This is a genomic window from Peribacillus alkalitolerans (assembly GCF_010882125.1).
In the GTDB taxonomy this organism is placed as follows: domain Bacteria; phylum Bacillota; class Bacilli; order Bacillales; family DSM-1321; genus Bacillus_BN; species Bacillus_BN alkalitolerans.
In genome coordinates, this window is sequence record NZ_JAAGVZ010000022.1 from 1 (window position 1) to 55524 (window position 55524).

Consider the following 55524-nt stretch of genomic DNA (forward strand, 5'->3'; position numbering starts at 1 on the left):
TCTCCAAAAAGTGTTTGACTTGCTCATAAAATGTCTTATTAAAAAGACTTAAAATTAAACGTTGACGTATTGTTTTGTTTAGTTTTCAAAGAGCAATTTTCTCTGCTTCGTTTCTGAAGCAACTTAATCATCTTACCACATCATCAAGTATCTAGTCAACAACTTTTTTCAAAAAGTTTTTTTCGAAGTTTCAAAGGAACATGTCCAATCTTCATAATTAACTAGGCGCTCGAGGCGTGTATTGAAAATAATATCATCGTGTACAAGCAAAGTCAACACTATAAATTAATAATTTAATAGATTTTATTTATCGTATTCTAGCAACTGTTCCGCTTCCCTAATACAGATTTCAACTAGATTTCCTGCTTCTATAGATTTTCGCAGCAGTCTTGTAGCTTGACCTGCCCATAGTGACATATATTCTTGATTATTCTGTTTAGCTGCTTCCTTTCTAATATCCCCTGTCAATGAATTCTGTGTTGGGAAGGACATTGGTGAGATTCCACTTTTCTCAAAATCAGTAATGAATGTATTTTTAATCCCTCTAGCCGGACGTCCAGAAAATACTCTTGTTAGGACCGTACTTTCTTCATTGCTTTCATGCAAGGCTTGTTTATATGAAGGATGTGCTCCAGACTCTTGTGAAGTTAAAAACGCTGTCCCCATCTGAACACCTTCTGCTCCCAATGCTAGTGCAGCCACCAACCCTCTTCCATCCATTATACCTCCTGCAGCCACAACTGGGATGTTTACCGCATCCACTACTTGAGGAATGAGAGAAAACGTGCCAATGTTAGCCCCGTAAGGATTTTCACTTACATCGAATGTCCCCCTATGCCCTCCTGCATCACTTCCTTGTGCAACCAGGACATCGACCCCATTATTTTCTGCTAGAACAGCTTCCTTAACAGTCGTGATCATTGCCATCGTCTTTATTTCCAATGATTTTAATTTATCCATTTCAACAGGAGATAAAAGCCCAAACGCCGTACTAATAATCGGGACGTTCTCTTCTATTAAAATCTCAAATTGTTCTTTAAAGAGATTATCTGTATGTACCCTATTTCCCTTTGGAGCAATTAAAAATTTCTCGCGCATTTTATTAAGTACAGGTTGCACAGATTCTATTCCCTCTAAATTATCTTCCATGTTTGTGCTGAATAAATTAACAGCAAAAGGTTTTTTTGTGTTCGATTTTATTTTCCTAATGCTTTCACGAATCTCTTCAGGTTTCATATAGGCAGCACCAAGAGTCCCGAGTCCCCCTGCTTCCGAAACCGCAATCACGAGATCTGCATTAGCCGGGCCACCTGCCATCCCAGCTTGGATAATGGGATATTGAATCCCTAACAACTCACATAATTTTGTGTGTATCTTCATCTCGCATTTCCCCCTTAACACAAATAGTACATGCCCCTATTATAATTTAATAATAGAGGCATTTTGTAAAATTACACTTTTTTCACTAAGTATTCTTTCACCTGATCTCTAAGGGTAGCCTTTAGGAATTTCCCAACTGATGTTTTCGGTATTTCATTAATAAACAATACGTCATCTGGAATCCACCACTTTGCAAATTGTGGTGCAAGGAATTCCAATAATTCCTGTTTATCCACCTTATCCTGGTAAGCTTCCTTCAACACAACACAAGCAATCGGCCGCTCTTGCCATTCAGGATGCGGGATTGCAACGACACTTGCTTCAAATACAGCCTCATGTGCCATCAAGGCATTTTCAAGATCGACCGAAGAAATCCATTCGCCACCACTTTTTATCAAATCTTTTGTCCGGTCAACGAGCTTCACAACTCCCTCTTCGTCAACTGTTGCTACGTCTCCAGTATATAACCAGCCGTCCTTAAATGCATCCTGTGATCTATCATCCTTGTAGTATTCATCTGCGACCCATGGACCTCGTAGCATCAACTCTCCCATATCATTTCCATCCCATTTAACTTCACCATCAACACCGACAACTTTCATCTCCAATCCTGGAACTAGTAACCCTTGTTTTGATCGGATATCTAGTGTTTCATCTTCAGTAAGGTCTTGCTGATAGCTTTTCAACCTCGATAAAGTAGCCAGCGGAGTTGTCTCCGTCATCCCATACGCATGCAAGAATGGGATTTTATATTTTGTTTCGAATGCTTTAATCATTCCACGAGGAGCTGCAGATCCACCACAAAGAATAGCTCGAAGTGATGACGTGTCATACGAACCATTCTCTAGCTCTTTTAATAAACCAAGCCAAATGGTAGGTACTCCGGCAGTTATGGTTATTTTTTCATCTTGAATCAATTCAGCTATGAGTTTCGGTGTGAATTGAGGGCCTGGCAAAACCTGTGTTGTCCCAAACCAAGTTGCAGCAAACGGCAGACCCCATGCATTAGCATGGAACATCGGCACAACTGGCATAGCCACATCGTTTTCCGATACAGCAGCAGTATCTGCTAGGCCAAGGGCAAAGCTATGTAAAACAATGCCTCTATGGGAATAAACGACTCCTTTAGGATTCCCTGTAGTCGCTGATGTATAGCACATTCCGGCAGGATCGTTTTCATCTAAGTCTTTCTTAAAGGGGTGTTTGGGATTTGATTCTTCCAATAATTTTTCATAGGAATAAACAGGCGATAAGGTTGTATTCGGTAATTCAGGTTTATCTGTCATGATGATGTAAGCTTTTACTGTTTTAAACGTCGTGTGGATTTTCTCAACTAATGGTAATAGGTCTTCATCTACCAAAAGCACTTTGTCTTCAGCATGGTTAACAATGTACGAAATATGTTCAGGAGACAGTCTTAGATTGATGGTATGGAGTACCGCACCGATGCCCGGAGCTGCAAAATAGGTCTCAAGATGGCGATGGTGGTTCCAAGCTAGCGTTCCTACTCGTTCGCCTTTTTGCACTCCTATTTTTTCTAGTGCATGAGCAAGACGACGAGTCCGTTCACCGATTCCTTTATAAGTAAATCTTTGTATTCCAGACAGAGTCCGTGACACTACTTGTTTTTTTGCAAAGAATTTTTCCGCTCTTTCAAGAAGTGATCCAACCGTTAACGAAACATTCATCATAAGACATTCCCCTTTTCGCCAAATAGAGATATTAAAAGACTATGGTTTCATGACACTTCTGTTTATTATAGAGTTTGTATGTTCCCCTAATGAAGGAGGCTTAGATCCTTCTGTATTAAACAAATCAGCATGCATCCTGACCTGCCGCTCTCCCCAATAAGGTTCATTAATTTGTTTTGTATGGACAAAATAAGGATGTTCGCTTACCTCATTTACTTCTAGTACTGGGGTTAGACAGCAGTCCACACTCAAACCGAATAAACCCCATTCAGACATTGTCCTACTTTTAAAAAGATCTTTCATTTCTCTGAACGTCTCATTGGTATCTTCAGCTCTTGAATGATGGTACGGCAACCAATCCTCTCGCCCTACGGCGACGCAAAAATTTTGCCAAAACTTCTCTTCAAGTGCCCCAAAACTGACATACCTTTCATCTTTTGTTTCATAAAGTCCATACGAAACAATCGAACCACTTAAAACAGGGACTCCATGCTTGTAACCATTTATCTGGTCGTACAAAACATGGTTGGCCATTGTAGAAGCCATTACATCAGTGACAGAAACACAGTGATAACTTCCCTCACCCGTTTTTACCTTAGTGAGAAGGGCTGCTAATATTCTCTCACTTGCTGCTAAACCACCGAAATAATCCCCTAAGGTATGTGTCGGATGAATGGGTTTCCCATGATGATCCTTAAGTTGTGCCAATACTCCACTTAACGAAAGATAATTGATATCATGACTTCCCATGTGGCTGAGAGGACCGTTTTCTCCATACCCAGTAATGGAACAATAAACTATTTCAGGATGGACCTTCTTAATATCTTCATAGCCCAGACCTAGTCGGTTCATGACTCCCGGCCTAAAGCCTTCTATTATGACGTCCGCTTCCTTAATGATTTCAATAACTTTCTTTTTATCATCTTCATTTTTCAGGTTGAGAGCGACACTTTTTTTATTTCGATTATGGGCCTTAAAGACAATGCCAAACTCTCCTTCACCAACATTTTCCCCTCTTGCTAAATCACCTGTTAGGGGCTCAATCTTAATGACTTCCGCCCCTAGTTCAGCTAATCTTAGGGACGCGTATGGTCCAGGAATATAATATGAAAAGTCTACAATTCTAATACCTTCAAGCATCCCATTCCACTCCCTTATACGATAGGGGAAGAAGGTTTGTTTGGAGAAAGTTCCTCTTCCAATCGTTTTCGTAGTATGAATTTCTGGATTTTCCCACTGGCATTTCTCGGCATACTTTCAGAAAAAATGTAGCTTCTTGGTCGTTTATAGTTTGCTAGTTTGTCACTGTTCTTGCAGAAAAGATCCAGCTCTTCACTTGTTAGGGCAGAGTCTTTAGCAACAACGAAAGCAGTGACTGTCTCCCCCCATCTGTCATCAGGTTGTCCGATTACCGCCACATCAAGGACACCAGGATGCTCATACAGAAGATCTTCGACTTCACGGGGATACACATTTTCCCCACCACTAATGATCATGTCATCAACACGGTCCTTTACAAAAAGGAAACCTTCCTCATCCAGATAACCGATATCACCAGAACGGTACCACCCTTTATACATTGCCTTTTCCGTATCCTCGTCGCGATTGAAATATCCTGCCATCATGGACGGACCTTGGACAATGATTTCTCCTGGTTCACAGGGAGGTAAAATATCATCAGGATCAGAAGGACCATCTTCATTTGCCCTTACAATTCGTATTTCATGATTCAGAATCGCTTGACCAGCCGATCCAGCCTTTCGGATCTGATCTTCCTCAGCCAATACAGTAATGGCTGGCCCCATCTCTGTCATTCCGTATGCTTGAACTAGATTTACGCCAAGCTTCTCTTGACAAGCTCGAACAAGCACCGGAGCCATCGGGGCTGCCCCGTACAATCCTAAATTCAAGCTAGAAATATCGTACTTCCCTAGGTCCTCTTGGAGAATCATGTTCCACATTGTAGGGGCTGCGAAGAATTTCGTGATTTTTTCTTGTTCAATTTCCTGTAAAACTTGTGCTGGCTGAAAATGGTGCATGACCACGTTCGAAGCCCCAATATGTACGCGCGGTAAGAACGAACAATGCAGCTCAGCGCAATGGAACATCGGAGCGATAATCAACCCACGATCATGTTGGCTGAGTTTAGTAGACTGAATCAGCACCAAACTTTGTTCCACCATTTCTCGATGGCGATGAATGACTCCTTTCGGTCTTCCCGTTGTTCCGCTTGTATACATAATTGCATACGTATCCGTTTCTTCAACCTTTTCGGCTTGGAATTGAGCACATGCCTGTGTTACTTTCGTTTTGTAGTGCTTCGCATATTCAGGAACATCTTCATCTGTATACCAAAAAGATATGTGTTGAAACCTGTTTTCAATTCTGGCGACAACTGGTTCTAACGATTTTTCAAACAAAACGACCTTCGGGGAAGCATCTTGCAGGATGTATGCAACTTCTTCTGACATCAGTCGGAAATTGATAGGATTGAAAATGGCACCAAGCTTTGCACAGGCAAAAAAAGCAGTAGCCAGCTCTTCACGATTAAACAGAAACGTCGAGACTCGATCCCCTTTTTTCACACCTTTTGAACGTAGTGCATTTGCTAGACGATTTACTTCCTCATCCCACTCCGCATACGTCATTCGAACCTTACTTCTCGTATCGTATAAAGCTTCTTTTCCTGGGAATTTTTTTACGGTTAAATCAAAGATTTTTCCAATTGTAATCGTCATCGCCAATCCTCCCGACTTAGTCTATGATTCTTTCAATAATCGTAGCATTTGCCATTCCATGTCCCTCACACATTGTCTGCAATCCGTAGCGTCCACCCGTACGTTCCAGTTCACTCATCATCGAAATCATGATTCTAGCTCCACTGGCACCTAGTGGGTGACCAAGCGCAATGGCACCTCCATTTGGATTCAGTTTTTTTGGGTCAGCACCTGTTTCTTTTAGCCATGCCAACGTGACAGGCGCGAAAGCTTCGTTTACTTCAAAAACATCGATGTCATCAATAGAAAGACCTGATTTTTCTAGCGCTTTTTCTGTCGCTGGAATAGGGCCAGTCAACATTAATGTAGGATCAGAACCCACTACAACCCTCGTATGAATCAGGAATTTCGCTTTTAATCCTAGCTCTTCAGCCTTTTCACGACTCATGATCAATAGTGCTGCCGCACCGTCACTAATTTGACTTGCGTTCCCAGCGTGAATTTTCCCATTTTCCAAGAAAGCTGGTTTCAAGCCCGAAAGTGCCTCAAGCGTAGTCCCTTTTCTTGGACCAGCATCACTTGTAACAGTTATGGTTTCACCGTTCTCTAACGTAACCTGGATAGGCATGATTTCCGCATCAAAGTAACCTGCATTTTGTGCTTTCAATGCTTTCTCATGGCTTTCCAACGCAAACTGATCCAAGTCGTCCCTTGAGAATCCAAACTGATCCGCAATTCTTTCAGCGGATAACCCTTGATGGATCATTTCATGCTTATTTTTCAACTGGTCACTTAGAGGAGCTCCTTGGTAACTCGATCCGATTGGAATCCGGGACATACTTTCAACCCCACCCGCAACAACCACTTCCATGTCACCAGAAAGGATAGCTTGTGCTGCAAAATGAACGGCCTGCTGACTTGATCCACACTGTCTATCAATCGTCGTGCCAGGCACTTCAATTGGGAACCCAGCAATCAAAGCCGCAACCCGTGCGATATCCCCCGATTGTTCACCCACTTGTGATACACAGCCTAAAATTACATCGTCGATTAAACCCGGTTCAATTCCTGCGCGTTTTACCAATTCAGCCAAAACCGCTCCCGCCAAATCATCCGGACGAATATCCTTTAAATAGCCATTCCTTCTACCAACTGGAGTTCGAACTCCTTCAACTATGACTGCCTGTCTCATTGTGTCCTCCTTGATTGTACGTATTTTATAATCCTAAATTTTTCGCGATGATTGTCTTCATAATTTCGTTCGTTCCTGCATAAATGCTTGCTACCGGAATATCCCGATACCTTCTAGCAATCTTGTATTCTTCCATATATCCATAACCGCCGTGGAGCTGCATACACTCAGAAGCTACTTTTTTCGCTACTTCCGTCAATTTCCACTTAGCCATGGAGACCTTTGTGACTACATTTCTCGCTGCCATATGCTCTGCAATTAATTGATCAAGGAATGCTCTCCCCATTTCAATATCTGTAGCCATTTCCGCAATTTTGAATTGAGTGTTTTGGAATTGTCCTATCGACTTTCCAAATGCAGTTCTACTTTTCACATAGTCCATCGTTTGCTCTAGCATATCTTCAGCAGCAACTTGTGCAGCAATCGCCACAAGAAGACGTTCCTGCTGCAGCTTATCCATCATGTAAAGAAAACCTTTTCCCTCTTCTCCAAGAAGATTCTCTTTAGGAACACGGCAATCTTCAAAAATAAGTTCAGCTGTATCTTGGCAATGGAGACCCACTTTATTTAATTTTCTTCCTCTACTAAAACCAGGCGTGTCTCTTTCAATGACAAGTAAACTAATCCCTTTATGCTTAGGCACAACCTTCAAATCTGTTTTCACAGCTACGACGATTAAATCTGATTGAATCCCGTTTGTAATGAATGTCTTCTGGCCATTAACAATATAGTGATCACCATCCAGCACAGCGGTCGTCTGGATATTAGCTAAGTCTGATCCTGCTCCCGGCTCCGTCATCGCAATAGCCGTAATAATTTCCCCAGTCACACATTTTGGTAACCAGCGCTTCTTTTGCTCCTCATTTCCAAAGGCTGTGATATAAGGGACGACGATATCATTATGAAGGCCGATACCAACAGATCCAGAACCGACTCGCTCTAATTCCTCATTGATAATGACCGAGAATCCCCAATCCACTTCACTGCCTCCATATCCTTCAGGCAGGTCTGGACAAAGATACCCTTGTTCCCCCATCTTCTGCCAAAAAGAACGAGGAATTATCCGATCCTCTTCCCATTGTTCATAGAAAGGGTATGCCTCTTTGTCCAGGAACTTTCTCAATGATTTTCGGAAAATATCATGATCTTCCGTTAAATAGGGATGCTTCATAACTTTCACTCCTCAGTTGTAGTTAAAACCGCTTGATTGTGCGATTGTTTCAATTGATATTTCAATACTTTCCCTGATGCGTTTCTCGGAAGCTCCTTTTCTATAAAAAATCTTCTTGGAACTTTATAGCCCGCTAGTTTTTTTCGACAAAAATTCTTTAACTCAGATTCATCAATGGCTACACCCGCTTTAGGGACTACAACGCCACAGACTGCTTCACCCCATACTTCATCGGGCAAGCCGATGACTGCAGCCTCTAAAATGGAAGGATGCTCATATAACACCTGCTCCACTTCAATGGAATAGACATTTTCTCCTCCAGAAATGATCATGTCTTTCTTCCGGTCAACAAGAGTGATATACCCTTCATGATCAATCGTGGCTAAATCGCCCGTGTACAACCAACCTCCCTTAATCGCAGAAGCGGTTTCTTTCGGATTTTTATAATACTCTTTCATTACTGTATCTCCACGAAGAATGAACTCTCCCACTCCACCAGGCATAATGTCGTCTCCAGATTCTGTCACGACCCTCGCTTCAGATAGGAATACAGCTGTACCCCCTTTTCCGAGATGTTCTTTATGACCATAAGGATCAAGGTACACTCCACCTGGACCTGCTTCGGTCAAACCGCACAAGTTATAGAACTGATCTGTCTTGAATAATTCCATGCTTTTTCTCACTAATTCAGGTGCCATCGGTGCTGCACCATACCCACATCTCGTAATCGTGGACAAGTCATAATTTTTAGAATCTGGCACTTGAAGCAGGAAGTTATACATGGCAGGTACACCAAAGAAAAATGAAATTTTATGTTCTTGTATAGCCTGCAACACTTTTTGAGGATGGAAATCACGATGAATATAATGAGTGGCCCCTAACACCACACCAGAAATCAAGAACAAGTTAAGCTGGGCAGAATGAAACAGCGGGGCCAAATGGAGGAAACGGTCGTGCTGGTTCAACCCCATAGCAACCATCATAGAAACGCCCACTTTAAAAATCCTGTTATGGTCGAATAATGCTCCCTTTGGTCGTCCTGTCGTCCCAGATGTATAGAGAATTTCCAAATCATGCTGTTCGGTAAGCACCACTTCTGGGTCTTCCACCCTTTCAGACAGGATATGTTCATAGGATACATGCCCCTCTTTCAGAACTGGACCAACGACCACTACGTTTTTTATTCTTGATTTTTCTTTAGCCTCTAAAATAATTTCCTCAAAGTCTGAATCAATAATGGCAAGTATGCTATCCGACTGTTCTAGAATGTATTGGGTTTCAGAGGCAGTAAGTCGAGTGTTGACAGGTACAATGACCGCCCCAATTTTCGCTGCTGCAAAAAAAGCAAAAACAAAATAATCCGAGTTCTTCATCATCAGGGCAACTTTGTTACCCACATTAATTCCTAGAGTTAATAATCCATGTGCAAAACGGTTCACTTCTTCATTAAATCGTTGATAAGTGTAAGTTCTACCCTCACAATAGATAGCTAGCTTCTCTGGAAATTTCCTTGCGTTTTGAGCTACATAAGCACCAATATGCATAAACATCCCCCAATATGTCGTTTGCTATATTGAGATGCAATTATTGTGCCAATTTTCAAAATACTATATATTTATATATTTCTCGGCTTTATTGCTACATTCCTGTGTAACATATGTACATAATCATAAAAAAAGTGTCCATTTACCGGACACTTTTATTTACTAAGCTATATTTTTTTATTTTTTCATAAAGTCCTGACCTACTGATCCCTAGTAATCTTGCAGCTTCCGCTTTATTCCCTTTCGCTTGGTCTAATGCTTTTTGGATAGCCTGAATTTCCGCATCCTCAAAAAGGTTTCCCATAGGTTGTCGCATTATCTTTTCTTCATATATCATATAGTCCGGCAAATCTTCTTTTTGGATTTTCCCATGTTCTGCAAAAGTCATGGCTCTTTCTAAAACGTTTTTTAACTCCCGCACATTCCCAGGCCATTCATATTGTAGTAAAGCGGTCCTAGCTAATGAGGAAATACCGGTTATACTTGTCCCCAGTAATCGATTTAAATCCTTCATGATAATTTGAATAAGCGAATCAACATCCCTGCGCCTTTCACGAAGAGGAGGAATCAGTAACGAAATGACATTGAGACGATAATATAAATCCTCACGAAACTGGCCGTTTTTCACCATCTCCTCCAGATTTCGATTTGTAGCTGCGATAATCCGAACGTCAACCTTGATTCTAGTCGTTCCACCCACTCGATAAAATTCACGTTCTTGCAAGACCCTTAATAACTTAGCTTGCAAGGAAAGTGACATATCCCCGACTTCATCAAGAAAAAGGGTACCTCCATTGGCCAGGTCGAATTTTCCGATTTTACCCTTCTGTTTCGCCCCTGTAAACGCTCCTTCTTCATAACCAAAAAATTCTGATTCAAGCAAATCTTCAGGGATAGCCGCACAGTTCACCTCAACAAACTTTTCGTCACACCTAGCACTTCCATTATGTATGGCATGGGCGAATAATTCCTTACCCGTTCCACTTTCTCCCCTAATTAAAATAGTAGAACGTCCTTTAGCCGCCTTTGCCGCACTTCTTTTCAATTTCTCCATATAAGGGTCCACTGAGTAGATATGTTCCCAAGAAAACCTTGCTGACTCCGATTGTTTAAATTGTTTTTGATAGAAATTTGCTTTATTTTCTACCTTTTGTAATTTTTTCAATAGCTTGTTCACTTCATGCAGCTGACGGAACATGATTTTTCCGATAGCTCCTATAACCTGTCCATCCTGCATGATTGGAATACGGTGCACGATATATGAAATTCCGTTCCGTTCCTGAAAATCACTAAACTCTGCCATTTGGGTTTCAAAAACGTGTGAAAGCTGGAGTGTTGGTAAAACATCATTGATTCGGTGACCCATCACTTGTTCCCGGGTTAGGTCGAACAATTCTAATAACGGAGGATTCACCATTTCTACAAGTCCGTTTTTATCCGTCATGATAATACCGTCATAAGCGTTTTCCAACGCAGTTTCCAACATTATCTTTAAATTTTTGACGGTTTGTAAATCCTCTGCCATCCTTTCAATTTCCGATATATCATGGAATAAGGCAATATACCCTTTTTGTTCATCCGGTCTTTGATAAGTGGTGAGAAAAACAACAGTTTTGTATTTAGGAAAAGTCATTGAGATAAATTTCCTGTCCTCCTGCTTGTCCCTTGTATGTACCAATCCTTCAAGTTCCGGAAAAATCCTCGTCATTTGATGTTGAAGAATTTCAGATAGTCTTTTCCCACTCATTGCGCATAAACGGTCATTGCAATATGTAATAACACTATGTTCATTGGTCATAAATACACCAATAGGGGCATGAGAGAGAATGGTTTCAAATTGTTCTTTCAATAGATTAGAAGAATCCAAGAGGGCAAGGACCATATCTGTTTTCGTAAAAAGCCCTGCTACTTCACCAGACTGTTGTAGTACCACACCCGTTCCAACCGGGCTTTTCTGAACCATTTTCTCTACTTGTTCAAAAGGAGTATCAGTTCGTAATGTAAAAGCTTCTTTTTTTATAGACCCTTCGATTGGCGTCTGTAACTCGTGCCCCTCTAAGATCATTTTGTACATTTCACTTCTCGTAAATACTCCGATTAATTTACCTCCTTCATCCGTTACAGGAAGCAAGTTCCACTTATGACGTAACATATATTGTATCGCTTCCCCTAAAGTGGTTTCCGCTGTAATTTTCCCTTCAAACCTTGAAATGATTTCCTCAAACCGAATCATAATAACCCTCCCTTCCGATAAATATTATCTAAATATTATAAATTTAATACTATCGGAATGAGGACCAATTTACAATTGTTCCAGTAATAGAAAAAAGCCAGTACGAATAGTGGTGTACTGGCTTTACAAGTAATCTATTATTTAGGTTGCATTCTAATTCCGCCATCCAATCTAATCGTTTCACCGTTTAACATCGGATTCTCTACTATTGACCCAACCAGTTGACCATATTCAGCAGGATAACCCAATCTAGTTGGGAATGGAACCATTTTCCCTAATGATTCACGAGCTTCTTCTGGTAATGAATCAAACATAGGAGTATGGAATAGACCGGGCGCAATCGTCATGACCCTTATCCCAAATGGAGCTAGCTCCCTTGCAATCGGAAGTGTCATTCCCACCACTCCACCTTTGGAGGCACTATATGCAGCTTGACCTATTTGGCCTTCGAAAGCAGCCACAGAAGCCGTGTTAATAATGACACCTCTTTCTCCTGTTTCAAACACCTCATTTTGAACCATTTTTTCAGCAGCCAGTCTTATGATATTAAAGGTTCCAACTAAGTTTACTCCGATTACCTTGGAAAATAACCCTAAATCATGAACACCTTTTTTACTTAATACCTTGCTAGCAATTCCAATTCCAGCACAGTTTATAACCGTGTTCAATCCTCCCATTTTATCCGCTGCATACTCAATCGCTTGGATCACATCTTCCTCCCTTGTCACATCCGTTTTTATGTAAGCTACTTTTTCTCCTAACTCAGCACATAATTTCTCTGCCCGTTCATCAGCAAGATCGACAATGACTGCTTTACCTCCGTTTGCCACTATATGTCTGACCGTTGCCTCCCCTAAACCAGAAGCCCCACCCGTTACTAACGCACAACTTTGTTCTAATTTCATTCTAATAACCTCCTAAACTATTATTACTTTTTTAACTTGCAAGTTTTATACCAACCTTAAAATTAAGCATTGTCGTAAAAACGTATTCATAAAGGGAAAAATAATGTACAAAATTTGGACACTTAGGTTTGATTTTCGGACATTAGTAAACTTGGCTAGCGCCAAGCCTAAGTGGCGATTGCCTAGTTACACTTATACTTTAATCCTAAAATTGGGCGTGACGTCGCCTTACTTCTTTGCTGCCAATTTATACATTCTTAAAGTATAAAAAAACCGCAGTCCTAAGTGGACTACGGTTTAAATGATTAGATTAAGAAAATAAAGTAACTCAAGAAGATTACGAACAATCCATACATGATTGGATGAATTTCTTTGATTCTACCTTTTACAATCATAGTGATTGGGTAGAAGACAAATCCAATCGCAATCCCAGTTGCGATGCTGTAAGTTAAAGGCATTGCGATAATCGTTAAGAATGCAGGAACTGCGATTTCAAAACGATCCCATTCAATGTTTTTCACAGAGGATACCATCAGAACCCCTACTATGATTAAAGCAGGTGCCGTTACAGGAGCTGTAATGACAGATAGTAACGGGAAGAAGAAAATAGATAGTATGAAAAACAAACCTGTTACAATGGCAGCAAAACCAGATTTTGCACCCGCTGCAACACCAGCTGATGATTCAATATAAGATGTCGTTGTAGACGTTCCAAAAATTGCTCCAACTACGATTGCTAAAGAATCCGCAAATAAACCTTTTCCTGCTCTAGGAAGAATGTTCCCTTTCATTAAACCTGCTTGGTTCGCAACTGCCACTAAAGTTCCGGCAGTATCGAAGAAAGCTACGAAAAGGAAAGTCAGAATAACAACTAGAATTTGAATAGTGAACAATTTTTCTCCAGGATCAGCAAATGCTTCAAAAGCAGCGCCAAAAGTAGGAGATAAGCTTGGTACAGCACCAACGATTTGTTTAGGTACATCGATTAGACCAAACATCATACCAACGATCGATGTAACCACCATACCGATGAAAATTCCGCCATTCCAACCTCTTGTCATCATCACGACTGTAATGACTAATCCGAAAATAGCTAGCAATGCATTACCATTCGAAAGATCACCAAGACCAACTAAAACTGCATCATTGTTTACAATAACTCCTGCATTTTGGAAACCGATAAATGTGATGAATAACCCAATACCAGCTCCAACTGCGTATTTCAATTCAACCGGAATAGCATTTATGATTTTTTCACGTATACCCGAAAGTGATAATGCTACGAAGATAACCCCTGAAATTAATACCCCTGTAAGAGCTGTCTGCCAAGGAATACCGTATGTCAACACAACTGTATAAGCAAAAAACGCGTTCAATCCCATACCTGGTGCCAATGAAATTGGATACTTGGCTATTATACCCATGAGTATCGATCCTACTGCGGCTGCAAGAGCTGTTGCAACGAAGACCGCTCCATAATCCATACGCATTGCGTCTGGTAGATCAGGAATACTTTGCAAAGATAAAGTAAGTGGATTCACGACAAGGATGTAAGCCATAGCCAAGAAAGTCGTTAATCCCCCAATAATTTCGCGACGATAGTTTGTACCTAACTCTTCAAACTGAAAATACTTCTTCATTCTCGTTTCCCTCCGAAATGGAAATGTCATGGAATACAGGTTTTTGACAACAAAAAAGCTTCGTTTCCGCTGTGGACGAAGCTTGACAGTACGAGAAGTGAAAGAATTTGGTTAAGGCTTCCTGCATTTACAAGAACTAATAGCCTAGTACTCTTCCACATCGTAGTCAAGCCGTTCACGGCAGCTTGGTAGAAACTTTTGGGCCATATCCCCAATACTATACGACGTATGATTGATTGAATTATGATTGCATATTCATAGTAACAGGTAAGCAAAATAGTGTCAATAAAAAAGGCGAACATTTTTTTATGTTCGCCTTCTTTCGTTCGTATTTTACTGTTACTCCCACTCAATCGTTGCAGGTGGTTTACTTGTAATATCATAAACGACACGATTAACGTGAGCCACTTCATTAACGATTCTGACTGAGATTTTTTCAAGTACATCCCATGGAATGCGCGCCCAATCGGAGGTCATGCCATCGATAGATGTAACTGCACGAATACCAATGGTATAGTCATACGTACGGGCATCTCCCATAACTCCTACACTACGGATATTCGGAAGCACAGTAAAGTATTGCCAAATATCACGATCAAGACCAGCTTTTTTGATTTCATCACGTAGGATATAGTCAGACTCACGAACGATTTCTAGCTTGTCTTCTGTAATTTCTCCAAGTACACGAATACCTAGACCTGGACCTGGGAATGGCTGTCTCCATACTACTTCATCAGGCATACCTAATTCCGTTCCAAGTGCACGAACTTCATCCTTGAAAAGTGTATTCAGGGGCTCTATCAATTTAAATTGCATATCCTCGGGAAGTCCACCTACATTGTGGTGGGATTTGATCGTTTGAGCCGTTGCTGTTCCACTCTCAATAATATCCGTATATAAAGTACCTTGTGCTAGGTAATCAATTCCCTCAAGCTTCGCAGCTTCATCGTCAAAAACATAAATGAATTCGTTACCGATGATTTTACGTTTTTGTTCAGGGTCAGATACTCCATTTAGCTTAGCCATGAAACGGTCTTTTGCATCAACCTTGATGACATTCATGTTAAAGCCTTCCGTAAAGGTCTTCATAACGCCTTCCGCTTCTCCTTTACGAAGCAATCCATGGTCAACAAAAATACAGGTTAGTTGATCTCCAATAGCCTTATGGATTAATACCGCAACTACAGAAGAATCAACGCCACCACTTAGTGCGCAAAGAACTTTTTTATCGCCAACTTCTTGACGGATTTTCTCTATCTCGATTTCAATGAAGTTTTCCATGGACCAGTCGCCTTTGCTTCCACATACTCCGAAGACAAAGTTCTTTAACAACTCATTCCCGAATTCAGAGTGACGTACTTCAGGATGGAATTGAACTGCATAAAGATTTCTAGAAGAATCGCTCATCGCTGCAATCGGGCATGATGCATTCGTCGCATCAATCGTAAAGCCTTCAGGCGTTTCTACAACTAAGTCACCGTGGCTCATCCAAACCGTTTGCTCTATTGGAAGACCATGGAATAACTTCGCACCTTCTTCAACTTGCAATGTTGCTTTTCCATACTCACGATGCTTGGCTTTTTCTACCTTCCCGCCAAAGTGTACTGTCATTAATTGCATACCGTAACAAATTCCCATTACAGGGATACCCATTTCAAATATGCCTTCATCGCAGCGGAATGATTGTTCGTCATACACACTGTTCGGGCCACCAGATAAAATAATACCTGTTGGATTCAATGCCTTTAATTCTTCCACAGTAACCGTATGTGGGTGAAGCTCACTATAAACGCCAAATTCACGAATCCTTCTCGTGATTAATTGATTGTATTGACTTCCAAAGTCTAATACAACGATCATTTCCTGATTATGCAGTTCAGTTTTTCCTGGCACAACTAGTCACCTCTTCTGTAGTATCAAGTCTTTAAATTGTAGGAGAAGCCGTCATTACATTAGTTTTGGCAAAACTTCACAAGTGTATCAATATTTTTATGAAAATAATTTCCAATAGCTTTATATAAAGAAAAAACTAGAATCTGCTTAGCAGAATTCTAGTTGTATCTTCATTCGATAGCTTGACACATTGCTTGATAAAGTATGTACAAAACAAAAGTATATACAAAACGGCAATGCATCCCCCATAGTCAGATCATTTACGGCGATCCGGTAGAAACTTTCGACCCATATTGTCGAGGATATACGAAGGAAAACACGGTTATCTATTAAGTTCCGTTTTATTGTAACAATACCCTAAAATAATGGTCAAGCTATTGTTCTTTTAATTAAATTTTCCCACAATTCGCGCGATTGCTCCCATTCTTCTTTTGATTGTTTGCCTCCGTATACCACTTTTTCATAATTCTTAGTAAGCTTTTTCATGTCGTTGATCATGAAATAGGAGTCAATATAGTTGGCATAATCCCATAAAGTTTGATGGGGCTGTCTCATTAGTCCATATCTTTGCAGTTCTTTTAGAAGGACTGGATACGCACGCAAGAAAGCTTCCTCAGATTGGATACTTCTATAATAGAATAACCAGAATCTAGGTAACAGTTTCCCACGATTTTTATAGATCGCATATAAAATACCCGAAATAACAAGGATATAGAATAAGAATTTGAACAGGTTTTCTTTTAGGTAAACCACAGTATTCTCAATTTGCTCCTGTAATGAGAACTTCTTCGTATTTTTTTTCGTTTCATCTTTCACTTCAGGTTGTGGTTGATTAGGTTGAGTTTTTTCTTCCAGAGGTTTATCATCCACATTTTCATTTGCATTGATTGTTGACTCGAACCTAGTACGGTTTGAAAAACCTTTAGTCGGTTCGAACGGCACCCACCCTATAGTTGGAAAATATACTTCTACCCATGAATGAGCATTGTTATTTGAAATTTCATATGTCGAGCGTCCGCTTTTCGTTTCCAATAATTGACCATCAGAATAACCTTTTACCCATTTAGCAGGAATTCCAATGGAACGAAGCATGACCACCATTGAAGTGGAAAAATTATCACAATATCCTCTCATCGTTTCAAATAGGAATTGATCAACATAATCTTGGTTTTCTTCAGGGTACGGAATATCTACTCGATCATAGACAAAGTCTGGGTTGTCGAAGTGATTCTCAATTGCCTTCACTTTGTCATACCAATTTTCTTTATCAGCAGTTAAGGATTCTGCTAACTCCCTTACTCTAGAAGGGATGGTATTTGGCAGATTGGTATAGCGTTCTGGCATAATCGCATAGACAGTATCCATCACCGTTGGATCATTGGTATTAGAAACAAATTCATCGGTTATTTTCCTTAGTTCATCTAAGTTAAAAACAGGCACCTGATAATCTATGGAGTACTGGGATATTAGAGGAAGCCCCCCCGCTACCTTTTCGTCCATGCCTCGGAAAACATATTGACTCTCCTTCTGATCAGCAGTTATCTTCGTAAATGCTAAGGGTTCTGGGTATGGAACATGTTGATATCCCACTTGAATTTTTACTTGATCGGTATGTTTGAATGCCTTGAATCCAAGAGGGTATTTAAAATATTCAACCTCTTCACCGTTTCTGAAAGCAAAGTCCCCAGCACGACTATCGATATAAGGCTCCCATCCCTTACCGGTATATACGTCTTTACTCTCTATCTTCCAATAATGTTTAGTGTCAGCTGTGGCAGTGAATATAACCGTATCATCTTCTTCAAAATCTCCGCCTAACTTTGAATCATCCTCACCGTATCCTACCTTCTTCGTTCCTTCATCATCTTTAAATTTCTCTGAATAAGATATGATGTAAGGGACAGGATCTGGCCATTGTGGTTTATGCTTAGGCATTGCAAATCCAGTCGCAGCTCCGACTAATATGAATATCAGCAATGGGACTAACCATTTTTTTAAAAAGGTAGATTCCATAGATAGTCGTTCTTCTAAAGTCAATCGATATAGCGCTAACAACCCTAAGGTTAAAAGCCCAATGACTAGTACCCGAACAATAGCGGCATTTCCATCATACGGTGAAAATGTATCTAGAACCGTAATGAAAACAACGGTCATAAAGAAAAACAGGAACAGTTTTCTTCTTATTACCACCCAGTAATGAACTAGATAGGTCATTAAAGCCAACAATAAAAAGAACAATAACGTCTGAAATGAGTAGGTTATTTCAGACCAATCTTGACTAATCATTAAGGAGAAATTATTCGCAATTTCTGTTGACCACACTACTAACCATTTAGGGTTAACGAAAAATATTCCCTCAAAATATAATTTGTGTATGCTCCATAATATGTAGATGGATAAAATGATAAATCGGAATACGAATCTCCATCGCAAATATTGTAAAAGGAAAGCAAGACCCATAAAAATAATGAACACGGATAGGTTGCTTGTTTCAGTTAGAATCTCAAGCGGCCTCATCCATTCCCATAATAAAAATAAACCTGCTATATAAAATAGTAAGTTACCTACCTTTTCTAATCTGTTCAGGTGAAGGTTCATCTTCTTCCCACCTCCGCCAATGCAAGTTCCCATTCTCCTTCTGCTAAAAATTTAAGCGTTATACCTCGAACTCGAGCCATTTCCTCAAGTTTGACTTCCGATTCTTTGTTGGAATGATCTTTCTTGACCACAAAAATAGCAGCAGGTCGGTTTCGTTTAAAGTTTGATAAAGCCCTTAATGTTTCTTCCGTAAAATGAGAAGTTACCATTAAGAAGGAAAGATTGGATGGCAAGTACTGATCACTGCCTTTAAGAACCATTTCCAAGGTTGTTTTTGTGTTATCTTCTACCTTAGCAAGCTGGTATAGGATTTTTTGCTTCTGAGCGTCTCCACCCCGTATCAAGAGCATCTCATTTAGGTCATTTGTTCCTGTAAATCCTACTTGTACTCCCCTTTTAATGATTGAATGCGCCAATGAAGCCGTGAGGGAAACCAATTCTTCAAAAGTTTCTGAAGGGAACTGGTCCAAAATAACAAATACATCCTGGCTTTTGCGCTCTTCAAATTCTTTTGTCATGATTTCGTTCCTTTTGGCGGTCGCCTTCCAATCAATCCAACCTAGACGATCTCCCGGTTGGTAATCACGAATGCCAGACACGATAGAGGTATCCCTACGCATTTTCACAACCGATGCAGTCTGGCCTTGCTCATAAAAGGCAACCATTTGTTTAAAACGGAGGTCGTTGTATTTGGGGATTACTAATAATTTACCTTCAAATTTCATTACATACGATTTTTGAAATAGCCCTAACATATCCCCTGTTTTAATGACTACATTCTTGAAGACATGCTCACCTCTAACAAGATTGTTAATATGGTAATCTAGTTTAATAGATTTTCTAAAACCCGGAAATACTAGTTTCTTTGTCGTGACTGTAGAGTATTTAGCTAGCTTTTCTGGCAAAATATCTTCCACCACTAAGTAATGAAGTGGGAAACTAAATCGGCGGGAAAGTTCCAGTTTAATACTCACATCATCTCCGGCTTGATATGAGGAAGCTGTAATGATCCTTTGTACTCTAAAGTCTCTAAGCGAATAGAAGAATAAGAGTATTGCGTAGATTCCAAACGGAAGAAAACAATAAAACAAAAACCAACTGACAAATCCCCCTTGGAACATGGCATATACGAAGCTTAAGCCAATCATCATCAACAATGCGATCATCTTCGTATAAGGTTGTATTGCATGTAAATATTTCTTCATCACTATTTCACTAGCCTTTGGACCGGAACCGGTATTTTTGTAAGAATCCTTTGCACTAACTCTTCCGTACTAATGCCATCGTATTTAGCCTCAGATTTTAAAATGATTCGATGTGAAAATACAAATGGTGCCAAGTATTGCACGTCGTCAGGCAGTACATATTCCCTTGCATTGATGAATGCATAAGCCTGTGCAGCTTTCATTAACGCAATTGAACCACGGGGACTAGCCCCTAAATATACATTCGGATCCTTCCTTGTCTTGTTAGCCAGGTCAACAATATATCGTTTGATCGTATCATCTACATACACCTGCTTAACTTCTTGTTGAAGCGCACGGACCTCTTCTAAGCTTATGACAGCATCCAATTCTTCAATAGGGTGCATGAGCTGGGCACGAGTTAAAACTTCCATTTCTTCTGATGCATCAGGATAGCCCATTTTCATTTTTAAAAGGAAACGATCTAGTTGGGCTTCAGGTAAAGGATATGTACCTTCATACTCTATAGGATTCTGTGTGGCCATAACAAAGAAAGGCTGCTCCAATTTTCTTGTCACTCCATCTACTGTTACACTTGCCTCTTCCATTCCTTCTAGCAAGGCCGATTGTGTCTTAGGAGACGTACGATTTATTTCATCAGCTAAAATAATATTTCCCATGATAGGACCCGGACGAAAGATAAACTCCTGCTCTCGAGGATTAAATATAGACGTGCCTGTAACATCTGATGGTAACAAATCAGGAGTGAACTGAATCCGTTTAAAGTTTGCGCTGATTGATTTTGCTAACGAACGAACCATCATCGTTTTCCCTACACCAGGTACATCCTCTAGTAAGACATGTCCTTCTGCAAGAAGTGCCACAAGGCTCAACTCCGAAATATCTCTTTTTCCAATAATCACTTTATCTATATTTTCTAAAATAGTTTCAATGATAGGGTTCCTTTGCTTGTAAACCATGTAATCCTCCCGAATAACGTTGAATTTTGTAATATTTTGTATCTTTAATTATTATTCTATTTCGAATCTCCAAATACCTTTCAATCACACTATTTCTATTCAGATTTTTCAGACTCAATATGTTAAACGAGAAAAATGAGCGAAAAGTTGCAGGTGATCATTGAATACAAATTCAATAAAAGCCTATGAGGAATATAAGTTAGGAGGTGAAAAGTTGACAGAAAAAATGCTCGCAACGATAGTCGCGAGCATTTTTCTTATCCTTCTTGTTGTTGGTTTAATACACTGTGCCTTCTTCCATAGATGAAGTATACGAATAAACCAATGATTAACCATACACCAAATGCGATCCAGGTAGTAGATGGCAATTGTAAGATTAGGTATCCACAGAAGACGAAAGCAAGGATTGGAATGAGCGGAACCCAAGGCACCCGGAATCCTCTTCCTTCTGGAACACTTTTGTTTTTACGTAATACTAAAATCCCTACAGAAACTGTCATGAATGCAAATAAAGTACCGATATTCGTTAATTCTGCTAATTTACCTAATGGCACAAATCCAGCAAAAATTGCAACGATCAAGCAAGTGATCCAAGAATTCACAACTGGAGTTTGCTTCTTTTTATCTACACGAGATAAAACTTTTGGCAATAATCCATCACGGCTGATTGCATAGAATAAACGAGTTTGTCCATACATCATTACTAATAGAACCGTTGTAATACCTGTTATAGCACCTAGAGAGATAAAACCAGCCACCCAATCTTGGTGGATAAAGTTTAAAGCGAATGCTACAGGATTTTTTACATCTAACATGTTGTAAGGAACAATCCCTGTAAGAATAGCAGCAACTACAATATAAAGGATCGTACATACAAGTAGCGATGTAATGATACCAATTGGCATATTTCTTTGAGGATTCTTCACCTCTTCCGCAGCGGTTGAAACTGCATCAAAACCGATATAAGCAAAGAATACTGTAGCCGCTCCAGTAGCTACACCAGAGAAACCAAATGGCATAAATGGAGTCCAGTTAGCAGGTTCCACGTACCAAACACCTACTGCAATAAACAACAATACAACAAATAGCTTAATAAAAACCATTACTGTATTAAACTTAGCAGATTTCTTTACGCCTTGTGTCAATAATAGAGTAATGATAAAGACTATAATAATAGCTGGTATATCAACGAATGTACCTTTGGTAGGATCATACGCACTCGTGAGGGCATCTGGCAAATGTAATCCAAATCCTGCGAGCAAGCCTTGGAAATAGCCCGACCATCCACTGGCGACGGCTGACGACGCTAATCCGTACTCAAGAATTAAGTCCCATCCCAATATCCAGGCAATAAACTCACCAAATGTGGCATAGCTATACGTGTAAGCGCTCCCAGATACCGGAACACTAGATGCGAACTCAGCGTAACATAGCGCAGCAAACACACATGCCAAACCTGCGATAATAAATGATAGGATCAAAGCAGGACCCGCATGTTTTGCAGCCGCAACCCCAGTCAGAACGAAGATCCCCGTTCCAATGATGGCCCCGATTCCTAACATCGTTAAATCAAAGGCACCTAAATCCTTTTTTAAAGTTATATCTTTCTGTCCTGTCTCTCTAATAAGAGCATCAATGGACTTTTTTCTAAATAGACTCATGCACCTTCACCTCTACAATCACAAAAATATATTCGACAAATTTCAACAGAAATTTCGTCTTTAGTTATAATATATTCATTTTTCTAAAAATACAATCTTTTTGTGAATATTTTATTTAGAAATATTAATTTTTTGTTAATTTTCCTGATTTCATATATATAATTAGTTATTTTTTACTATTTTAACCATAATAATTATTCGAATATCTAAATAAAATTACTTTTTTAGCAAAAATAAAATCCCTCGAAAAATAATTTTCGAAGGATTTATTAATTTTTTTTATTGAAAAACTTCCTCCAAATAGTGTAGGGAAGGTCCATATCCTTTTTGCTTGATCTTTTCTTGAAAGAACGGAATGATTTTTTGATCTGATATACTTCTAAAAGTGGTCGAAGCAACTACCTCCAACCTCCATTCTTCCTTTGAAAACGTAATTTCAGTGTCTTCAGAATTCGACTCATTCTTTAGCACAATGTCTTGCACAGAAGGATAGACCAATCCTTCCACATCATAAAACGTATTAACAAACTCTTGTTTTAATGGTGGATGCTTCTCTATGCGTGCAGGTAAAATCTGATTCAACGCTCTTATATAAGCTTCTGATCTTGATAAATGGGAGTATTCGAATGCTTTATCTTCTACTAATTGGGATATACTCTTCCCTCCATCCATCGCCTTTTGAGGTACAGAGAAAACCGAAGCATCAAAACGTGCAACAGCTGCTTTAGTTTGGTCAATTAACACAGATGTTCCAGCGAAGGCAGCCTGATCGACAGCTAAACTGGATTGTTCCTTTACCACGTATACTTTTGCGATATTAATTACGATGACAAATAAAATGAGCACAATTCCTAATAACCATAACATGTAAAAGACAGCATTACCTCTTTCATTCGTTAGGTATCTCATTGGACCAGTACCCTACCGACTGCGTCCATGCTCAAAGAAACTGACGTTTTGTCCTTCCATTGTGGTGGAACAAAAATAAGAAAGTGCTCTGATTCTAGTGTCATAGTAAATCTACCATCCGCACCAGGTGTAACCCTCAGCCCTTCATAACTAATAACCGAGCTGCTACCTATAGCTTCTTTCGCTATCAATTCCGCTTCCACTGTATCATTCGTGGATGCAAATGTTTTGGCTGCATCATTCAATGCGGTTTTTGCCGAAAGAACTGCATATCCAGAAGCCACTACCTGCCAGAGGAGGAGAAAAAACATAAAATAAAAAGGCAAGATTCCCAGAAACTCTAAACTGACTGATCCCTCTTCGTTTTTAAATGCCTTTCTCATTTAGAAAACTTCTCCTTTTCGGCAAGTACTCTGTTAATCTTGAATTGTAAATACCAGATATGGAACAGAGTCACAGGCACAGGGCGGATGATTTCTTCATTCCAATGATCATTCAACATTTCTCTAACTCTGAATGCCGCATATAATACTATCCCCAAGCCATACATCGTAACAATATAATCCAAGCTATCTTTAAGCTCTAGACCATATTCAGTAAGAATAAAAGGACCAAAAACCAAGGCTAATAATGAAACAATAGATAAACCTAGAACAGTGACGATTCCATTTAAGGGTAAAGGAACATTAGAAGAAAGGGATTGAAGTGCTTTTCTTCTCGTAATGAACCAATAAGGAACGTACATGCCAAATGTTAAATAGCTAGCCAGTACCATGAATAGTATGTTTGTCTTCTTAAAACCTAAATGTTCATCAAGCTCGATTCGATGCTCCATTTGTACCTGATCATCCTTTCAAGCCTTTAGTATAAAATTTTTGACCCCTTGTATTTTGGTAATCGGGGTGGAAGTTTATCGTTAATAAAATAATGAAATATGGAAAAACGATTAAATGGATTAGCATTCTTAAAACGGTATATCCCAAAAGATTCGTCTCGAAGTAAGAAACCCCCGCAGTAAGGAGAAACCATATCAATACATTGGCTGCTATGACGAATAAGAGAAATAAAAACAAATCGATAAAGTTCGTTTTATATGAAACCCAGGTATTTTTTATTATCTCACCAATGCTCTTAGAATCTTCATAGTGCAATGGGAGTAAAACCATTAAACCAAGTGCAAGAAGTACAGGGATGTAGAATAAGGACGCGCCTATGAAAGAAATCAGCATAAAAGAAATCGAAGCAATGAGTAGAAACCCAAACTGCCCTAACACGGTTTTCCATAATTCCTTAAAATCCACTTCCTCATCTAGTAAATCCCTATTTGCAATTTTCATATAGGGCGGAATCATGGAAACATACATAAGGATGTAAAGAAACAAGAAATGGAAATTAATCAATTCAGGTCGGATGGTTTGTTGTAAAATCAGAATCCAACCTAGGATGAATAAATGCATCGGAAGAAAAAAGGTTATTGTACATGCGATTATTTTTAGTAAATGTCGGTTGTATATTTCAATGCCTTCCTTAAAATGCATAGTTTTTTACCTCAATTTCGAAAGAGTGGGTCCAAACTGAATGGTTAAAAAGCTAGCCAATACACAAGCCCCAGCTCCTAAAAGTAGACTTCTGAATGTACTATCCGCATCAGTCCACACGTTTACATCCATGAAGAAAATCGTAAACAACATATTCAACACCGCAAGTGTCACCCCTGAAAAATAAGCGGCAGAATAAGGGGTTTGCTCATTCCATAAAGCAGAAAGTACTCCAGCGGAACTATAAGTGACAAAGAACAAAAGGATTGAGAAGATGGGTAATTTGCTAAATCCAATCCAACCAGAAACTGCACCAAACACCGCTGATATGATAATGGCAATGCCTACAGCCTTAAATAATTTCTTAACATCCATGCTTTCCCCTTCAATCCTTAAATGTAGTGAATTTCGCAATACTGCTTTGTGCAAAGATTAAAAACCAAAGAGAGAAGAATAGATATATAGATGATAGGAAAATGGAAGCTGAGTCTCCTTGGTATTGATTTAAGATCCTTGAAGTAACTGGATAATAACCTCCCCCACCGATTAGGAGCACCACAATCGCAGAACCCCAATAGATAAAACGAATGCCTCGATTTCCTTTGCCGTTAGAAAGAATAGAAGAAAGTAAAATTTCTCGATATCTATACGACAGTACGAAAAATACGATCCAAAGTATGATTACCATCCAACCATTCAATAAAAGGACCGCCGGTGAGAGAAGGTAAATGGAACATAAAAGAAAGCCCAAATACGCGGAGAATCCTCTTAATCTTCTAGAGTTCGTGGACTTATTACTACTATCCAAATAAAGATTGAACAAAAAATAAGCAAGTAGAGTTACTCCTACAAAACTTATACTTCCTAAATTGAAATCGACGACCGAGAATAACGCAAACGAAAATACAAGTGGCAACAAAGTAAAAATGAGTACCTTTTTTCCCATATAACTCTCTCCTATATCTACCTACATAGATGTTTCTATTTAAAAAACCCAGCAACCGTCGAACCGAATGAGCTATTTTTGATTTTATCAGCCAGCTTCTTTCCACCAGAAGCGATTCCATCATATGCCCATTTGAATCCTGACTTAACACCATCTTTAATTTTGCGACCTGTAGAGGTGTTATTTAAGAAACCAGTCACGACAATGCCTGCTACAGCTCCTGCAACAGTTCCGATTCCTGGCACCACCGATCCCGTCGCTGCTCCTGCAAGTGCGGAAGCCAAGATACCAGTTCCTGTACTTACTGCTGCTGTCCCAATCCCGATAGTCACATCAGAGGAAAGTGAAGCTGCAAAATCAGTTGACGCCATTTTTCCTTTGTCTGGACCAAATGTGTAATCGTAAAGCGTCCCACCAGTTGATAATAGAATATTGGTCAGTCCATTTCCTTTCAATAATTCCTTTGGACCCCAGAACTTACTTCCTGTAAATGACCAATTATTTTTTAGTTCGGCTGACATGGATTTCGCAAAGTTGAAATTATTCTTTGTGAAAGCTTCTACAGCATTTTGAGAAATCTTCTTACTTGAACGCAAAATGATTTCCCCGTTGCTCTTTGATTTAAGAATCACCTGGTTATTTTGAAATTTATTAAGGTAACTGTATAGCTTTCCTTCAAAAAACGACATGTTGCTTGCAAATCTATTCTTACCTTCGATTCGATAGCGTCCATCGCTCAACTCCGTTAATCTGAAGCCGGACATTTGCGCGACAATCCCTTCTAGCGCATCATTCCCTTTAAAGAAAAGGTCTTTCGCTTCACCCATTTTTTCTATAAGGAAGTTACCCAGGCTTGCGTTTAAACCTTCAGAGCCATTACCCTTTGAGGCACTATTGTCTCCTTTTGCTTCATTTCCACCAGCACCATTAGGTGTCGTTCCATTTCCTAAAGCCGAATTGCCTTTCGTAGCTTGACCACCACCTGTCGCTTGGCCGCCGACCAAACCTTGACTGCCATTCGACGCTTGACCTCCGTTCAATCCTTGGCCATCATTTAATCCTATCCCACCATTCGGTCCTTTCCCTGTGCTACCAGGTTTACCACCCTCAATTCCATTTCCTCCATTTTGCCCATTTCCAGAAGTGACGGGGTTTCCTGGATCACTTGCATTCCCTACATTTAAACCAGGCATGGTAAACGCTATGCTTGGAGGTACCGGCGGAGAATTTGGGATAATAAAGACACCATTATGGTAAGGAAGAGCCGGAAAGATTATTTGACCCGAGGTTCCATTAGTACCCCCAGGATTAGCAGGGGTTCCAGGTGTATATACTTGACCTGGAATAATGAAATTTCCCCCACTGATCGGTTTTCCTCCTTGTACTGCTTTTCCTGGATCAATTGCTTTTCCTGGTGTGATAAACGAGCCTGCAAGCGCAATATACGGGAAGAATGTCCAAAACAAGAGAGTTACGACCATGAATACACTGGCAATTCGACTTAATTTCTTATGCTGCCCCATGTCTCTCCCACCTATTGAGTATTTTGTTGATACTTTTCTTCCAAGGTCTTTATCGCATCGATATAGCTCTTTTCATTTAACGTTTTTAATTCCGCTTTAAAGGCTTCAACTTCCGCTTTAATCCAATCGTGATATTCGCTATTTTTTTCATCTAAGTATTTTTTGGCCTCATCTGTAATTAGGCCTTGCTCCCAAAGAACAAATACGATTAGCGATATAGTGTCGTATTCATCCTGTGCTTTGACTTCTTCCTTTGTGATATAGACAAAGATATCTATATCATTTTGGATTTTTTTCCCTTCAAGCCTTTGTAGGCCATCATTTTTCCACTGCTTCCAAGTCTCAGCAAGATTATTTATTTTCTCTAGTTCTTCGTTCAATTCACTTTCATCTGCAACGTTTGCATAGAGGCCTTCTGTGACATCAGCGATTTGTTTTAATTCGTTCTGACCTTTACTATCTACATCAAACCCTATGACATTTACAATGGGTGAGATATTAGAAGAATAAAGATCTTTGGCAGCTTGAATTGGGTTATCCTCACATGTAGAGATTCCATCGCTTACTAAATAGACAATATTTGTATTTGTTTTACCATCAAATTGGGATAAATCCTTTTGCGCTTCCTTCAACGCCAAACCTGTTGGAGTCCAGCCAGTTGGTTTGATTTTGCCAAGTGATGATGTGAATTGTGTCTCATTATAGGTAGAAATTGGGTACATGATTTCACTGCTTGAACAGGAAATCTGCTGATCGGAATCCGCATTGCTTCCCTTATGTCCATAAACACGCAGTCCCACTTTAGCTTCTTTAGGTAATTGTTGAACGAACTTCATAATGGATTCTTTAGCGGCTTCCATCTTCACGGTCCCATTCACCTTCTGAGCCATGCTACCCGAAGCATCCAGGATGATTTCAACGTTCAAGTTTTCCTTAAATTGATAGCGGGAGTCCTTCATTTGTGGATCCCCTATCGCTTGAAACTTGAGCTGTCTGATTGCTTCTTCAGGTCCTTTATATTCCTCTTGTACTTGGCTTAATAGTTCATTATAAAATTGATCCATTTCCTTGTTAGTGGACTCTTTAGAAAGATCAGGTAGACCACTAAAAGTCTCGACCACCATCTTCTTATCCTCATCGTTTAAAAAGAAAGAAAAGTCGTTGTATTCTCCAACCGGCCTCATCTCAAGCTCTTGATAACTGTTTGGTAGAGGTTCCACTTCTACTTCTATTTCATCTTCTGTTGAGTTCTCAGTCTCATTTTTTTTATCTGGATTCTCTGAAGCGGCTACTTGTTTCTCCTCTTTCACTTCACTTATTTGCTCACCCTTGCTGCACCCGTTTAGGATGAGCGTAGCAAATAAGCAAGAAACAAATAGGTGTTTAAACTTCAACATCGTTTCCCCACCTTTTTTTGAATTAGCCTACCATCTCCGTAATTTTCTTAATGATCTTTGTGATGACCTCTCCAATTCCTGCTTCTTGCTTACTTACTGCTTGGGATACAATACCTAACACCAAGATTAACAGTGCTGCTAAACCAAGCCACTCTAAAGATTGTGCTCCTCTTTCGTTTTTCACCGGGTACATCATCTTCACAAATAATTCCTGCATTTTTCTTTTCATTTTGTCTCTCTCCTCTTTTATGTTTTTTTGCTCTTTTCGCATAGATTGTTGTTTTAAACTATAATAGTTTGTCCGTTGATTTCCGCTCCTGGCACTCGCTTTCCGCGGGGAGTGATGGGAGCCTCCTCGGCGTTACCGCCTGTGGGGTCTCCCACTTCCCTCTATTTCCCGCAGGACATTGAATAATCTTCCTCGAAAAACACCGCACGAAGGAAATGCGAATGCATTTTCGATGAGTCAAGTGCCCTCCGCTACAATCAACTCAGATAGTTAAAGTTTAATTACACCAAAAAAGTAACAAACTTTTCGAAAACAGCCTTACTTATTTAAACAAATCAAATAGATTGCTATTTTCGTTGAACATATTGATTAACATTAAACCAGCAATAAGAATTAGAGCTGAAGGCATCACTAGGAAAGTCGTAATCAATGTAACTTTCGGAGATGCTTTTGCCGCTTTTTCTTTTACTTTTTCTTTCTTTATTTTTCTCATTTCTTCTGCTTGTTGCTTGAAGGTCTTGGATATGGGAACTCCAAGGCGCTCTCCTTGAATAAGAGATTTAATGAGTAATTGAAACTCTTTACTGTCATTTCTGGCCAATAATGTTTGGTAAGCTTGTGGCCTAGGAACCCCTACATCCGTTTCCTGGATAAACCGTCCGAACTCTTCCTGGATAGGACCTTCGAAATAAGGTGCAATATCCCTCAGAGCTTGATCCAACCCGACACCCGCTTGCAAGGTGACACTCATCGTATCCAAAAAGTCAGGGAGTTGAAAGGATAATTCCTCTTGCCTGGCCCTTGCTTTTCCTCTTAGCCAAAAAATGACACTGAAATACCCTAAAAGGGGATATACGATGACAGCTACTTGAGAAAACGGGAACTGTAGCACTAGGCTAATCCCACCTATAATTAACCCAAGAATCATCAAGAACATTTTTAGCCCTTGGAATCTAGCCACAGTAAGGTGATACGGAAATCCTGCCTGCATAAGCAGTCTATGAATTTCCTCATTCTCACTAAAAAAGTTGATTCTTTGGCCAAATTCTGAGAAGTCATCTGCATACCGGAAGATTTTTGTTAGGATCTTTTCTTTTTTCGTAGACTTCTTTTTCAAATCAAATTGTGAGTGAAAACTCTTTTGCTTAATTTCTTCCTTTAACTCTTCCTTCAAGACGAAATAAGTGTAAAAGCTACGTAAGGATAGAGCTAAAAAAAGCAACGTAAGAAATAGTATGATTACAATTAATCCATCCATTTTTCACACCTTTATATTCGTGACTTTTCTTACAAGAATGAAAGTAAGGACGGTCCCCGTTAGGAAAAGTAAAAATAAGATGATGCCCAACCCAGAAAATAAGGGATCTAAAAATCCATCTATCACATTATTCATCATTAACACTAGAAAAATGGGAATGACAGGGACAATATAAGCAACATATCTTTGTTCCGCCGTCATGGTTTTGATTTCTTGCTGGAGCAACTTCCGTTCTTCTAACGTCTGGCCCATTTCATCCAATACCGCGAATAGGTTTCCACCGGCTTTTTTCTGAATCAACAGGGTCGCTACGAACAAACGGAATTCCCTGCTATCTATCCGCTTTTCCATAGAACGGAGAGCAACCGTAAAGTCGATTCCGAGAGCTAACTCGTTTGCCATTCTCTTAAACTCACCTTTTGCTGGTTGACTTACTTCCTGGACTACCAAATTGATACTTTGTGTCAGTGTCATTCCCGACCTAGTGCCATTGGCCAGTGTCCTGCATATTTGAGGGAGTTGCTCAATAAAACGTTCCTTCATCTTATTTTTCCGTAAAAGGAAAATAAGCTTTTTAACCCCTTCTAATACCAATCCTGCCAAAATGAAATTGATAGGGAATGTTATACTAAAAAAATTATTTAGGACAATAATGACTCCCATATACGCTACTACAAGAGCACCGATATATTCTGAAGGCGTGAAGGGAATATTTGCTTCTGACAGCCTTTTTTGGATTGGCTTGGCATATTCTGCTCGATCGAACCGATCCCCTAAGAGGACGATGGCACTCTTCCTCTTTTCTCCATCCTGGTAAAGATGATTGACTCTTTTTTTCCACTCCCTCTTTTCTTTCCTCACATCTAAAAGAAAATAAAGAGCAATAATGGAAACAAAAACAGCAGCGGTCGTTATGAAAGCGGCGATCACATGCCCACCTCCCCATATACTTCGGTGAAGGCTGTATCAGGTATCTTTATACCGAAATAGGAAAGCTTTTCTAAGCATTGCGGAATTTGGCCAGTTGGAGTGAAATAGCCTTCTATCGTTCCATCACTTCTCATACCAGTACGTTTAAAAATGAAAATGTCCTTTACCTCATGTGTTCCATCTGATTTCTTGGAAACTTCTGAGATGGATACAATTTTCCTTGTACCATCCGTCAATCGAGTAGCCTGAATAATAATGTCCAGTGCCCCAACAATGTATTCCCTAATAATATGGCTAGGCAGTTCCATTCCTGCCATGACAACCATAGCTTCAACCCTTCGTAGTGCATCATCTGGGGAATTGGCATGGACAGTCGTTAATGATCCTTCATGACCTGTATTCATGGCTTGAAGCATGTCAAATGCTTCACCGCTTCTAACCTCACCAACGATGATCCTGTCAGGTCTCATCCTTAAGGCGTTCTTCACTAATTGTCGTATCGAAATTTCACCGCTGCCTTCCACATTCGCAGGCCTGGCTTCCATCCCGACGACATTCGGGCGATTCAATCGTAATTCTGCTGAATCTTCAATTGTCACGACCCGTTCACCAAAAGGTATTGAAGTTCCCAATACATTCAACAAGGACGTCTTACCGCTACCCGTCCCTCCAGAGATTAGAATATTCAGCTTGGAAGTCACGACTGCCTTCAAAAACTCAGCCATCGCTGAATTGAGCGTGTTAAAGGATAAAAAATCATCCATTTTAAATGGATCTTTCCTGAACTTCCGGATGGAAACAAGTGTCCCGTTAAGGCTGACTGGAGGAATGACTGCATTTACACGGCTTCCATCTGGCAATCTAGCATCTACCATAGGAGAGCTTTCATCGATTCTCCTCCCAATCGGTGCCACGATTCGATCAACCACATGTCGTACATGTTCATCACTTCGAAACACGATATCTGTCAATTCAAGCTTCCCGAGCTTTTCCACATATACTTCGTTCCAACCATTTATAAGTATTTCAGTAATTGTCTCATCATTAATGAGCGGCTCCAGCGGCCCATACCCCACCGATTCGTCTAATATTCTAGTAATCAATATTTCCTTATCATGCCGGGAAATGACCGTTCTTTCCTCCGACATGAATTGACTGACCAACTGTTCGATCCTTAAACGCATTTCACCTTGTGACAGTTTGGTTAACACCTCAAGGTTTGTGTCCCGGAGTAGTCTAGCCTTATAATGATCGACTAGTTCATCCACAAGATGATTTTCATATTGGTACGATTGAATCTTTGCCAGACCGGTCATTCTTTCTTTTCTTTTATCAAATATGGACGTCATCGATCTTCCTCCTACTTCACCGCTGTCAAAGCCCATTTTCGAACATCCTTGGCAAAAGGAATCAACCTTCTTTCTTTGGGAATCTTCCGCACTGGCTCTCCCTTATTAATAAAAGGTTGAAGACCTTTGTAATCTAACCGGATTGTTCCTCCAATTGGGAAACGGAGGATATTTTTCAAATCTTTCTCTTGGACTTCATTTTCCTTGCCTGTTTTATTTAGAAGGATAGATGTACGAGATGGCAATTCGATGCCAAGTCTCATTGATAAGTCTTCGAATTGCTTTAATAGCTTTAAAGAAGGTGTATCTGGTGTCAGCACATAATGGATTCGATCAGACTCCTCTAATGCTGTGACCACCTGAGCATTTATATGGGAAGGCAGATCGACTACCACAAAATCAAAACTCCGTCGGCAAGTACGTAGCAGTTTTGCGATAAATTCATCTGTCAATGTTTCGGCTAACTCTGCATCGCATGGACTCAATAACACATCCAATTTGGAAGAAGGAATTTTTTGGGCCACATTCCTTATATGGCTTTCGTTCAATTCATTCGCAACTGGCAACAAATCAGCGATGGAACGATTAGAATCAATCGACAGCAACGTTTCCGTACCGCCAAACTGCAAATTCAAATCAATGAGAATAACTTCTGCATTCGTTTCAAGTTTTAGTGTCTGGGCAAAAGAGGATGCCAAGATGGAAGTTCCCGCACCTCCCTTATTGCTAAAGACAGAGATGATCTGACCCCTTCCTCTCGAGAAAGAAGAAATTTTTTTTTCGTTTTTCGTCTTATGAACTTCATAATTTGTGCAAATGGTAGGAAATCTACTAATCAATAAACTTAGTTCATCAGGATAGACAAAAAATTCTGCCGCTCCCGCTCTTGTCACGCTTCTCAAAGTAGTAAAATCAGAAGTTTTGCTGATATAAATGACAAGTGTGGTAGGACTGATCGATGTTATGTACTGGATGCTTTCTACTGAAATATCATTCTCTGGCTGAACAAATATAATGATATTTCGGACGTCACGATGAATCTCTCTAATCACATCTATCGGCTGTATATGCTGGATGGAATATTGGTCAGAAAAAGCGTTTAATAGCTGGTTATGGATGTTTTCATCATCACTGACTAAAAGTATGTTTAATTTCTCTTCCATGGTCATCCCTCTTCTGGCTTCTTCTCAAATTATTTCGGTTTATCCGTTTGTCCTGTACCTGGTTTTGCTGGTGTTGATGCAGGCTTGGTTGTTGACTGAGTGGTAACGTTAGAGTTTGTTGTTTTGGAAGCCGGAGCTGATCCAGTAGATGTTGTTTCACCCTCTACTGAAGCTTCAGATTCCGTATCGAGTTCATCCGCTTTCCCAACATTCGCTTTTAAAACCCTTACCTTGTCAGCATAGTTTTGGATATGGATAAGTTTTGGAGCATCCTCCGCGCTCACTTCCAATGCAACCCCTGAAAATTGTTTATTTTTCATATCCGCATAGGCAACGGGAACATCCCGCATGAACACTTCAGTCTTTGGAACATTTCCTTCCTTGGTCGAAACAATGATATCCACCCGATCCATGAACTCCACAACCTGATCAAATTGCACTTTTTCCGATGGATACATTGCCACCAATCGATTGTCTTCCTTACGTAAGTTTGAATATGGTTTTATCATATTTTTCGTAATGATTTCTTTGTCGCCCAACGGGACCACAACCACTTGGTTTAACAACTCTTCCTTATTCAAAACATGTGAAGGATTCACAAATTTATTTGGTATTTCTGTTGTCGTGATTTGATTGCTTTGAATGAGCGTCCTAGCTGGAATATCTCCGTTTGCTATATAGATTTTGGTCATTCCTCCTAGTTCTGAATTCAAATCTTTGACCTTCTGCAGCACCATGTATCCAGCAGTTGCCGCTAATAAAAAGGCCAGCATTAAAAATATGACCGCTCTTCTTTTTGACTCTAACATCCTGCATCTTCTCTCCTAAGACACCAAAGTGACTGATATTTAATGTAATGCTGTTACTTTTTACCTCGATTTATTCCCAAAGAAATCAAATTTTGGATAATAAAAAATAACAAACCTACTCATTAAGTATCATTAATTATTTACAGCGTCAAAGTCATGTCGAATCTTGTCTGGTACTAAAGCAACCCAAGTTCTTAGTCAATAAGGTTAATTTCCAGAATTTTCATCCTTTTACTGATCTTTCTTTTTAAACTCTCTTCATCCAAAATTAGGTAAATAGGAACATATAATGTTACAAATGTTAAATTTTATGAATCTTTTTAATCATTTTTCAAGAAACTCCCTCAACACATAGGGGCCGTTTTTATAAAACTCCCCGTATTAGATGTCCTAAATTAATAAAAATGGTGTTCGATGAAACTTACTTTATTCCTAAAATTGGCGACTTCGCCGACTTTCTTCTAATCGCAAAAATTATTGAAGTCGGTCTGCATACGACAATACAAAAATTAAAGTGAAAAGCAGTGTCCGAGTTTGTAGGATATTTAAGCAGTCTTTCCTGGGTACTGAATAAAGAGATTAAAGATCAAGTAAGGGAAATGAATCAAACAATTATCCATAGAGCTCCCTTTGATGAAGGGTATTCCATGAATATGTGAATTTGGGTTTTAGGAGATTAAGTATCATATATGTAGGGAAGGGAAGTCAGCGCCTCTATCTTCCGAAAATGAAAGATATTGGATTGAATTTAATAGAGAAATATATAACTATGTCGAGCTTAAAGAAGAATGGATGTAATGTGGCCACATGTACAGCAAGGATACTGATACGGAAGTCATCATTGATCTCTATAGGATAGGAGAATAAAGGAAGAAACTGCTCGGCATGTTTACCTTTGTCATTTGGGACAACCTCGAGCAGAAAAGTATGGTGTAATAGATTATTTTAAGATTAAGCATTTCTTTTATCTGTTTTTTGACACCTTTAACATCTTTATAAAGCTCTTTCCTTAAAAAGTTTGAATTCTATAGCATGTCCACCTTTTATCGGCAAAGAAAAATTGCTTTTATTAGCTTCTAATTTTGTCGATATTTACTCAGAATTTGTAGATATTTCTCGGGAAATTGTAGAAATTTGAAAAATGATGAATATGAATAGTCGGAACAAAGGCATTTTTATTTTTGATTTGGAGGCCTAATTAAATTGTCATACGTAACGAGTATCTCTATCTCTGTTTTCATTAGTTCCTTCTAATCTTTCTTTTTCTTAATTTACAAAGTCTTAGCTTTGTCGTCTAGGCTGCTAGTCCGTATTGCAAGACGCTACAAGAGTTTCGCTATCGGGTTGAACAAAGAGACGCCAATGCCATCTTTTAAAAGCTCATATCATTTCGCTCTATGTATTAAACATAATTTGGAACAGTGGGTGTTATAACTCCAATCCTTCTGTCTTGGAAGAGGATGTTGATTCATTCTGATGTATATCCAGTCTCATAACGGACCTCACTTTAAAGATGAAGGTCCTGTGTATTTATTTGCATGTTATATCGCCCAGCGATACGAAATAAAAACAGAACCGATCCCCCCTTACTTGAGAAACATATTTAGGGGAATTATGATTTTGCTTGAGCTTGGAAACCCTTAACGCTGAGAAATATCATTTGTCATTTATACATTCCCCTGATAAGTGGCAGCTTGTTCATTGGTTAAAACTATAAAAACCTCTTTTATTTGTTTGGGTCTATGGGTTGAATTGTCATATGTATCGGGCATCGCTATGTTTATATCTTCTAGATGCTTGTCCGTGTCGCTTAACGATATAAGCGATTCATTGTCGAAATGAATATAGATCGGCACATTACCATCTTTTAAAAAACATATCCATTTAATCAAGTTTTGACCACTTTTGAACAGGGTGTGTTCCATCCCACTTCTTTCTCAATTCTTTAAAAGTAATTACTCATTCATTTCGATGTAATTCATTTATATATATCGAACCCTGCTCTGCTATTAAACATAAAAGTGCTGAATTTATTTGCAAGTTATATCGCCCAACGATACAAAACATTAGAAAACTGGGCTAGCACCAAGCCAAGCTGCTTGCGATTGCCTATTTGCACTTATACTTTAATCCTAAAATTGGCCACGACGTCGCCTTTCTTCTTTGCTGCCAATTTTTACTTTCTTAAAGTACAAAAAAGAGCTGATCCCCTATCTTAAGAAACTCTATTTGGATGAATCGTGTTTTTGGCTCAAATATTTCTATATAAATAATTTGCTTCCACAATTCTTTACACAGTTTAACAATAAACTTAACAGGTACCTTATTTACGGAATAAGGAGAAAATCTCTTCCCATATTGATTTACGTTTTTGAACCGCTTCTTCTAAGCGTTTATTAAAATCATTTTGTGAATTCCATTCTTTTTTCTGTTCGTCCCGCATCATTTGTATTTCTTTTTGCAAGAGTTCACTTCTATGTTTTTCTTGTTCCAGCAATATTTCATAATGGGAATTTTGTTGGTCAGTTAATTTTTCAATTTTAGCATTAGTCCTTTGTGCTGAATTTCCAATACTTGAACTAATAACATGATGGTCTTGCTGGAGCTGGGAAACCCTTGTTTTAAGCTGTGACATATCGTTTGTCAGTTGGACATTCATTTCACGTGTGGCTGCAAGTTCATTGGCTAAAAACATTAAGACCTCTTTTAATTGATTAGGGTCGTGTAGTGAATTTTCATTTGTATCGTTTATCGCTATCTCTGTTTCATTGGATTCTTCTAATCTTTCTTTTTGTTGTTCCACAAGATCTTTAGCTGTATCGTCTAGGGGCTTGTCCGTATCGCGCAACGCTATAAGCGCTCTAATGTCAGATTGAACAAAGATACGTCGGTCGCCATCTTTCAAAAACTCATATCCATTCCGCTCTAAGATTTGGCCATACTTTCGAACTGTGGGAGTTGCAATTCCCACTTCTTCTGCCACCTCCTTTGAAGAGAAAGCTCGTTCATTTGGTTCTATATCGTGTCGCATATCACACCTCCACTCATTCAATATGAAGGTTTTTAAATTTTTTTACAAGAGTCATATCGCCCAAATCTACCCTAGTTAGGCGAGATAAAAATGCTTATGATGAATGTTTCTTGGACACAAATTTAACATAGGTGTCTAACAAGAGAGCAGTTATTTACTTTCGCTCCCTTTTAGGTCTCTCTGTGAACTTCTACCACAAGGACTTCTCAAATATTTCCCGTTTTTTTATAAAGTAAAAGCTCCATCTTCTACTGTAAGTAGGAGCTGGAGCTTTCGGTTTTCAGATGAGCTATGATTCGTTTTTTTGATTAATTTTTCTTTTGCAAAACTTTTAGCCCACTCCCCATATCAGAGGCAAGTACATAGTTTTGATCTACAAATACTCCCCAGATATAGGCATCCGCAGGAACATATTTCCCGATTTGTACCGGTTCACTTGGGTTCGAGATATCGACCGTTCTTCATACTATATAAAGAGCAGGTAATACTGTAAATCATAATGGCGAACGTATAAAATTCGAACCCTTTAATAGCTATATTTACAAACAAAGAAGGGATAAAAAACATGTTGCTTTTTATCCCTTCTTTCTATTATTAATGCTTTACTACCTCTTGACCACGTACATTCCAAGTTAGAGCAAAGATAAGTGCTGCAAGAACACAAGAAGCTGTTAATAACATAAATCCAGCATCCCAGCCAGATTTATCAACGATAACGCCCATTAAAGCGTTAGCTGTTACTGTGCCGCCAAGGTAACCAAAAAATCCAGTTAATCCTGCTGCGGTACCGGCAGCTTTTTTTGGAACAAAATCAAGCGCTTGTAGACCAATTAACATGACCGGACCATAAATTAAGAAACCAATTGCAATTAAGCAAATCATATCAACCATTGAATTTCCTGCCGGATTGAACCAGTAAACCAGAACAGCAACCAATACTCCTAACATAAATACAAAACCTGCAGGTCCACGGCGCCCTTTAAAGAATTTATCTGAAATCCAGCCACATAATAGTGTACCCGGGATACCTGCCCATTCATAAAGGAAATAGGCAACACTAGACTTACTCATATCGAAACCTTTTTCTTCACTTAAATAAGTCGGTGCCCAGTCTAATACACCGTATCTTACAAAATAAACGAAGATGTTTGCAACAGCAATTGCCCAAACCCACTTATTATTTAAAACATATTTGAAAAGGATTTCTTTTGTTGTTAATTCTGTTTCAAACGTTTTCTTTGAATTACTTGGATAATCATTACGATATTCTTCAATAGATGGTAAACCAACCGATTGTGGAGTATCACGAATTAAAAAGTATGCAATGAATGCAACAATAATGGCAACTAATGCAGGTACAATAAATACACCTTCATATCCTGAAGTAGAGTACCCTGACATTCCTGCAAAGATGGCAACACCTGCAACGGCAAGTGGTGCCATTAAACCTCCACCTACATTATGGGAAACATTCCATATTGCAGTTTTATTTCCTCTTTCATTAAGACTAAACCAGTGAACAAGGACACGACCAGAAGGTGGCCAGCCCATTCCTTGAAACCAACCATTTAAGAAAAGCATAATAAACATAATGGCAACAGATGAGGTAAAGAATGGGACAAACCCCATTAATAAACTAACAATTGCTGAAAGTATTAGACCAGCAGGTAAGAATATTCTCGGATTACTTCTATCTGAAATGGTGGCCATAACAAATTTGCTAATTCCATAGGAAATCGAAATAGCCGATAGAGCAAAACCGAGCTCCGTTTTTGAAAATCCTTCCTCAATTAAGTGCGGCATTGCTAACGAAAAGTTTTTTCGAAGCAAATAATACGCTGCATAGCCAATGAAGATCCCAAGAAAAACTTGAAGTCTGAGCTTCTTATACTCAGAATCAATTTTTTCAGCGGGTAATCTGTCAATAGGTGGAGCAGGTTTAAATAGATTAAGCATTTACTTTCCTCCTCGAATAAAAATAAGAAAACAAGATAAACATAAAAAAACCCATACTTAAAATGCACATTCTTAATTGAAAGTGCAAAAAGTATGAGTCTCCTCGTCTCCATCATAGTTAACTTGTTGTTACTATCTTATCTTTCATTGCAAACGCTGTCAATATACTTTTAATTAATGGATTGAGTGGGAAATTGAAACATTATGAATGTCTATCTTTGGATACAATTAACGGCATATTTCTTGAAAGGTCTCCCTGAACCAAATTCATTTATGGATCTTTATCGTTGTAAATCCGCATTTTCCTGACGGTAACCCCTAAAAAGAAGGTAAGCCAATCCATAGGATTGGCCTGTTTATCAAGAGGGGTTATCTTCTGTTTGTTTGTCAACAGGAACAAATGCATTTATTATTGCATTTTCTAATTCCTTTTGGTATTTAAGAGATACTTCTGATGACCAGTTAAAATAGTCTGCCATGTATTTGGAAACTTGATCTTTATATTTTCTAACCATATTGATATCAAATAGTAATGCACCGGTTCTACGATTAAAAAAGTCGATAGGTGTTACAGCCATTTCATATTGAAGTGAATACTGTAATTTCGAAAAAAGGCTAAGGGGTAATTGATATTCTTTAGCCTTTTCCCCACCTTCCTCGATGATTTTAAATAATATTGGTACATTTGATCCATACAAAGAAGCCAAATGCTGCGCCTCTTGCTCTGTTAAACCTAATTTAACTCCTTTTTCGGTCTCCGTTGATATAAATTTATTAAAGTTTTTAGAGCCCCCAACATCTCCGCCTGAGATTGGCATGTTCTTTGTTTGAGATCGGGGGTAGTCTTGATTATTCTCATTTTTTAATTTTGAGCAAATAAGGTCCACAATATCTACGGCCATTTTTCGATATCCAGTTAATTTCCCCCCAGCGATTGTAATAAGCCCCGATTCCGAAACCCAAATTTCGTCCTTTCGTGAAATTTCAGAAGCGGATTTTCCTTCTTCATAGATTAGAGGTCTTACTCCAGCCCAACTTGACTCAATATCATTGAAGGTAATATTTACTTCTGGGAACATATTATGAATGGCATTAATGATATATGAACGATCACTTTCAGTCATGTTGGGATTGATTGGATCTTCATTGTAAAAAGTATCTGTTGTCCCGACATATGTCTTCCCTTCACGTGGGATGGCAAAAACCATACGCCCGTCCTGCGTGTCAAAGTATACTGCCTGTTTCAAGGGGAATTTTGATTGATCAAGAACTATATGAACCCCTTTAGATAGTTGAAGCACTTTTCCTTTTTTTGAATTATCTTTTTCACGAATATTATCCACCCATGGCCCGGTAGCATTTACAATCTTTTTGCTATAAATTTCATAAACATCACCACTTAATAGATCTTTAACAAGAACCCCTACGATTTTTCCATCTTCATAAAGCAATTTTTCCACTTTCGTATAGTTTAAGAGTGTTGCTCCTTTATCAGCTGCCGCCTTTATAACCTCTATTGTTAAGCGGGCATCATCTGTTCGATATTCTACATAGTATCCCCCACCCTTAAGCCCATCTTTCTTAATGAGTGGTTCTTTTTGCAAAGTTTCGTTTACATTAAGCATGGATCGACGTTCCGACTTTTTTACATTTGCTAAATAATCATATACCTTTAATCCAACCGATGTACCAAACTTTCCGAATGTACCGCCCTTGTGAATCGGTAAAAGCATCCATTCTGGTGTTGTTACGTGTGGGCCATTTTCATAAACAATTGCCCTTTCTTTACCAACATCCGCGACCATTTTTACTTCAAATTGTTTTAGATAGCGTAATCCTCCATGTACAAGCTTTGTAGATCGGCTAGAGGTTCCTGCAGAAAAATCTTGCATCTCCACCAGGGCTGTTTTTAATCCCCGTGTAGTTGCATCTAGTGCAATTCCAGCACCCGTAATGCCTCCACCAATTATGAGAACATCATAATTAACGGATTTTAACTTTTGAGCAATTTTTACTCGATTTTGATTTGATAGAATCATCAACATTTCCCCCTATTAGAAAAAATCACTTTTTTTATAATTTGGCGTTTAGCAAAATAAAAGAGACCACAAAATCACTATCGATAAATCGATAATGATTCTGTGGTCTCTCCAAATCTCCTGCCTAGTTATTAACTTATATACATCATAACATATGTACGGGTGATTTTGAATCCTTTTTTCATCTGAATAATAGGGATATACATACTTAAGCCACCGTTATATGTACAACTCACCTTAGGGAGAGAAAGTGGTCCAAAGATCCTTATTAGATGTTGTGATTGCAGATGCCCCCGCTTTAAGAGCATTTTTTATTTCTTCTTCCGTACGAATAAGTCCCCCTGCAAAGATAGGGATATTCAACCTTTCTTTCACCTCTTTTATTATCCACGGCATCGCACCCGGTAAAACTTCTATTATATCCGGTTTTGTCTTTTCTATAAGTTTATAGCTTTTTTCCAATGCATGTGAATCGATTAGAAAAATCCTTTGCACTGCAATTATACCTTTTTGCTTAGCCTTCACAATTACATTTGATTTTGTAGAAATTAGCCCGTATGGTTTAAATTCCTGACAAATATATTCCGTTGCATATTCATCACTTTTAATCCCACGAATCAAATCAACATGGTAAATTATTTTTTTGGAGTATTCCTTAGCCAATAAACTCACATTTTTCAACTGGGAAATATGCATATCTAAAAAGACGCCAATTTCATAAGAACTTTTTAAAAACTGCTCAAACTCCTTCATATTAGAAAAAGCTGGCAATATGACCTGCTCCATCAATCCAGCCCCGTTTCGGCAATTACTTTATATTTTATTATATAGCAAAAACTTTATATAATCCTAATAACAATTTTGAAAACTACCAGTTGCTTACACCAAAAACAAAGGAATCAGTCGAACAATCAAGATTGATGAATCTATAGTCAATTTATTGAAAAGACTTCAGATAAAGCAAAATGAGATCAAAATTAAAAACAGGATGGTTTACCAGGACAATGGCTTTATTTTCGACCGAAATGAAGGGCACCCTCAATTGAGGAAAGTGATTGAAGCAGGAGTAGGGATTAAGGAGATTCAGTAGCGAATTGGTCAGTCGGATATAAACACCACAATGAATATCTATGCTCATATGACTGCCAATATGGAAGAAAAGGCCTCTCACCAATTTAGTAAACTGATGAGAGACCTTCTTTAAAAATTATTTTATTATGAGCATTTGTAAAAATATCTCTTGGAAAACCTACTAATATTAGGTTTCTGAGTGGTTATTACATCATGCCGCCCATTCCGCCCATGTCAGGCATCATTGGAGCTTTGTTTTCTTCTGGTTTGTCAGCAACTACAGCTTCAGTTGTTAGGAACATAGCTGCAACAGATGCTGCGTTTTGAAGCGCGGAACGAGTAACCTTAGTTGGATCCACGATACCAGCTTCGATCATGTTCACCCACTCGCCAGTAGCAGCGTTGAAGCCAGTTCCTACTTCTTCACGCTTTAAGCGCTCAACGATTACAGAACCTTCAAGGCCTGCATTGTGAGAGATTTGACGTACAGGCTCTTCCATCGCACGTAAAACGATGTTGATACCTGTTGCCGCGTCACCTTCAGCTTGGATTTCAGCCACTTTATTGTATACATTTAGAAGAGCTACACCACCACCGGAAACGATACCTTCTTCAACCGCTGCACGAGTGGAGTTCAGTGCATCTTCAATACGAAGTTTGCGCTCTTTAAGTTCTGTTTCAGTAGCAGCACCTACTTTGATTACCGCTACTCCGCCTGCTAATTTAGCAAGACGCTCTTGTAATTTTTCACGATCGAACTCAGAAGTTGTTTCTTCTAATTGAACACGGATTTGGTTCACGCGTGCACCGATTGCAGCTTTCTCACCAGCACCTTCAACGATTGTTGTGTTTTCTTTTGTAACAACAACCTTAGCAGCGCGTCCTAGAGAAGCAATTGTTGCAGACTTAAGGTCACGGCCTAACTCTTCAGTGATTACTTCACCGCCAGTTAGTGCAGCGATATCTTCAAGCATTGCTTTACGTCGGTCACCGAAACCAGGAGCCTTAACAGCCACTGCATTGAAAGTACCGCGAAGTTTGTTTACAACAAGAGTAGCAAGAGCTTCCCCTTCAACATCCTCAGCGATCATTAATAGAGGCTTACCTTGTTGAACAACTTGCTCAAGAACTGGTAGGATTTCTTGGATGCTACCGATTTTCTTGTCAGTGATTAAAATATATGGATTGTCTAAAATAGCTTCCATTTTATCTGAATCAGTAACCATGTAAGGAGAAGCGTATCCACGATCGAATTGCATACCTTCTACTACATCTAATTCAGTAGTGAAGCCTTTTGATTCTTCGATTGTGATAACTCCGTCATTACCAACGCGCTCCATTGCTTCTGCAATCAATTGACCAACTTCTTCGTCAGCAGCAGAGATTGCAGCAACTTGAGCGATAGAAGCTTTGCCTTCGATTGGCTTAGAGATTGCTTTAAGCTCTTGAACAGCAACCGAAACAGCTTTCTCGATCCCTTTACGAAGACCCATTGGATTAGCACCAGCAGTTACGTTTTTCAATCCTTCACGAATCATAGCTTGTGCCAATACTGTTGCAGTAGTAGTACCGTCACCAGCGATGTCATTCGTTTTGCTTGCTACTTCAGCAACAAGTTTAGCACCCATGTTTTCGAATGCATCTTCTAATTCGATTTCCTTAGCGATTGTCACACCATCGTTTGTGATAAGCGGAGAACCAAATTTCTTTTCAAGAACCACGTTACGTCCTTTAGGTCCAAGTGTTACTTTAACTGCATTTGCAAGAGCATCTACACCACGAAGCATCGAACGGCGAGCTTCTTCACTGAACTTAATGTCTTTAGCCATTTTAAATTACCTCCCTAAATGTTTAAAATAAAATTAAGTATTAAATTAGCCAATAACAGCTAAAATGTCGCTTTCGCGTAAAATTAAGTATTCAGTACCTTCATATTTCACTTCAGTACCAGCATATTTTGAGAAGATGATACGATCGCCAACAGCAACCTCTAAAGCAACACGTTCGCCATTATCAAGCACACGACCTGTACCAACGGAAACGACTTTACCTTCTTGAGGTTTTTCCTTTGCAGTATCAGGCAAAACAATACCGCTAGCAGTTTTTTCTTCTGAAGCAACTAGTTCAATAATAACGCGATCACCTAATGGTTTAATCAAGTAAAACGACCTCCTCATTCTTTTCCATCTTTTTCTTTATTAGCACTCATCGTCTTAGAGTGCTAACACAATTTATATATTAAATAAATCCATTTATTTTTGCAAGTAGGAAACCATAAAATTTTAAAGAGAATTTTATTGTGATTCTTCCAATCTCCCATTCTATACATTGCTATTCATTATTTCTATACACCTTACATTTGAAAGGGGTCCCTACTCACTGTACAATAAAGAAGAATACTTTTTTATAGTAAGTAACTACAATAAAAATAGAGTAGCCAACATACTTGTGTAACTTGGCATAATCCAAAAGGAGAGACACTAGGATTGAAAAAAGAATATTGGTTTATACTGGTTGCATATATAGCGATGCAGCTTTCAAGCATAGTTGGAGTTCCCATTATGATGGGTGTCGGTCTTGGATTTGGTTGGGAAGGCGAGGAGCTACAGATAAAATCCGGTGGATATTGGATCGTCATTAGCTTTGTCACCACTCTCCTCATTGTCCTACTATTTTTAAGAAACGAGCGAAAGCAAGAGCTAGCACGTGAACAGCGCGCTTCGGTCTCTTCTTCAGCTCTATGGGCGATTGGTGGGGTCTTTATGGCTTTATTCGCTCAAATTATCGCCGCTTCAATAGAAAAGGCCATTGGAATCGAACCTGGATCTGAAAACACTCTTAGAATTATGGAGCTCATCCAATCCATTCCTGCAGTTATGATTGTAAGTTCCATTATCGGTCCCATTTTAGAAGAAATCGTATTCCGCAAAATCATTTTTGGAGCTTTGTACAAAAAGATGAATTTCTTCTTTGCAGCACTTCTAAGTTCCGTCATCTTTGGTTTTGCCCATTTTGAACCTATTCATATCATCTTATATTCGGCAATGGGCTTCACGTTCGCGTTTCTATATGTAAAAACCAAACGAATCCTTGTACCGATTATTGCTCATATGACTATGAATACTCTAGTAGTGATTATGCAAAGCTATCGAGAAGAGATGGAGGAATTCATTAAGCAGGCAGAAACGGCTGCGGCTTTTCTCTTATTTTGATATAGTAAGCAGTAACCTTTGTTAGGCAGTATTTTGGAGGAATGTATGAGACGACAATCACCCCTTATGACAGGATTCATTTATATCATCTTAGGGATTCTTTTCACCGTCTTTGCGGTGCAAAATGTATCTGCTGATGGCTGGAATTTTTTCTCGTTTTTATTGATTTTTCTAGCAACTATCGACTTTGGATCCGGATTCAGGATGATCATGCTGCATTTAAAAATCAAATCCATTCAGAAGAAAAAATAAAAAATGGGCAACCCAACAAATTTTACTGTGGTTGCCCATTTTATTTATTTTACTTTCGCATATATACAGGTGTCGGTTAATTTTTCACTATCCACTGACACTCCATTGTTCCTAAGAATCCCTTCTAGAGTGAATCCCAACCTTTCCGGTATGGCTCGACTTTTATGATTTTCTGTATCCATACGTATTTCTATCCTTCTAGCTTTTAATTCTGAAAAGGCGAAATCCATAATCCCTTCCACAGCCTCCGTCATATACCCTTGCCCACTGTATCTCGAATCGATCCAATACCCAATCTCAAACTTTGGGATCGACCAGTCTATTCTATGTAATCCAGATGAGGCAATAAATTCACCAGTTTCTTTTAGAAAAACGAGCAATCGTAAATCCTCCCGTTTTAAGAAGTTTAGGTGAGCCTCCCTAATATTTGCTTCTACATCCTCAGGGGATTGATCTTTATGAGCAAACGGCATCCATGGCTTTAATTCTGTAAGAGAAGCCACAATAGCATCGTAAACCACCTTCCCATCCCCTGACTTTGGCATCCGGATTAGCAATCTTTCAGTTGTGAATTCAGTCGGAAAATCAAATAATATTGGATCCATTAATTCCTCTCCTATTCTTGTCTCTATTTATGACGAAAGCTGTAGGCTTTGTCCTTATCAACAAAACCTACATCTTGTTTTACTTTAAAGAGTTTCTTCCACAATAGGATAATGCTTTAAAAAATACGCCAAAGATTGTAGCTCTACGGCTAAATCAATGTGATGAACCCGAATGGAAGGTGGAACATTCAATCTTGCCGGTGTAAAGTTTAATATCCCCTTTACCTCTGAGGATACCAATCGATCAGTGATGGGCTGTGCCACTGGAGCAGGAACTGTCAAAATGGCTACAGTAACTCCTTCAACTTGTAAACGTTTTTCAATATCATCCATATGGTAAACCGGAACATCACCAATTTTTGTACCGACTTTCTCTTGATCAACATCAAACGCCATTTCTATTTTCGTATTATTATTTTTAAGGAAGTTATAATTCAAAAAAGCAGTACCTAGATTTCCTACACCAATAAGTGCGACCTTTGTCAATTCATCTTGATCCAATGTTTTTCGGAAGAAGCTTAAAAGATAATTAACGTTGTATCCGTATCCCTTCTTTCCGAGTGCACCAAAGTATGAAAAATCTCTTCGAATTGTTGCCGAGTCGACCTTGACCGCTTCGCTTAACTCCGCTGATGAGACCCTTTGCTTTCCTGAAGAGTGCAAATTTTTCAAAAAACGATAATATAAGGGTAACCGTTTAGCCGTTGCTTGTGGAATTTTCATTTCTTGTGTCATATATTCCCCTCCTTCAACCTCTAGCTCATTGCTTCTTTGTTTGTTTATGAAAATCAGGGCTTGATACACCACCAGTTTTACTCAATAAAAACGTCGGACCAATGACCATTCCTTTATCAAGGGCCTTGCACATATCATATACGGTCAAAGCTGTAGCAGTTGCACCTGTTAGCGCTTCCATTTCGACACCTGTTGAACCCTTTGTTTTCACAGTAACTTCTATAATTAGCCTATACCCATCATTCTCGTGGTTCCAATTGAATTCGATATCGACCCCTTGGATAGGGATTGGATGGCACATTGGGATGATAGTTGGTGTACTTTTAGTTGCCATAATTCCGGCCACTTGGGCAACTGCCAGGACATCTCCCTTTTTTATTTCTTTATTGGCTATTTTATTATATATTTCTTTGTTCACTAGAATGCTTGAATGAGCAGTAGCAATTCTGACCGTTTCAGGTTTGTTGCTGACATCCACCATTTTAGCTCTGCCACTCTCGTTAAAATGTGTTAAATCTCCCATGAAGAACACCTCTCCATATGATGATACACTATTTTTTTCGATTTGTGTGCATGCATTGTTTTCTAATTCATAAGACGGCTGTATTGCTCTTTGCTTCAACAATCGTTTACACTTACATTATGTAAATTGAGGTGAAAAATAATGATTTTGTTACAAGTGAACCAACTTTCAAAATATTATGGGGCAGAAATGGTTTTGTCTAATATAAAACTTGAAATACAAAATAAAGACCGGGTCGGCTTAGTGGGCCGAAACGGTGCTGGAAAGTCCACTCTCCTAAAAATCATAGCAGGACAACTATCACATGATGGTGGGGAAATCATTAAGCCAAAAGATGTAACGATTGGTTATTTGGCTCAAAATACCGGCCTAGAGTCTAGTCTTTCCATTTGGGCGGAAATGTTGACTGTCTTTCAAACTGTAATTGAAATGGAAAAAAAACTTCGTTCATTGGAAGAAACAATGTCAAACCCTGATATTTTTGACAATGAAGAAGTTTATCAAAAAATTATCAAAGAATATGATCACTTACAAATTCGTTTTAAAGAAATTGGCGGGTATCAATATGAATCAGATATCCGTTCTGTCCTACATGGATTACAGTTCTCCACTTTCAGTCCGGATACTCTTATATCCACACTCAGTGGTGGACAAAAAACGAGACTCGCTTTAGCTAAGTTGCTTTTGACCAAACCAGATATACTTATTCTGGACGAGCCTACCAACCACTTGGACATCGAAACCTTAACCTGGTTGGAGCAATATCTTCAAGGGTATGACGGTGCTGTTCTCATTGTTTCCCATGATCGATACTTCATGGACAAGGTTGTAAACCAGGTTTATGAAATATCCAGACAATCCATTAAAAAATATTATGGAAATTATAGTGGATACCTGATTCGAAAAGCGGAAGATTTTGAACGGGACATGAAACAATTCGAAAAACAACAAGACGAGATTGAGAAACTGAAGGATTTTGTACAACGTAACATTGCCAGAGCCTCCACCACTAAACGGGCTCAAAGTAGAAGGAAGCAACTTGAAAGAATGAACGTGATGGACAGGCCATTAGGGGATGAAAAATCCGCTAATTTCTCATTTCAGATTGAAAAGCAAAGTGGAAATGAAGTATTAAATAGTAAAGATCTCTCGATTGGGTATGATCAGCCAGTATCCTCTAACATTTCAATGAGGATTACAAAAGGAGAAAGCATTGCCCTCGTTGGGCCTAACGGTGTTGGGAAGTCTACTCTTTTAAAAACATTGATAGGAAGACTCCCTTCATTCCATGGAAGCTATAATTTCGGTACGAATGTACAGGTAGGCTATTATGATCAAGAACAAGCAAATCTAGTTTCTAACAAACGTGTCTTAAATGAATTATGGGATGATTATCCACTAAAGAATGAAAAAGAGATACGGACAGTTTTAGGAAATTTCCTTTTTTCAGGTGACGATGTGTTAAAAACAGTTTCCTCTTTATCTGGTGGAGAAAAAGCTAGACTTGCCCTTGCGAAGCTCATGATGCAAAAAGCGAATTTCCTTATCCTAGATGAGCCTACCAACCATCTAGACTTAGATAGTAAGATCGTTCTAGAAAATGCCTTGATTGATTACCCAGGTACCTTGCTATTTGTATCTCATGATCGATATTTCATCAATCGAATTGCTACAAAGGTTTTTGAACTGTCACAATCAGGTGCAGAAGAGTTCCTTGGTGACTATGATTACTATTTAGAGAAAAAACAAGAACAGGCAGAGCTGGAAATGCTTGAATCTCTTAATAAAGTTGAAATTGTAAAGGTAGATGATAAATCCAATTACCAGCTAGATAAAGAAGCGAAAAAAGTTGAAAGACAAAGGATTAGACGTCTTGAAGAGATTGAAAATAAAATGGAATTGCTAGAGGCAGAGATAGCATCACTCAATGCCCAGCTATGCGACCCTGATATTTTTCAAGATCATAAAAAAGTATTAGACCTTAATCAACAACTTGAAAATGCCAACATTGAATTAGAATCACTTATGGAAGAATGGGAATTACTCGAACATTAAATCTACCTGTATATCTGTTAATAAGTATGGCTGACAAATGTTTGTCAGTCTTTTTTTTGTGGATAAGGACCATTTTCTGTGGAAAAGTAGGATAACTTTTGTGGATAATGTGGAAAAAGCTTTAAAACGATTGAAAATCAACTGTCTAATTGTGTATATCTTTGTGGATATCAGCTGGATAAGTATGAAAAAGCTCGTAAATTGTCGAGGCAAAATGCAAAAAAAGAAGAGTATAATGAATATCAACATAACAAAATACTGGCCGAATTACATGTTCGGCCAGTATTTTGTTATGTTATTTAAGCCTCTAAATCTAACCCTGGATGGGCATTCATATCCATGCCACCCCTTTTTCCTTTTTCAAAAAGGATACTTCCAGCTGCAGCAATCATAGCCGCATTATCTGTACAAAGCGCCAAAGGCGGAATCACCAATTGAATATCTTCGAATTCATTAAATGCCTTCTCTAAAGCAGATCTTAAACCCTTATTCGCTGCTACACCACCAGCCAACAAGACTTGTGAGACCTTTAATTCATTGGCAGCTCGCACCGTTTTTGTTACCAATACATCAATTACACTTTGTTGAAAACTAGCAGCAAGATCTTGAGGAGAAATGATTTCTCCACGTTGCTCCGCATTATGTAATGTATTGATTACAGCCGATTTTAATCCACTAAAACTAAAATCATACGATCCTTCCTCCAACCATGCACGTGGCAAATCAATGACGGGCTTACCTTCGTGTGCAAGTCGATCAATGTGAGGGCCTCCTGGATATGGTAAACTTAGAGTGCGTGCCACTTTATCATAAGCTTCCCCAGCGGCGTCATCCCTAGTTTCCCCCAAAACTTTGAATACCCCGTGCTCTTCCATATAAACTAACTCAGTATGGCCACCCGACACTACAAGTGATAATAGTGGGAAAGAAAACTCTGTTAATAAACGGTTGGCATAAATATGACCAGCTATATGATGGGCACCTACCAAAGGAATGTTGTGTGCAAAAGAAATTGCTTTAGCTGCATTGACTCCAATCAAAAGGGCACCTACTAATCCTGGACCTTCAGTGACTGCAATTGCATCAATGTCTTTATATTGGATTTCTGCTTGTATCAACGCTTCTTCAAGGACCATGGTCATTTGTTCTACATGATGTCTTGAAGCAATCTCAGGTACTACCCCACCAAAACGTTTATGACTTTCAATCTGAGACGCCACCACATTTGATAGGATTTCTCTTCCATTTTTCACTACAGCTACTGCAGTTTCATCGCATGACGTTTCTATTCCAACAATAATTTGATCTTTCATTGAAAATTCACCCACATTACGATAGCATCCTCCCCATTATCGGAATAATAATTTTTTCGGATACCACCTTTTTTAAATCCAAGCTTCTCGTATAAGGACTGCGCTACAAGATTGCTCACCCTTACCTCCAAAGTCATGGTTACTACATTTCGTGATCTAGTAACATTCATCATGTGTGTTAATAGTTTCTCACCTAAACCTCTTCCTCGATAGGATGGGAGGATTGCGATATTAGTGATATGAGCTTCATCAATAATCAGCCATGTTCCGCAATAACCCACGATTTTGCCCTTGTCTTCAATTACTACATATATTGCATGTTGATTATGATGCAGCTCATTATAAAATGCTTCTTTGCTCCAAGGCAATGTAAAAGACTGATGTTCCAGTTCTAATACATCTTCTAAATCTCGATCCGTCATAAGTCGAATAATCATTTTGTTTTCCATGGTTTCTCCCAATCAAAATCTCTTACTTTTTCTGTTGCTTGAGCCAATTGGTTTCAGCTTCAGCCATACGAACATAATTCGGAACAAAAGAATGCACGTCGATTGGTTCCTTTGCCAAACCTAAGTAAGCAAGTTCACCTGGCCTAGGGTTAAACATTGATTCACTGGCGAAAACAGCACGTTCTTTCATTATTCCTTCAATGATTTCACGATGAAGTGGTAGATCATTTCCAATGAAAAGTATAGGCTTGCCCTTGGTAAGCATGCTTTCCGCCCATTCAGATGATTGTAAGATTCCATCTGGAATTACATGTTGTAGTCTACCATCCTCAAATTCGTAAAGACCTGTATAAATTTGACCTCTTCTACCGTCAAACAGTGGACTGATATACCCATTGAAATATCTTCCATTGGCAGCAATAACCTCTAAGCTAGAAACCCCTACAATTGGTATTCCTAGTGTCCACGCCAATGTTTTGGCAATAGTCACTCCTATCCGAACCCCTGTATACGAACCAGGACCATTCGCGACAATGATTTTCCCTAAATCCTTGGGTTCCACATCACATTCTTTCATCAATTGCTGAATTGCTGGCATTGCTCGAACTGAATGATTCTTTTTCAAGTTAGTAATATATTCCCCAATTAAAGTGTTACCATCTAATAATGCTATCCCAAGTACGTAATTCGATGTATCTATAGCTAGTACTTTCATTAAAAAATCTCCTTGCACAGCTTTTCATATGATATTCCAAATGGCTGGAACTCAATTCTTCTTTCATTATTTGCTACATGGAAAATGGAAATGGCGAGCCTTTCATTTGGCAAGTGATCTGAAATGAGATGTGCCCACTCAACAACCGTGACACCCTCTCCTTCAAAATACTCTTCAAATCCTAAATCCTCTGAATCATCCTCAATTCGATATACATCCATATGATATAAGGGCATTCTTCCCATATATTCCTTGATAATAGTAAAAGTAGGGCTGTTCACATTACGATGAATTCCAAGACCTTTAGCTAAACCTTTTGTAAATGTAGTCTTACCTGCCCCCAAGTCTCCTTCTAACGTAATAACGGTACCAGCCTGTACAACTGAACCCAATTTTTCCGCTAAATGGAACGTATCATCCGAACTCGTAGACTGATAAACAAATGTATTCATGTTTTTCACCTAATTATCCTAAATAGAAGTTAAATTATTCTCTAAATGTAGTGTACCTTTTTTCCAACTTGGAAACAAATGAAGCATTACAATACGTAATGTAAATAAGGTAATGTTTGGGCTTCATTTTTCCAGAATGGTAATATCCTTTGGCCGTTCGGTAATAATTTAAGGATTTCGGTAATATTCTAGCCCGTTTCGGTAATAAACTCAGTGGTTTCGATAATATCTTAAATTTTGGCTTAATCAGAGTGCTACTAATAAGGGAAATTACGCCTTTTTTATGCCTTTTAAAGAGTGTCTACACCAAAACAAATATTTTAGAGCCCTTTATAATTACTGAGAATAACATAAGAAGACGCCAAGTGGGGCGTCTTCTCTTTGTTTCTTATATTGTACGTTTACAAAAAACTTTCCAGTTATGTTTTCTCATGCTTTCCCCTCACTATTGAGATGACTAAAAGCAATGTAGAAGTTATAGCCAGTATAGAAGGTACAAATTTCCCCATCCAATCCCCTAATGTGAATAAGGCATTAATATTTTCTGGTATCATCGCCACAATAAAAATAATGGGTATCACCGCCCAATAAAACAGGCGAATATTTTTTCGAAAAAGCTGAGCTAATCCTAAAGAGGCTGCATAATAACTAATAATAAAGGATGTAAATATTTGCATAATCCAAATTGCTATTAGTAGTGAATCAAAGCGCTCAAAAATAAGTCCAGTAATCTCAAAGCTTCTAAAATATGTGATAACCGGCCATGTTTGGAGCACCGCACCCTCTATTGATAATCCTCCTACTACCATTACTACAGTTACTGTATAAAAAATTATAGGAATCAAAATACCGATTAATACAACTTTCTTCGCTTTATGCTGTTCTTGCATAAACATATAAATCACTAAAATGATTTCATATCCACTATAGGAAAAAACTGTGGCCGTTATACCTTTAAGAACTGGCATAATCCCCATCCCTAATACAGGTCTTAAATGGTCAATTTCAAATGTTTTAAAGCCTAAAAACATTATAACTAGAAAATAAATAACCGTAATTGGAAAAATAATCTCTAGCATGCGTGCTATAGCATTAATACCTCCAAAAATTAAATATAATCCTATCCATAAGAATGGCATTATAATGGCCCAAGAAGGTGTTCCTTGAAGAAGATATGGCCCTATCGTATCTGCCATCACTCGAACCTGATAACCAGAAGAAATAAGAAATAAGACTATTATAAGACCGCTAAGAATCGAACCCAGCCATTTTCCAATAATCTCTTGGCTAAATTGATAGATCGTTTTATTAGGAAATCTTTCACATAATTTAACCATGATTAACGCAATTACGATTGGTATCAAGCCACCAAGAATAACCGAAATCCATACATCTGGTGTTTTCACCTTTTCAGATACAGTTCTTGGTAAAGTCAAGATACCTACACCAAGTACATAATTGATGATGAAAACAGTTGCTTGAGTGGTACTTATGCGATCTATTGGACGGGAATTCATGATTAAACATTTCCTTTCAATCCGATATTCCAAATTGAAACCTTATCATTCTTTCTGTAATGAATGAATCTATTTAAATACACTTGATATTCCAAATGGAACGATAAAAGCGATTATACCTTGAATAATAATTGTAATATCGGATAAGTAAAGGAAATAGTTTTCCACATATCAATCACCTAGTCATTGCTCTTTTTAGAGTAAATTTTGCAATAACTCTTTGAGGCGAATCATCTGCTTCTATTTCGAACGTAAGATATAGTTATTTTTAGTTAATTTTTCCTTACAAAGGATAATTGATACGCTTCTTGAAAAATTTTTGAGGTTTGTGTTAAACTTGAGATTTTTTACAGGGTATTTTTCGTTTAGCGAATGATAACAGCGGGGTTTTAATGAACAAATCGCTAACGCGACTTAAATCACGTCCCAAGTGAAGATTATTTACTTGGAATTTTTTTCACCCTAAGCATTGTTCAACAATCTTCCAATATCCGTCAAAACGATCCTTTAAAATTCGTTTAATAACTCCACTCTTTTGTTTACTCATAACAGCTCTCCCAAAGATGATACGAACAGTTATCCACAAATCCAGAATTTTATAGTTTCCTAAACAAAAAAAAGCCGAAACATCGGTTTCGTCTTACGAGTTAAAAAATATATAAATGGCGGTCCCGACGGGAATCGAACCCGCGATCTCCTGCGTGACAGGCAGGCATGTTAACCGCTACACCACGGAACCATTTGGTTGCGGGGACAGGA

47 protein-coding genes, 1 tRNA gene, 1 pseudogene and 2 riboswitches are annotated in these 55524 nt (G+C 38.8%); of the genes and pseudogenes, 3 read left to right on the forward strand and 46 right to left on the reverse strand.

All coding sequences use genetic code 11. The features are described from left to right. Positions 1-303 precede the first annotated feature (303 nt). The 37 genes and pseudogenes from G3O09_RS18545 to groES all read right to left on the reverse strand — a co-directional run bounded on the left by G3O09_RS18545 (position 304) and on the right by groES (position 45096). Positions 304-1380, reverse strand: coding sequence for an NAD(P)H-dependent flavin oxidoreductase (locus tag G3O09_RS18545; protein WP_163102935.1), 1077 nt, complete (start codon positions 1378-1380; stop codon positions 304-306). A gap of 71 nt (positions 1381-1451) precedes the next feature. Next, positions 1452-3071, reverse strand: a complete 1620-nt coding sequence (locus G3O09_RS18550; protein ID WP_163102936.1) for a long-chain fatty acid--CoA ligase — start codon at positions 3069-3071, stop codon at positions 1452-1454. A 39-nt stretch (positions 3072-3110) separates the two neighbouring features. After that, on the reverse strand, positions 3111-4211 hold the full coding sequence (locus G3O09_RS18555) for a CaiB/BaiF CoA transferase family protein (protein ID WP_163102937.1): 1101 nt from the start codon (positions 4209-4211) through the stop codon (positions 3111-3113). Positions 4212-4225: 14 nt separating this feature from the next. After that, positions 4226-5809: a fatty acid--CoA ligase gene (locus G3O09_RS18560; protein ID WP_163102938.1), complete on the reverse strand. Its 1584-nt coding sequence runs from the start codon at positions 5807-5809 to the stop codon at positions 4226-4228. A 16-nt stretch (positions 5810-5825) separates the two neighbouring features. After that, entirely contained in the window at positions 5826-6980 is a 1155-nt protein-coding gene (locus G3O09_RS18565) for a thiolase family protein (protein WP_163102939.1), read from the reverse strand. A gap of 25 nt (positions 6981-7005) precedes the next feature. Beyond that, the gene (locus tag G3O09_RS18570; RefSeq protein WP_163102940.1) at positions 7006-8151 is read right to left on the reverse strand and encodes an acyl-CoA dehydrogenase family protein; all 1146 of its coding nucleotides are present in this window, start codon (positions 8149-8151) and stop codon (positions 7006-7008) included. A gap of 5 nt (positions 8152-8156) precedes the next feature. Then, positions 8157-9695 (reverse strand): acyl-CoA synthetase, encoded by a 1539-nt coding sequence (locus G3O09_RS18575; RefSeq protein WP_163102941.1) that lies wholly within the window; start codon positions 9693-9695, stop codon positions 8157-8159. A 142-nt stretch (positions 9696-9837) separates the two neighbouring features. Then, positions 9838-11928 carry a sigma-54-dependent Fis family transcriptional regulator gene (locus tag G3O09_RS18580; RefSeq protein ID WP_163102942.1) on the reverse strand — a complete coding sequence of 697 codons (2091 nt, stop codon included), beginning with the start codon at positions 11926-11928 and terminating at the stop codon, positions 9838-9840. A gap of 137 nt (positions 11929-12065) precedes the next feature. Continuing rightward, positions 12066-12833 (reverse strand): 3-hydroxyacyl-CoA dehydrogenase, encoded by a 768-nt coding sequence (locus G3O09_RS18585; protein ID WP_163102943.1) that lies wholly within the window; start codon positions 12831-12833, stop codon positions 12066-12068. A gap of 305 nt (positions 12834-13138) precedes the next feature. Continuing rightward, on the reverse strand, positions 13139-14473 hold the full coding sequence (locus G3O09_RS18590) for an NCS2 family permease (RefSeq protein WP_163102944.1): 1335 nt from the start codon (positions 14471-14473) through the stop codon (positions 13139-13141). A 143-nt stretch (positions 14474-14616) separates the two neighbouring features. Then, a riboswitch (purine riboswitch) is annotated at positions 14617-14718 on the reverse strand. Positions 14719-14812: 94 nt separating this feature from the next. Beyond that, positions 14813-16333, reverse strand: coding sequence for a glutamine-hydrolyzing GMP synthase (gene guaA / locus G3O09_RS18595; protein ID WP_163102979.1), 1521 nt, complete (start codon positions 16331-16333; stop codon positions 14813-14815). A gap of 261 nt (positions 16334-16594) precedes the next feature. Then, positions 16595-16696: riboswitch (purine riboswitch) on the reverse strand. A 39-nt stretch (positions 16697-16735) separates the two neighbouring features. Next, a complete protein-coding gene (locus tag G3O09_RS18600; RefSeq protein ID WP_163102945.1) occupies positions 16736-18964 on the reverse strand; it encodes a DUF4129 domain-containing transglutaminase family protein in 2229 nt (742 codons plus the stop codon). Then, the gene (locus G3O09_RS18605) at positions 18961-20169 is read right to left on the reverse strand and encodes a DUF58 domain-containing protein (RefSeq protein ID WP_163102946.1); all 1209 of its coding nucleotides are present in this window, start codon (positions 20167-20169) and stop codon (positions 18961-18963) included. The genes G3O09_RS18600 and G3O09_RS18605 overlap by 4 nt, the downstream gene beginning before the upstream one ends. A 2-nt stretch (positions 20170-20171) precedes the next feature. Next, positions 20172-21128, reverse strand: coding sequence for an AAA family ATPase (locus G3O09_RS18610; protein ID WP_163102947.1), 957 nt, complete (start codon positions 21126-21128; stop codon positions 20172-20174). Between the two features lie 257 nt (positions 21129-21385). Continuing rightward, a complete protein-coding gene (locus tag G3O09_RS18615) occupies positions 21386-22789 on the reverse strand; it encodes a branched-chain amino acid transporter BcaP (RefSeq protein WP_163102948.1) in 1404 nt (467 codons plus the stop codon). A 279-nt stretch (positions 22790-23068) separates the two neighbouring features. After that, complete coding sequence (locus G3O09_RS18620) at positions 23069-23698, reverse strand: TadE/TadG family type IV pilus assembly protein (RefSeq protein ID WP_163102949.1); 630 nt, start codon at positions 23696-23698, stop codon at positions 23069-23071. Next, positions 23695-24081: a pilus assembly protein gene (locus G3O09_RS18625; protein ID WP_163102950.1), complete on the reverse strand. Its 387-nt coding sequence runs from the start codon at positions 24079-24081 to the stop codon at positions 23695-23697. The genes G3O09_RS18620 and G3O09_RS18625 overlap by 4 nt, the downstream gene beginning before the upstream one ends. Further along, positions 24078-24533, reverse strand: a complete 456-nt coding sequence (locus G3O09_RS18630; RefSeq protein WP_163102951.1) for a DUF4234 domain-containing protein — start codon at positions 24531-24533, stop codon at positions 24078-24080. Before G3O09_RS18630 ends, G3O09_RS18625 begins: the two co-directional genes overlap by 4 nt. 10 nt (positions 24534-24543) lie before the next feature. After that, positions 24544-25236, reverse strand: a complete 693-nt coding sequence (locus G3O09_RS18635) for a hypothetical protein (RefSeq protein ID WP_163102952.1) — start codon at positions 25234-25236, stop codon at positions 24544-24546. Positions 25237-25242: 6 nt separating this feature from the next. Further along, on the reverse strand, positions 25243-25611 hold the full coding sequence (locus G3O09_RS18640) for a hypothetical protein (RefSeq protein WP_163102953.1): 369 nt from the start codon (positions 25609-25611) through the stop codon (positions 25243-25245). A 10-nt stretch (positions 25612-25621) separates the two neighbouring features. Continuing rightward, positions 25622-26182: a hypothetical protein gene (locus tag G3O09_RS18645; protein WP_163102954.1), complete on the reverse strand. Its 561-nt coding sequence runs from the start codon at positions 26180-26182 to the stop codon at positions 25622-25624. Between the two features lie 35 nt (positions 26183-26217). Continuing rightward, positions 26218-27705, reverse strand: coding sequence for a hypothetical protein (locus tag G3O09_RS18650; RefSeq protein ID WP_163102955.1), 1488 nt, complete (start codon positions 27703-27705; stop codon positions 26218-26220). 11 nt (positions 27706-27716) lie between these two features. Continuing rightward, positions 27717-29102, reverse strand: coding sequence for a vWA domain-containing protein (locus G3O09_RS18655; RefSeq protein ID WP_163102956.1), 1386 nt, complete (start codon positions 29100-29102; stop codon positions 27717-27719). A gap of 22 nt (positions 29103-29124) precedes the next feature. Beyond that, the gene (locus tag G3O09_RS18660) at positions 29125-29331 is read right to left on the reverse strand and encodes a hypothetical protein (RefSeq protein ID WP_163102957.1); all 207 of its coding nucleotides are present in this window, start codon (positions 29329-29331) and stop codon (positions 29125-29127) included. 322 nt (positions 29332-29653) lie between these two features. Continuing rightward, the gene (locus G3O09_RS18665; protein WP_163102958.1) at positions 29654-30589 is read right to left on the reverse strand and encodes a type II secretion system F family protein; all 936 of its coding nucleotides are present in this window, start codon (positions 30587-30589) and stop codon (positions 29654-29656) included. Between the two features lie 3 nt (positions 30590-30592). Beyond that, positions 30593-31519: a type II secretion system F family protein gene (locus G3O09_RS18670; RefSeq protein ID WP_163102959.1), complete on the reverse strand. Its 927-nt coding sequence runs from the start codon at positions 31517-31519 to the stop codon at positions 30593-30595. Then, the gene (locus G3O09_RS18675; RefSeq protein ID WP_163102960.1) at positions 31516-32868 is read right to left on the reverse strand and encodes a TadA family conjugal transfer-associated ATPase; all 1353 of its coding nucleotides are present in this window, start codon (positions 32866-32868) and stop codon (positions 31516-31518) included. The genes G3O09_RS18670 and G3O09_RS18675 overlap by 4 nt, the downstream gene beginning before the upstream one ends. An 11-nt stretch (positions 32869-32879) precedes the next feature. Beyond that, positions 32880-34031 (reverse strand): CpaE/TadZ family protein, encoded by a 1152-nt coding sequence (locus tag G3O09_RS18680; protein WP_163102961.1) that lies wholly within the window; start codon positions 34029-34031, stop codon positions 32880-32882. A gap of 29 nt (positions 34032-34060) precedes the next feature. Beyond that, a complete protein-coding gene (cpaB, locus tag G3O09_RS18685; RefSeq protein WP_240338490.1) occupies positions 34061-34840 on the reverse strand; it encodes a Flp pilus assembly protein CpaB in 780 nt (259 codons plus the stop codon). A gap of 1667 nt (positions 34841-36507) precedes the next feature. Continuing rightward, positions 36508-36732 carry a hypothetical protein gene (locus G3O09_RS18690; RefSeq protein ID WP_163102962.1) on the reverse strand — a complete coding sequence of 75 codons (225 nt, stop codon included), beginning with the start codon at positions 36730-36732 and terminating at the stop codon, positions 36508-36510. A 431-nt stretch (positions 36733-37163) separates the two neighbouring features. Continuing rightward, entirely contained in the window at positions 37164-37871 is a 708-nt protein-coding gene (locus tag G3O09_RS18695) for a hypothetical protein (protein ID WP_163102963.1), read from the reverse strand. A 308-nt stretch (positions 37872-38179) separates the two neighbouring features. Beyond that, a pseudogene (locus G3O09_RS23045) lies at positions 38180-38332 on the reverse strand (LVIVD repeat-containing protein); the annotation flags it as partial. 133 nt (positions 38333-38465) lie between these two features. Continuing rightward, positions 38466-39827 (reverse strand): glycerol-3-phosphate transporter, encoded by a 1362-nt coding sequence (glpT, locus tag G3O09_RS18700; protein WP_163102964.1) that lies wholly within the window; start codon positions 39825-39827, stop codon positions 38466-38468. Between the two features lie 359 nt (positions 39828-40186). Continuing rightward, on the reverse strand, positions 40187-41866 hold the full coding sequence (locus G3O09_RS18705) for a glycerol-3-phosphate dehydrogenase/oxidase (protein ID WP_163102965.1): 1680 nt from the start codon (positions 41864-41866) through the stop codon (positions 40187-40189). Positions 41867-42103: 237 nt separating this feature from the next. After that, on the reverse strand, positions 42104-42652 hold the full coding sequence (locus tag G3O09_RS18710; protein WP_163102966.1) for a glycerol-3-phosphate responsive antiterminator: 549 nt from the start codon (positions 42650-42652) through the stop codon (positions 42104-42106). 491 nt (positions 42653-43143) lie between these two features. Next, complete coding sequence (groL, locus tag G3O09_RS18715) at positions 43144-44766, reverse strand: chaperonin GroEL (RefSeq protein WP_163102967.1); 1623 nt, start codon at positions 44764-44766, stop codon at positions 43144-43146. A 45-nt stretch (positions 44767-44811) separates the two neighbouring features. Further along, positions 44812-45096: a co-chaperone GroES gene (gene groES / locus G3O09_RS18720; protein WP_108672167.1), complete on the reverse strand. Its 285-nt coding sequence runs from the start codon at positions 45094-45096 to the stop codon at positions 44812-44814. A gap of 327 nt (positions 45097-45423) precedes the next feature. Between groES and G3O09_RS18725 the strand changes: the two genes are divergently transcribed. After that, positions 45424-46149, forward strand: coding sequence for a CPBP family intramembrane glutamic endopeptidase (locus G3O09_RS18725; RefSeq protein ID WP_163102968.1), 726 nt, complete (start codon positions 45424-45426; stop codon positions 46147-46149). Positions 46150-46194: 45 nt separating this feature from the next. Beyond that, entirely contained in the window at positions 46195-46401 is a 207-nt protein-coding gene (locus G3O09_RS18730; RefSeq protein ID WP_163102969.1) for a YdiK family protein, read from the forward strand. 44 nt (positions 46402-46445) lie between these two features. Here the strand turns inward: G3O09_RS18730 and G3O09_RS18735 are convergent, their stop codons facing one another. The 3 genes from G3O09_RS18735 to moaC all read right to left on the reverse strand — a co-directional run bounded on the left by G3O09_RS18735 (position 46446) and on the right by moaC (position 48264). Next, on the reverse strand, positions 46446-47006 hold the full coding sequence (locus G3O09_RS18735; RefSeq protein WP_163102970.1) for a GNAT family N-acetyltransferase: 561 nt from the start codon (positions 47004-47006) through the stop codon (positions 46446-46448). 84 nt (positions 47007-47090) lie between these two features. Beyond that, positions 47091-47741: a redox-sensing transcriptional repressor Rex gene (locus G3O09_RS18740; protein ID WP_163102971.1), complete on the reverse strand. Its 651-nt coding sequence runs from the start codon at positions 47739-47741 to the stop codon at positions 47091-47093. 25 nt (positions 47742-47766) lie between these two features. After that, positions 47767-48264, reverse strand: a complete 498-nt coding sequence (gene moaC / locus G3O09_RS18745; RefSeq protein WP_163102972.1) for a cyclic pyranopterin monophosphate synthase MoaC — start codon at positions 48262-48264, stop codon at positions 47767-47769. 141 nt (positions 48265-48405) lie between these two features. On the opposite strand from moaC, the gene G3O09_RS18750 reads away from it, so the two are divergent. Further along, positions 48406-50319: an ABC-F family ATP-binding cassette domain-containing protein gene (locus G3O09_RS18750; RefSeq protein ID WP_163102973.1), complete on the forward strand. Its 1914-nt coding sequence runs from the start codon at positions 48406-48408 to the stop codon at positions 50317-50319. Positions 50320-50618: 299 nt separating this feature from the next. Here the strand turns inward: G3O09_RS18750 and tsaD are convergent, their stop codons facing one another. The 6 genes from tsaD to G3O09_RS18780 all read right to left on the reverse strand — a co-directional run bounded on the left by tsaD (position 50619) and on the right by G3O09_RS18780 (position 55504). Then, a complete protein-coding gene (gene tsaD / locus G3O09_RS18755) occupies positions 50619-51632 on the reverse strand; it encodes a tRNA (adenosine(37)-N6)-threonylcarbamoyltransferase complex transferase subunit TsaD (protein WP_163102974.1) in 1014 nt (337 codons plus the stop codon). Continuing rightward, positions 51629-52081, reverse strand: coding sequence for a ribosomal protein S18-alanine N-acetyltransferase (gene rimI, locus G3O09_RS18760; RefSeq protein ID WP_163102975.1), 453 nt, complete (start codon positions 52079-52081; stop codon positions 51629-51631). Before rimI ends, tsaD begins: the two co-directional genes overlap by 4 nt. 22 nt (positions 52082-52103) lie before the next feature. Continuing rightward, positions 52104-52796 carry a tRNA (adenosine(37)-N6)-threonylcarbamoyltransferase complex dimerization subunit type 1 TsaB gene (gene tsaB, locus G3O09_RS18765; RefSeq protein ID WP_163102976.1) on the reverse strand — a complete coding sequence of 231 codons (693 nt, stop codon included), beginning with the start codon at positions 52794-52796 and terminating at the stop codon, positions 52104-52106. Then, positions 52796-53248 (reverse strand): tRNA (adenosine(37)-N6)-threonylcarbamoyltransferase complex ATPase subunit type 1 TsaE, encoded by a 453-nt coding sequence (gene tsaE, locus G3O09_RS18770; protein ID WP_163102977.1) that lies wholly within the window; start codon positions 53246-53248, stop codon positions 52796-52798. The genes tsaB and tsaE overlap by 1 nt, the downstream gene beginning before the upstream one ends. Before the next feature lie 419 nt (positions 53249-53667). Next, a complete protein-coding gene (locus G3O09_RS18775) occupies positions 53668-54765 on the reverse strand; it encodes a GerAB/ArcD/ProY family transporter (RefSeq protein WP_163102978.1) in 1098 nt (365 codons plus the stop codon). A gap of 663 nt (positions 54766-55428) precedes the next feature. Then, positions 55429-55504, reverse strand: a tRNA-Asp gene (locus G3O09_RS18780). Positions 55505-55524 lie beyond the last annotated feature (20 nt).

Excerpts from the sequence above, each read along its gene's own strand:
- G3O09_RS18545 (WP_163102935.1), bottom strand. The coding sequence starts at position 1,380 with ATGAAGATACACACAAAATTATGTGAGTTGTTAGGGATTCAATATCCC.
- G3O09_RS18550 (WP_163102936.1), bottom strand. The coding sequence starts at position 3,071 with ATGATGAATGTTTCGTTAACGGTTGGATCACTTCTTGAAAGAGCGGAA.
- G3O09_RS18555 (WP_163102937.1), bottom strand. The coding sequence starts at position 4,211 with ATGCTTGAAGGTATTAGAATTGTAGACTTTTCATATTATATTCCTGGA.
- G3O09_RS18560 (WP_163102938.1), bottom strand. The coding sequence starts at position 5,809 with ATGACGATTACAATTGGAAAAATCTTTGATTTAACCGTAAAAAAATTC.
- G3O09_RS18565 (WP_163102939.1), bottom strand. The coding sequence starts at position 6,980 with ATGAGACAGGCAGTCATAGTTGAAGGAGTTCGAACTCCAGTTGGTAGA.
- G3O09_RS18570 (WP_163102940.1), bottom strand. The coding sequence starts at position 8,151 with ATGAAGCATCCCTATTTAACGGAAGATCATGATATTTTCCGAAAATCA.
- G3O09_RS18575 (WP_163102941.1), bottom strand. The coding sequence starts at position 9,695 with ATGCATATTGGTGCTTATGTAGCTCAAAACGCAAGGAAATTTCCAGAG.
- G3O09_RS18580 (WP_163102942.1), bottom strand. The coding sequence starts at position 11,928 with ATGATTCGGTTTGAGGAAATCATTTCAAGGTTTGAAGGGAAAATTACA.
- G3O09_RS18585 (WP_163102943.1), bottom strand. The coding sequence starts at position 12,833 with ATGAAATTAGAACAAAGTTGTGCGTTAGTAACGGGTGGGGCTTCTGGT.
- G3O09_RS18590 (WP_163102944.1), bottom strand. The coding sequence starts at position 14,473 with ATGAAGAAGTATTTTCAGTTTGAAGAGTTAGGTACAAACTATCGTCGC.
- guaA (WP_163102979.1), bottom strand. The coding sequence starts at position 16,333 with ATGATCGTTGTATTAGACTTTGGAAGTCAATACAATCAATTAATCACG.
- G3O09_RS18600 (WP_163102945.1), bottom strand. The coding sequence starts at position 18,964 with ATGAACCTTCACCTGAACAGATTAGAAAAGGTAGGTAACTTACTATTT.
- G3O09_RS18605 (WP_163102946.1), bottom strand. The coding sequence starts at position 20,169 with ATGAAGAAATATTTACATGCAATACAACCTTATACGAAGATGATCGCA.
- G3O09_RS18610 (WP_163102947.1), bottom strand. The coding sequence starts at position 21,128 with ATGGTTTACAAGCAAAGGAACCCTATCATTGAAACTATTTTAGAAAAT.
- G3O09_RS18615 (WP_163102948.1), bottom strand. The coding sequence starts at position 22,789 with ATGAGTCTATTTAGAAAAAAGTCCATTGATGCTCTTATTAGAGAGACA.
- G3O09_RS18620 (WP_163102949.1), bottom strand. The coding sequence starts at position 23,698 with ATGAGATACCTAACGAATGAAAGAGGTAATGCTGTCTTTTACATGTTA.
- G3O09_RS18625 (WP_163102950.1), bottom strand. The coding sequence starts at position 24,081 with ATGAGAAAGGCATTTAAAAACGAAGAGGGATCAGTCAGTTTAGAGTTT.
- G3O09_RS18630 (WP_163102951.1), bottom strand. The coding sequence starts at position 24,533 with ATGGAGCATCGAATCGAGCTTGATGAACATTTAGGTTTTAAGAAGACA.
- G3O09_RS18635 (WP_163102952.1), bottom strand. The coding sequence starts at position 25,236 with ATGCATTTTAAGGAAGGCATTGAAATATACAACCGACATTTACTAAAA.
- G3O09_RS18640 (WP_163102953.1), bottom strand. The coding sequence starts at position 25,611 with ATGGATGTTAAGAAATTATTTAAGGCTGTAGGCATTGCCATTATCATA.
- G3O09_RS18645 (WP_163102954.1), bottom strand. The coding sequence starts at position 26,182 with ATGGGAAAAAAGGTACTCATTTTTACTTTGTTGCCACTTGTATTTTCG.
- G3O09_RS18650 (WP_163102955.1), bottom strand. The coding sequence starts at position 27,705 with ATGGGGCAGCATAAGAAATTAAGTCGAATTGCCAGTGTATTCATGGTC.
- G3O09_RS18655 (WP_163102956.1), bottom strand. The coding sequence starts at position 29,102 with ATGTTGAAGTTTAAACACCTATTTGTTTCTTGCTTATTTGCTACGCTC.
- G3O09_RS18660 (WP_163102957.1), bottom strand. The coding sequence starts at position 29,331 with ATGAAAAGAAAAATGCAGGAATTATTTGTGAAGATGATGTACCCGGTG.
- G3O09_RS18665 (WP_163102958.1), bottom strand. The coding sequence starts at position 30,589 with ATGGATGGATTAATTGTAATCATACTATTTCTTACGTTGCTTTTTTTA.
- G3O09_RS18675 (WP_163102960.1), bottom strand. The coding sequence starts at position 32,868 with ATGACGTCCATATTTGATAAAAGAAAAGAAAGAATGACCGGTCTGGCA.
- G3O09_RS18680 (WP_163102961.1), bottom strand. The coding sequence starts at position 34,031 with ATGGAAGAGAAATTAAACATACTTTTAGTCAGTGATGATGAAAACATC.
- cpaB (WP_240338490.1), bottom strand. The coding sequence starts at position 34,840 with ATGTTAGAGTCAAAAAGAAGAGCGGTCATATTTTTAATGCTGGCCTTT.
- G3O09_RS18695 (WP_163102963.1), bottom strand. The coding sequence starts at position 37,871 with ATGCGACACGATATAGAACCAAATGAACGAGCTTTCTCTTCAAAGGAG.
- glpT (WP_163102964.1), bottom strand. The coding sequence starts at position 39,827 with ATGCTTAATCTATTTAAACCTGCTCCACCTATTGACAGATTACCCGCT.
- G3O09_RS18705 (WP_163102965.1), bottom strand. The coding sequence starts at position 41,866 with ATGATTCTATCAAATCAAAATCGAGTAAAAATTGCTCAAAAGTTAAAA.
- G3O09_RS18710 (WP_163102966.1), bottom strand. The coding sequence starts at position 42,652 with ATGGAGCAGGTCATATTGCCAGCTTTTTCTAATATGAAGGAGTTTGAG.
- groL (WP_163102967.1), bottom strand. The coding sequence starts at position 44,766 with ATGGCTAAAGACATTAAGTTCAGTGAAGAAGCTCGCCGTTCGATGCTT.
- G3O09_RS18730 (WP_163102969.1), top strand. The coding sequence starts at position 46,195 with ATGAGACGACAATCACCCCTTATGACAGGATTCATTTATATCATCTTA.
- G3O09_RS18735 (WP_163102970.1), bottom strand. The coding sequence starts at position 47,006 with ATGGATCCAATATTATTTGATTTTCCGACTGAATTCACAACTGAAAGA.
- G3O09_RS18740 (WP_163102971.1), bottom strand. The coding sequence starts at position 47,741 with ATGACACAAGAAATGAAAATTCCACAAGCAACGGCTAAACGGTTACCC.
- moaC (WP_163102972.1), bottom strand. The coding sequence starts at position 48,264 with ATGGGAGATTTAACACATTTTAACGAGAGTGGCAGAGCTAAAATGGTG.
- G3O09_RS18750 (WP_163102973.1), top strand. The coding sequence starts at position 48,406 with ATGATTTTGTTACAAGTGAACCAACTTTCAAAATATTATGGGGCAGAA.
- tsaD (WP_163102974.1), bottom strand. The coding sequence starts at position 51,632 with ATGAAAGATCAAATTATTGTTGGAATAGAAACGTCATGCGATGAAACT.
- rimI (WP_163102975.1), bottom strand. The coding sequence starts at position 52,081 with ATGGAAAACAAAATGATTATTCGACTTATGACGGATCGAGATTTAGAA.
- tsaB (WP_163102976.1), bottom strand. The coding sequence starts at position 52,796 with ATGAAAGTACTAGCTATAGATACATCGAATTACGTACTTGGGATAGCA.
- tsaE (WP_163102977.1), bottom strand. The coding sequence starts at position 53,248 with ATGAATACATTTGTTTATCAGTCTACGAGTTCGGATGATACGTTCCAT.
- G3O09_RS18775 (WP_163102978.1), bottom strand. The coding sequence starts at position 54,765 with ATGAATTCCCGTCCAATAGATCGCATAAGTACCACTCAAGCAACTGTT.